This window comes from Pseudomonas sp. CF161, assembly GCF_000416215.1.
GTDB lineage: Bacteria > Pseudomonadota > Gammaproteobacteria > Pseudomonadales > Pseudomonadaceae > Aquipseudomonas.
Genome location: NZ_ATLP01000076.1, coordinates 1 through 57133, shown reverse-complemented (window position 1 = coordinate 57133; position 57133 = coordinate 1). Strand labels below are relative to the sequence as shown.

Here is a 57133-nt window from a genome sequence, read left to right as displayed (position 1 = left end):
ATGCCGATTTGAAGCACAACCGTCATACCCTTGCGTGCCGAAGGAGGACGAGCCCACCCTTCTGCCGCCCGAGCACGAATCAGATCGTCGAAACTGCCCGCGACTTCATCGCCCTGCTCATCGGCCAAGGCCTGCTGGCGCTGCGGCGTGTCGGAAAGCAAGTCAGCCAAGGCCTGGGCCTTTTTCTCTTCGGCTGATTTACGCGCGGCTTCCTGCGATTTTTTCTTCGCAGCATCGGCGGCAGCTTTCTTCTTCGCGTCTTCGGCGACTTTTTTCTTCGCCTCGTCAGCTTCAGCTTTCTTCTTGGCGTCTTCCGCGGCTTTTTTCTTCGCGTCTTCGACTATCTTTTTCTTCGCTTCTTCAGCGGCCTTTTTCTTGGCCTCTTCTTCAGCGGCTTTCTTGGCTTCTTCTTCGGATTTCTTCTTGGCTATATCAGCCAATTGTTTCTCTTCAGCTTTTTTGGCTTCCGCAGTCTTCTTCGCTTCGTCGGCTTTCTTGGCTTCATCAGCCTTTTTTGCCTCGTCCGCTTTCTTCGACTCGTCCGCTTTCTTGGCTTCTTCGGCTTTTTGAGCCGCTTCTTCTTTCTTTTGTTCCGCAGCCTTCACCGCTTCCTGCTCGACCTTCTTCTGCTCCATCTGCTCGACTTCGGTCTGACGCGCGGCGGATTTCTTCGCCTCACCCGCAATCTTCTGATTGGTCTGGGTGGTTGCCTGACTTTTCGATTTCAGCTGATACAGGGTCGCCTGGACAATCGGCTTGGCCGGTGGCAACTCAGGCGTAAAGGCAAAGCTGACGAACAGCATGCCAAATACCAGAATGTGCAGGCCTACTGCCCAGACACTCGGCCAGAAGTAGCTTTCCGAGGCGGACGGCTCTCGCTGTTGGTGCATCAGGGCGCCTCGGTAATCAAGCCAACGTTACCGACCCCGGCTTTCTGCAATCCGCCCATGGCCCCCATCACGGCACCATAGTCGACGGTCTTGTCGCCGCGAATGAACACCTGGGTGTGCTTGCCGCCTTCATTGCCGGCACGGATGATCTTGGTCACCGCGTCGGTCATTTGCGGCAAGGTCATCGCCTTGTCCTGCTGCTTGTCGGTATCGACTTCGCTGCCAAGGTTCCAGTAATAGGTCTTGTCAGCCTTGATCGAAATGGTCAGGACTTGGGTGTTGTTGTCTTGCGGCAAGGCTTCGCTGGAAACCTTGGGCAGATCAACCTTCACCCCCTGATTGAGCATCGGCGCGGTCACCATGAAGATGACGAGCAGCACCAACATCACGTCGATGTAGGGCACCACGTTCATCTCGGCAACCGGCTTGCGCTTTTTGCGAGCTCGAGCGATTAAAGCCATTGGAAATTACCTGCTTATTCTTCGCTGGTGTGCACTTTACGGTGCAGGATCGCCTGGAACTCATCGGCGAAGGTGTAGTAGCGGCTGGTCAGGGTTTCGCTGCGCGCGGCAAAGCGGTTGTAGGCGATAACTGCCGGAATCGCCGCGAACAGGCCGATTGCGGTAGCAACCAGGGCTTCGGCGATACCCGGGGCCACAGTGGCCAGGGTCGCTTGCTGGGCGGTAGCCAGGCCACGGAAGGAGTTCATGATCCCCCACACCGTACCGAACAAGCCGATGTACGGGCTCACGGAGCCAACGGTCGCCAGGAACGGCAGGCCGGTCTCGAGCTTTTCTTCTTCGCGGGAAATGGCCACGCGCATGGCACGGGCGACGCCTTCCATCACCGCTTCCGGGTCAACACCGGGCTGCTGGCGCAGGCGGGAGAACTCTTTGAAGCCGGCACGGAAGATCTGCTCCACACCCGAATCCGGGTCCGGGTTGCTGCCAGCCTGGCGATAGAGTTTGGACAGGTCGATACCCGACCAGAAGCGCTCTTCAAAGCTCTCCAGGGCACGTCGACCGGCACGCAGCATATTGCTGCGCTGAAAAATCATGACCCATGAGGTCACCGATGCGGCCACCAGAATCAGCATTACCAACTGCACCACGACGCTGGCATTGCTGACCAAGCTCCACATGGAGGAATGGTCGACGACGTTAGCTTCCACGCTTTATCTCCTGCTCTGAGTGTGTACCCGCGCCGCTCACGTCGGCAAAGGCCGCACGTAGAGCTTCGGGAATGGCCCGGGGTTTCAAACTATCGGCGCGCACACAGGCCACCAAAAACTGCCCTTCACAGAGCAGCGCATTATCCGTAGCCCGCCTGACCTGCTGTTTAAAGCGCAGGCTGACCCGGTTCAATTCGATTACTTGTGCACTTACCAGAAGTTCGTCATCCAGTCGCGCCGGCGCGTGGTAGCGCGCTTCGCTGGAATGCACGACGAACAACAGGTTCTCCCCTGCCAGCTGCGATTGGGCGAAGCCCAGATCACGTAGCCGCTCGGTTCGAGCCCGCTCCATAAACTTAAGGTAATTAACGTAATACACGATGCCGCCGGCATCGGTGTCCTCGTAATAAACGCGACAACGATGTGCGAACGACTCAAGCCCGTTTTGCGCGCGCATACTCTAGTGCTTACTCCTCAGGTTGCCAATCCGGCCAGGCAACTGTTTTTCATTCTCCTGCGCCTTTCTTGCGAAAGAACGGTCATGCCTGCCCCTAGGACAGCACAAACCTCGAATAAATCGACACAGGACGAGTTTTTAATCGTCTACGGCATCGAGGAATTCGTCTACCACAGGCATCTCCCCCAATCGTGACGGAATGTTAAGACCGAAGTGCAAATAGGCATGCCGAGTCACCACGCGCCCACGTGGCGTACGCATGATGTAGCCCTGCTGGATCAGGTATGGCTCGAGCACGTCCTCGATGGTGTGCCGTTCCTCGCTGATCGCTGCCGCCAGACTGTCTACCCCCACCGGCCCGCCATCGAACTTCTCGATCATGGTCAGCAGTAGACGTCGGTCCTGGTGGTCGAAGCCACGCTCATCGACGTCCAGCAGGTTCAGTGCAAGATCGGCAATCGGCTTGGTGATATGGCCCTTGGCCCGGACTTCGGCGTAATCGCGCACCCGACGCAGCAGGCGGTTAGCGATCCGCGGCGTGCCCCGGGCACGGCGGGCGATCTCGAACGCACCGTCCGGGTCCAGGGGCAACCCCAGAATCGTCGCGGAGCGGCCGACAATGGTTGCCAGGTCGGCGGTGCTGTAGAACTCCAGGCGCTGGACGATACCAAAGCGGTCACGCAACGGGTTGGTCAGCATCCCCGCACGGGTGGTGGCGCCCACCAGGGTGAACGGTGGCAGGTCGAGCTTGATCGAGCGCGCGGCCGGGCCCTCGCCAATCATGATATCGAGCTGGAAATCCTCCATCGCCGGATACAGTACTTCCTCGACGATGGGCGAAAGCCGGTGGATCTCGTCGATAAACAGCACGTCATGGGGTTCCAGATTGGTCAGCAGCGCCGCCAGGTCTCCCGGTCGCTCCAGCACCGGGCCCGAGGTGCTCTTGATCGACACGCCCATTTCCTGGGCGATGATATTGGCCAGGGTGGTCTTGCCCAGGCCCGGCGGGCCAAAGATCAGGGTGTGGTCCAGCGACTCATTACGCCCACGGGCCGCCTGGATAAACAGCTCCATCTGCTCGCGCACGGTCGGCTGGCCGATGTACTCGGCCAGGCTGACGGGACGAATCGCACGATCCTGGACTTCTTCGCGGTCACGGGGGCCCGTGGCGGCGATCAGACGATCAGCTTCAATCACTTAAATCATTCCCTTCAGGGCGCGGCGGATCATGTCTTCGCTACTCAAACCTTTTTCCTTGATGGCGGATACCGCCTTGCTCGCTTCCTGGGGTTTGTAACCCAGGGAAATCAGCGCACTGACCGCATCGGTCTCGGCACTGGCCACTGGCGCCGGCCCGTCCGGCTGGTTGGGCACCAGGGCAAACATGCTCGGTACGGTTTCCCAGGCCTTGAAGCGGTCCTTGAGCTCAACCAGCAGGCGCTCGGCGGTCTTCTTGCCCACCCCCGGCACCTTGGTCAGCGCCGAAGTGTCCTGGGCTTGCACGCAACGCACCAGCTCATCGACTTCCAGACTGGACATCAAGGCCAAGGCCAGTTTCGGCCCGACACCATTGAGACGGATCAACTCGCGAAAAAAGTCTCGCTCGCGCTTGGTGCTGAAGCCGTAGAGTAACTGCGCGTCTTCGCGCACGACCAAATGGGTGTGCAAGGTCAGGGGTTCGCCGACCGACGGCAGGCGATAAAGCGTGGTCATGGGCACTTCAACCTCATAACCCAGACCGTTTACATCAAGAATCAGATGCGGCGGCTGTTTTTCAGCCAAATTGCCGCGCAAGCGTCCAATCACGTTTCAGATCCTTAAAGACTGGCCAGATTCAATGACTGGCGAATAACCGAGCGAGCATGGCGGCCGGGCAGACAGGCGCACCAGGCTCCACTCCTGAATAGACTGCGCAGATGCTATCAGAGACGCAGGCGACCGCCACGACTGCGTGCCGTACCCAAGCCATGGGGCAACAGACTGGAGCGGGTATGAGCATGGCAGATGGCAATTGCCAGGGCGTCCGAGGCGTCGATCTGCGGCTTGCTGGTGAGTTTGAGCAAGTGCATGACCATCATCTGCACCTGCTCTTTATTGGCGCCGCCAGTGCCGGCCACCGCCTGCTTGACCTGGGTCGCGGTGTATTCGGCGATCTCCAGGCTTTCCTCGGCCCCCGCGACAATCGCCGCGCCACGGGCCTGGCCCAGCTTCAAAGCCGAGTCGGCGTTGCGCGCCATAAACACCTTTTCGATGCCCATGGTCACCGGGCCATAGGTCTGTATGACCTCGCGCACACCGCGATAAACGATCTGCAAACGCTCATGCAGCTCGCCGCCACCGGTTCGGATGCAACCGGAGGCGACGTACACGCAGCCACGCCCGGTATCACGGACCACGCCATAACCGGTGATGCGCGAACCGGGGTCGATGCCAAGAATAAGAGTCATAACGCCTGCTGCTGGAAAGAAGTTGCCCGCCGACCGAAGCCGGAACCGCTAAAAGGCAGAAGCCGGAAGTACAGCACCGTTCGATCATCACGGCATTGCACCTCCGGCTTCATGAGTATTGCAGATGGATCAGCCGAGCTGCTCTGCCACCGACTCAGGAATATCAGCGTTGGAATAGACGTTCTGCACGTCATCCAGGTCTTCAAGCATATCGATCAGCTTGAGGACCTTTTCCGCGCCTTCCAGATCCAGTTCGGCACTGGTGGTCGGCAACATGACGATTTCCGCATCGGCGGCCTTGAATCCGGCGGCCTCCAACGAATTGCGCACCGCGTAGAAACCGGCGAAGGAGGTGAACACGTCGACAGAACCGTCCTCGTTGCTCACCACGTCATCGGCGTCGGCTTCCATGGCGGCCTCGATCAGAGCGTCTTCATCGACACCCGGCGCAAAGGAAATCTGCCCCTTGCGTTCGAACAGGTAGGCCACCGAACCGTCGGTGCCCAGGTTGCCACCACACTTGCTGAACGCGTGACGCACGGCTGCTGCGGTGCGGTTGCGGTTGTCGGTCATGCATTCGACCATCACCGCAACGCCGCCCGGGCCGTAACCTTCGTAGGTCAGTTCGACCATGTCGTCGGTATCGGCCGCGCCGGCACCACGAGCCACCGCGCGATCGATGATGTCACGGCTCATGTTCGCGCCAAGGGCCTTGTCCAGGGCCAGCCGCAGACGCGGGTTGGAGCCCGGGTCCCCACCACCCTGACGGGCAGCGACAGTCAGCTCACGAATCCACTTGGTGAAAATCTTGCCTTTCTTGGCATCCTGACGCTCTTTGCGGTGCTTGATGTTCGCCCACTTGGAATGACCTGCCATAACTTGCTCCAAATTCTCTTTGAAACCTTGCCCGCGACGCCCTTGCAGCACGCGAACAACAAAATCCAGACCCAATAGAAAAAGGCGCACCCGAAGATGCGCCTTATCAGGTCAGCTTACTCAGCCTTGGGCTGTTCGCGCAGACGAATGTGCAGCTCGCGCAAGGCCTTGGCGTCTACCAGGCCCGGGGCCTGCGTCATGACGCAGGCGGCGCTCTGGGTTTTCGGGAAGGCGATCACTTCACGGATCGACTGGGCGCCGGTCATCAGCATGACCAGGCGGTCCAGACCGAAAGCCAGGCCACCATGTGGCGGCGCGCCGTATTTCAGGGCGTCGAGCAGGAAGCCGAATTTCTCTTCCTGTTCCGCTTCGCTGATACCCAGCAGGCGGAAGACCGATTGCTGCATCTCTTTGCGGTGGATACGGATCGAACCGCCACCCAGCTCGGTGCCGTTCAGAACCATGTCGTAGGCACGGGACAGAGCGGTCGCCGGGTTGGCTTCGAGCTCTTCCGGGGTGCACTTGGGTGCGGTGAACGGGTGGTGCAGGGCGGTGAAGCTGCCGTCGTCGTTCTCTTCGAACATCGGGAAGTCAACGACCCACATCGGCGCCCACTCGCTGGTCAGCAGGTTCAGATCGTTACCAACCTTGATCCGCAATGCACCCAGGGCCTCGCTGACGATCTTCGACTTGTCGGCACCGAAGAACACGATGTCGCCATCGACCGCGCCAACGCGATCCAGGATCACGTTGAGGTTGGCTTCAGGGATGTTCTTGACGATTGGCGACTGCAGGCCTTCGACGCCTTTGGCGCGCTCGTTGACCTTGATGTAAGCCAGGCCCTTGGCACCATAGATGCCAACAAACTTGGTGTAGTCGTCGATCTTGCTGCGCGGCATGCTCGCACCACCCGGTACGCGCAGGGCGGCAATACGGCTTTTCGGGTCATTGGCCGGGCCGCTGAACACCTTGAACTCGACGTCCTTGAGCTGATCGGCAACGTCTACCAGTTCCAGCGGGTTACGCAGGTCCGGCTTGTCGGAACCGTAACGACGCATGGCCTCGTCCCAGGTCATGTGCGGGAATTCGCCGAATTCCAGACCCAGCACTTCCTTGAACAGGTTGCGGATCATGCCTTCGGTGAGGCCCATGATGTCTTTTTCATCGAGGAAGCTGGTTTCGATGTCGATCTGGGTGAATTCAGGCTGACGGTCGGCACGCAGGTCTTCGTCGCGGAAGCACTTGGCGATCTGATAGTAGCGGTCGAAACCAGCCACCATCAGCAGTTGCTTGAACAGCTGTGGCGATTGCGGCAGGGCGAAGAAGCTGCCGGCGTGGGTGCGGCTCGGCACCAGATAGTCACGTGCGCCTTCAGGAGTGGCACGGGTCAGGATCGGGGTTTCGACATCCAGGAACCCGTTTTCATCCAGGTAGCGACGGATGCTGGTGGTCATGCGCGAGCGCAGACGCAGTTTTTCGAGCATTTCCGGGCGACGCAGGTCGATGAAGCGATAACGCAGGCGGGTTTCTTCGCCGACGTCGGAGAACTCGTTGAGCGGGAACGGCGGGGTTTCCGCTTCGTTCAAGACTTCCAGCTCGTAGCCCAGCACTTCGATCATGCCCGACGCCATGTTGGCGTTGCCGGCACCGGCTGGACGCAGGCGCACCTTACCGGTGATCTTGACTACGTATTCACTGCGCACACGGTCGGCAGCAGCAAAGGTGTCAGCGCGATCCGGATCGAATACCACTTGGGCCAGACCTTCACGATCACGGATATCGAGGAAAATCACCCCGCCATGGTCACGACGACGGTGGACCCACCCGCAAAGAGTAATTTCCTGACCTTCCAGGCTTTCGTTCAGTTGGCCGCAATAATGGCTGCGCATCATGGTAGTGGTTTCACTTCTCGTAATTCGAAATTCGGTGGGAGGCCTTGCGCACCTCTAAGGTGCCGGATAGTGCAAGAGCTCGCGCGTGTCGTTCAACTTAGTCAGCTTTGTCGCCGCCGGCCAGATTCTTCTTGGTGCCGGTCTTGAAGTCGGTCTCGTACCAGCCGGTGCCACTGAGGCGAAAGCCTGGCATGGACAGCATTTTCTTCAATTCAGGCGCCTGGCAGGCAGGGCAGTCGACCAGTGGATCGGCACTGATCTTTTGAATGGCTTCCAGCTGATGACCGCAGGAGGCACATTGGTAGTCGTACATGGGCATGGGACGTCTCGACAATCAGAATGGAGCTTGAACTGCAGTCAGAGCCCACGCCAAAGCCCGGGCTACGGAACAAAGGGCGTGATTATATCCATTAAATCGGCCCTGTGCAGCCGTATCCGGGCACAGAGCAAGGTTCACAGTGCCCAGAGTGGCAGCGGCCCAGTGACAGACCGCACCGCAGTCATTGCTGAGCATCGGCCAAAGGGCAGCCTATAAAGGCAGCGCGACGACGAGTGACGCCAAACGGCACCACTCGTCCCCGGCGGTTAGCGGTTATCGAGCAGGGAGCGCAGCATCCACGCGGTTTTTTCATGAACCTGCATGCGCTGGGTGAGCAAGTCCGCGGTAGGTTCGTCACTGACCTTGTCCAGCAACGGGAAAATGCCGCGCGCGGTACGGGTCACGGCTTCCTGACCGGCAACCAGTTGCTTGATCATCTCTTCGGCACTCGGCACGCCCTCTTCTTCCTTGATTGAAGACAGACGGGCATAGATCGAGTAGGCGCCAGGCGCCGGGAAGCCCAGTGCGCGAATGCGCTCGGCGATCAGGTCGACTGCCAGGGCCAGCTCGTTGTACTGCTCCTCGAACATCAGGTGCAGGGTACGAAACTGTGGACCGGTGACGTTCCAGTGAAAGTTATGAGTCTTCAGATAAAGCACGTATGTATCTGAAAGCAGGCGGGAGAGGCCATCCACGATGGATTTGCGGTCTTCTTCGCTGATACCGATGTCGATTGCCATGTTTATCTCCGTTGACAGGTTGAATTCACCAAACCAGGTGCCGAACCACTCTAGCAAGAGTCAATCACCCTCGCTGAGCGGATTTCCCTTGAGGCCTGCGGTCAATTGTCCCGCAAGCTGCGCCGTGCCATGACTCGGCTGCGAAAGCCCGCGATGGCACGACGGAAAAACGGTGCTTATTGAAAATGCGGGCGCCAGCTCTCTAAATCAAGGCTTTGCACGATACTGCAAAGACTTGCGCTCCCCGCCGCCGCCCTGCCCGCCCCCACAGACACCGCAGCTGATTTGAGAAGGCAAGGGCTTTACTGTTAAATAGGCACCGTGTCGTTGTTGCCTATTTTTTCGGCCACAACGCATAGGCTGATATCACGTACGTGCCCAACGCCTCCCATTGTTCAGAAGCGAACCGTGCGTCATCAGCTCTTCCTTGCGATCCGTCTTAACGTGAGTTAATTAAAATGTTGAAAATCGTCCACCTGCTAACGGGCGCTGCGGCTCTGCTGCTGTCCTTTATCCCCAGCCTGCGGTCTGAGGCCATTCCCTACCTGCAACAACCTGATGCTGTATACCTGGCCTTTTTCGGCCTGCTCAACCTCACTCTGGCTCCGGTTATCCCTTACTGGAACAGAGGTCCACGTCACCAACTGCAAAACCTGGTCAGCGCGCTGCTGGTTCTGGCCGTGGTCCTGCAGACACTCACCCTGCTCGCTCCAATGCCGGTCATCGGCGGCCAACCTGCCGTACTGTTCAGCCTGCTGACGGCGGTAATTGCCGTGGTTCTGCACCTGGCGGTCAGCTTCTACAAGTCGTCACCGGCCGCTGCCTCCTCCCAAACCTATGACATGACCAATCGCGATACGGGCACCGTCAAATGGTTCAACACGTCCAAGGGCTTCGGCTTTATTTCCCGCGATTCCGGGGATGATATTTTCGTGCACTTCCGCGCTATTCGCGGAGAAGGCCATCGCGTCCTGGTCGAAGGCCAGCGCGTGGAGTTTTCGGTGATGAACCGTGATAAAGGCCTGCAAGCCGAAGATGTGATCGCCGCTCTGCCGCGTCGCTGATTCAGCCGATAAAAAAACCGCGTTGCAGCCTCGCTGCAACGCGGTTTTTTATTGCCCGGCCAATACACGGCCCTGAATCAGTAATGCGGCGGTGGAGCCTCCTCCTCGAACGTTTCGAATTGACCGGCCATTTCCGCCTGGCGCTTGAGCAAGGCCGCCATCTGCAATTGCAGGCGCTCGACCACGCGCTGTTGCGCCACCAACACATCGCTCAGGGTCTGGATGGTGTCATCCTGAAACGCCAATCGGCTTTCCAACTCCATTACCCGCTCTTCAAGGCTCATGAGTCAGGCCTCCAGAAACGTGAAGTCATCGGCCAGCACCAGGCGCAAGCGCTCACGAATAGTCGCCACCTGCTCGGCCGTGTAAGGCCGCGCCGGGTGCTTGCCCCATACCGGGGCTGGCCAGGCAGCATCGTCACGCCGCCGCACAATGACGTGCATATGCAGTTGGCTGACTACATTACCCAGGGTTGCCACATTCAACTTGTCGGCATCGAACGAGTCTTTGAGCAACTCGGCGAGCGCGGTGGTTTCGCGCCACAGTTGTTGTTGATCAGCGCCATCTAACTGAAACAACTCGCTGATGTCGGCGCGACGTGGAACCAGAATGAACCAGGGATAATTCGAGTCGTTGGACAACAGCAACCGGCACAACGGGAAGTCGCCGATAGGTAATGTGTCTTGTTGAAGCCGTGGATCTAAAGCGAACACCGCGCGCACTCCCGCTCAGTTCATCAAATTTAAGCTTGGTGCCCGACAGGGCTGGCGGCCTGCCTGGCGAAAGGATGCAGCATACCCGCGAATGCCTTCGGGTTCATCGCCATCCGCCCTGAACTACAGGCTGCGCCACACACCTTGCAAAAGAAAACCCACCGCCCCAAGGCGGAACATTTTCAGCGCCAACGCACCATCGAAGCGCCGACCGATAGGCCTGACTTCACTCACGCCACGCGCCCGCTCGGCCATTGCAGCGTCTGCAACAGCGCAACTGTATGAATTCGACACAGCAGTCATGAAGTTTTGCACCAAAACCGCACAGTGCGTCTACTCTTAGTGCGTCACGCATCCGCCGTTTACTCACAAACGGGGTGAACCGGTAACGTTTTTGATGGTCTCGCGATTTTCTCGCAGGGAGCAACACAACCCAAGAAGCTGAGTCAAGCCCGAACCAAAGGACCTTAAAACGCAGGTTTTATGAGGTTTTTACAGGTCTGGGACGAAGGTTCAAAAAAAAACCGAGCTTTTGCTGATTTGAGCACGCTTGTTGCATTCACCCCCACATCGCCTAAAAGAGGCTCTGCAAAAGAGAGCCGCTTATAGGCCAATAATAATAGTGGCAGGGTCGCCCCATGCTGTTTTGATTGCCCACGACGAAGGTCTTTCTTACGTCAATACGGCTTTCAAAAACGACGCTTTAGTTGTCAGTCCGAATACAGTTGGACTACGAAATTGCGACATGGATCGAGCAATTTGCGACAGGCTCGTAAAGAAGCCGAAAGGATAGATACGCAAGTATCGCCAACATTGTCAGCGTGATATAAGTTTGCGCCGACACAAAAAGAAAGAGCCGCCCAGATAATAAATCAGGTGGGACGGCAGTACTCTTCTAAAAACCAAAGGAGCAAATCACGATGCGCGTGATGAAGTGGAGCATGATCGCCCTGGCTGTTTCAGCAGGCACCTCGCAGTTCGCAATCGCGTCTTCTCAGGACGAAGCCAAGGGCTTCATCGAAGACAGCACCCTGACTGCGAAAACTCGCATGATGTACATGAACCGCGATTTCAAAAGCGGCGTAGGTAACGATCGTCGCGCTAACGGTACCAATACCACCAGCGATGACGGCATCAGCGGCTATCGCCAGGACACTGGCATCAGCGAATTGCTCAACTATCAGTCCGGCTTCACTCAAGGCACCGTAGGTGTCGGCGTGGACGCAATGGCAATGGGCAGCGTCAAGCTTGATGGCGGCGCAGGCCGTGCAGGTAACGGTCTGTTCGGTACCAACGGTGCCGGCGAACCAGAAAACACCCAATCCAAAGCAGCAGCAGCCGTCAAACTGCGTTTGTCGAACACTGTGCTCAAGTACGGCAACCAGGTTGTATCCAGCCCGGTATTCACCACCGATGACGGCCGTCTGTTGCCTGAAATCGCGACCGGCACTTTGCTGACCAGCAACGAAATCAAAGGCCTGGAGCTGACCGCAGGTCGCTTCACCGCCATGAGCGGCCAAACCGGCATGGCTCGTGACAGCATCAACGGCCGCAACACCGTTGACGGGACCTACAAACCAGGTCTGACTGCAGCCAACATCGCAGGCGCTACCTACTCCGGCCTTGAGAACTTCATCTTCGCGGTCCATGCGTCCGACGTTGAAGACTACTGGAAGAAGCAGTACTTCAACGTGAACTACACGTTGCCACTGAGCGAAAAACAATCGCTGAACTTCGACCTCAACGCCTACCGCAGCAAAGACGACGGCAAGAAACTGGCCGGCGATCTGGACAACAAAGTCTGGAGCCTTGCAGCTGCCTACAGCATCGAAGCTCACAAATTCACCGTGGCCTACCAGCAGTCCAGCGGCAAGACCGGCTACAACTACGGTGTTGACGGCGGCGGTACTGTGTACGTAGCCAACTCCGTGCAGATCTCCGACTTCGTGGGTGAAGACGAGAAATCCTGGCAGGCTCGCTACGACATCAACATGGCGTCGTTCGGCGTTCCTGGCCTGAGCTTCATGACTCGCTACATCCGTGGTAGCAACGTTACTGTTGCCGACTCCAGCGATGGCACCGAGCACGAGTGGGACCTGGAAGCCAAGTACGTGCTTCAAGAAGGCCCAGCCAAGGACCTCTCGTTCCGTCTGCGTAACGCCATTTACCGTGGTAGCAACGCCGACTACCGTGCCGGTAACTACGACAACCTGAACGACCTGCGTCTGATCGTCGAGTACCCGCTGAGCATCTTGTAATTCAGCGGCTATTCGATAGCGCTAGAGCCCTGCTCTAAACAAAAAACCGCCCACCTGATTCAGGTGGGCGGTTTTTTTATGCCGGCGCATAACAAACAACCAAACTACTAAATAGGCAGCTAACAAAGTTATGACTGGTGCGGCGGCTAAAGTTGCGAGGCAAACGTAGCCCCAAAGTTATTAACCTCTGATTACAGTACGCCAGAAACAATCAAGGGGCGTAACGCCCCTTGAGTTTATTGCAGATACTTGACTGATCAGACAAGTAATAAAACTGTCTTATTGCGGTGCAGCTTCCTGAACGACTCGAATGACTCGCTGCGGAAACGGGATATCGATCCCGGCCGCCCGCAATCGATCACGGGACAACTCGTTAAAGCGGAACATCACATCCCAATAGTCCGCAGTCTTCACCCATACCCGCAACGACAAGGTAATAGCGCTATCACCCAAGGTGGACACCACAGCCACCGGTGCCGGGTCGGCCAGGACTCGTTCGTCCTTGGCCAGCTCCAGCAACACCTCGCGGGCCTTCTGCAAATCGGCGTCGTAATCCACCCCGACATCAAACACCACTTTGCGGGTCGGTTGACGGTTGTAGTTGGTGATGATGCCGTTGGACAGATTGCCGTTAGGCACGATGACCGTCTTGTTATCACCGGTACGCAGCACGGTATGGAAGATCTGGATGCTGTCGACCGTACCGCTGATGCCCTGGGCTTCGATCCAGTCGCCGATGCGGAAAGGACGGAACAGCAAAATCAGCACGCCGCCAGCAAAGTTGGCCAGGCTGCCCTGCAACGCCAGGCCGATGGCCAGGCCTGCGGCACCGATCGCCGCCACAAAGGACGTGGTCTCGACACCAATCATCGAGGCCACGCTGACAATCAGCAGGACCTTGAGAATGATATTCGCCAGGCTGCTGATAAACCCCTGCAACGCCAGGTCGGCATTGCGCAATGCCAGCAATTTGCCAACCTTGTGGGTCAGCTTGTTGATCAACCACCAGCCCACGGCCAGGGTAATGACTGCCAGCAACACGCGGCTGCCGTACTCCATGATCATCGGGATCCAGGCTTGGGAGGCCTTGACCAGGTTGTCCACTTCAGCGTTCAAATCCATCTATATCTCCAGATTTCCGGGGTTCCGGCTTGCATGACTGAGTGGCAGAACAACCAAGCCCACACGCTCAATCGTTGCTGCCCTTGCTCCGGCCTCGGACGCCAATAAGGCCTGGAGGTTCCCGAAGCAGCCGATCAGTCGCGGAAGTTGTTGAATTGCAGTGGCATGCCGAACTCTTTGGCGCGCAGGGCGGCGATGGCTTCCTGCAGATCGTCGCGCTTCTTGCCGGTGACCCGCACCTGCTCGCCCTGGATTGCAGCCTGAACCTTCAATTTTGCATCCTTGATATGAGCGACGATCTTCTTCGCCAGCTCTTTATCGATACCCTCCTTGAGGACCGCGTCCTGCTTCATCAATTTGCCCGATGCATAGGCATCCTTGACTTCAAGGCACTGCACGTCGATTTTGCGTTTGACCAGCGCCAGCTTGAGGATCTCGATCATCGCTTCCAGCTGGAAGTCGGCTTCGGCGGTCAGGTTGACGGTCAGGTCCTTTTCCTTGAACTCGAAGCTGCCCTTGCCCTTCAAGTCATAACGACGGTCCAGTTCCTTGACGGCGTTTTCCACCGCGTTGGTGAGTTCGTGTTTGTCCAGTTCGGATACCACGTCAAACGACGGCATGTAGTCTCTCCAATAAAAAAAGGGGCGCAGCTCGATAAAAATGGAGCGCGCCTGGCTTGCGGTTAAAATCCGCGCTCATTATAACGGGTCTTTTCCCTCCTTCACCGCGAGCCACTCATGTGTTCGCCAAACAGAGCAGAAAGCTGATGAGCACCACCTGGCATGTACTCGGCGCCGGCAGCCTCGGCACGCTGTGGGCTGCGCGACTGGCCCGGGCCGGCTTGCCGGTCAGGCTGATCCTGCGGGACCAGGCGCGCCTGCAGGCCTACCAGGCGGCCGGCGGGCTGACCCTGGTGGAGCATGGCCAGGCCTGCGTCCAGGCGATCGCGGCTGAAACCCTGGATACGCCCACACCTATCAAGCGGTTGCTGGTGGCGTGCAAGGCATACGACGCCGCGCAGGCCGTCGCTCACCTGGCGCCACGCCTGAGCGCCGACGCTGAACTGATCCTGCTGCAGAACGGCCTGGGCAGCCAGGACGCGGTGGCTGCCCAGGTCCCGCAGGCTCGGTGCATTTTTGCCTCGAGCACCGAAGGCGCCTTTCGCGACGGTGACTGGCGAGTGGTGTTTGCCGGCCATGGCTACACCTGGCTGGGGGACGTAAGTCACCCGGTCGCGCCGCCCTGGCTGGATGACCTGACCCATAGCGGCATTCCTCACGAATGGAGCGCCGATATCCTGACCCGGCTGTGGCGCAAGCTGGCCCTCAATTGCGCGATCAACCCGCTGACGGTGCTCCACGATTGTCGCAACGGCGGCCTGCAACAACACCAATGCGAAGTCGCCACCCTCTGCGCCGAACTTGGCGAACTGCTGGAATGTTGTGGACAGCCCGCCGCCGCACAGGACCTGCAACAGGAAGTCGAACGGGTGATCCAGGCCACAGCCGCCAATTACTCATCGATGCATCAAGACGTGACCAGCCAGCGCCGCACCGAAATCAGCTACCTGCTGGGGTACGCCTGCAAGGTGGCAACCAGGCATCAGTTGACCCTGCCCCACCTTTTCCAATTGCAGCAACGCCTGATCGAACTCCTGCAACAGCGCGGATTGCCCAGCGACTGAGCAGCGGCTACGCTGCCCACTTGCTCATCCTTAGCGACGTTCCCTGATGCCATTGCGCCAGCGCCTTGAAAACCTGCCGGTCGGCCAAAAGCTGCTGGCAGCCCTGCTTGTCCTGCTGACCACGGTCCTGCTGGTCGCCAACCTGACATTTATCAGCGCCGCCTACTGGATCTCCCAGGAAAGCATGGCACCCCAGGCCCTGCAGACCATCGGCCGGCTGATCTCCAACCCGACACTCGCCACCGAGGCGCTGGATTCGCCACAAAGCGCCGAACGCCTGCTCAATGAACTCAACAGCTATTCGCCGTTACGGGCCGCGGCGGTCTACGACGGCAAAGGCGCGCGCCTGGCGCAGTTGCAACACGGCGAGCGGCTCAAGCTGCCAGAACGCTATCGCCATATAGAAGCCTGGCAACTCACCGAATTTCGCAGCAACCAGGTGATTACCCTGCCCCGCCCCGGCCAGGCTCCCGGGCACTTGCTGCTGGTGGCCACTAGCGAACTGCCGATGGCCTTCTACACCGGCACCCTTACCGCCAGCCTGGGGATCCTGATCTTCAGTGTGCTGTTGTGGCTGGTCATTGCCCGACAGATCAAGCGCCTGATCACCCAACCCATTCATCAGCTTGAAGAGCTGTCGCGGCAGGTCACCCGCGAGGAGAACTACGCCCTGCGGGCCGGGCGCGGCAACCACGATGAAATCGGCAGCCTGGCTGAAGCCTTCAACACCATGCTGTCGCGCATCGAAGCTCGCGAGCAGCAGCTCAAGCGTGCTCGCGATGACTCCCAGGCGGCCTATGACCAGGCCCAGGGGCTGGCGGAAGAAACTCGCCACACCAATCGCAAGCTGGAGCTGGAAGTCCAGGTACGAAGCAAGATCGAGAAGAAGCTCACCGGCTTCCAGAACTACCTGAACAGCATCATCGACTCCATGCCCTCGGCCCTGATCGCCCTCGACGAACAGCTTTACGTCACCCAGTGGAACCAGGAAGCCAGCGCCCTTTCCGGCACGCGCCTGGACGAGGCGCTGAACCAGCCGATCTTCCTCGCCTTCGAGCCGCTCAAGCCGTTCCTGCCGCAACTCAAGGAAACCGTGGAGCAGCACACCGTGACCAAGGTCGAACGGGTCACCTGGTTCAAGGACGACGAGGCCAAGCACTACGCCCTGACCTTTTACCCCTTGATGGGCGGTGCCGGGCGTGGGGTGGTGATCCGCATCGATGACATCACCCAGCGCCTGTCCCTGGAAGAAATGATGGTGCAGTCGGAAAAAATGCTCTCGGTCGGTGGCCTGGCCGCCGGCATGGCCCATGAAATCAATAACCCGTTGGGCGCGATCCTGCACAACGTGCAGAACATCCGTCGCCGCCTGTCCCCCGAGCTGCCGAAAAACCTGGAACACGCCGAGCAGGTCGGCGTCGAACTGGAGACCGTCAACCGCTACCTGCAAAGCCGTGAAGTGCCGCAACTGCTCGACGGCATCCAGCAAGCCGGGGCACGGGCAGCGAAAATCGTTACCCACATGCTCAGCTTCAGCCGTCGCAGCAACCGGCAGATGGCTCCCTGCGACCTGCCGGCGCTGATCGATCAGGCGGTGGAAATTGCCGGCAACGACTTCGACCTGACCATAGGCTTCGACTTCAAGGGCCAGGCCATCGTCCGTCAGTTCGACCCGCAACTGGGCCCGGTGCCCGGCACCGCCAACGAATTGGAACAGGTCCTGCTCAATCTGCTGAAAAACGCCGCCCAGGCCATTCACCTGCGCGAAGACGACAGTGAGCCGGGGCGGATTATCCTGCGCACGCGCCTGAACCCGCCCTGGGCGGAAATACAGGTCGAGGACAACGGCATCGGCATGAGCGAAAACGTGCGCAAACGCACGTTCGAGCCCTTCTTCACCACCAAGGAAATCGGCCAGGGTACCGGCCTTGGGCTGTCAGTTTCGTATTTCATCATCACCAACAACCACAAGGGGCAGATGGAAGTGCACTCGACCCAGGGCCAGGGCACTTGCTTCACGCTGCGCCTGCCGCTGGCCGGCGCCCAACTGCCCAACCCCGGACAACTGGAACTGGAGAGATAACCATGGGCTTTCGCCTGTCGAAGATTTACACCCGCACCGGCGACAAAGGCGAGACCGGGCTTGGCGATGGCCGCCGGGTGCCCAAGGATCATCCCCGGGTCGAAGCCATCGGCGAAGTCGACACCCTCAACAGCCAGTTGGGCCTGCTGCTGGCCGGATTGGCCGAACACAGTGCCGAGCACCCTGGCTTGAAGCAGGTCATCGAGGTGCTGACGCCGTGTCAGCACCGGCTGTTCGATTTGGGTGGCGAGCTGGCGATGCCGGTGTATCAGGCGCTGAATACAGCGGAAGTCGAGCGCCTGGAAGCGGCCATCGACCTCTGGAACGAGGAGCTTGGGCCCCTGGAGAACTTCATTCTGCCTGGCGGCTCGGCGTTGATTGCCCAGGCCCATGTCTGCCGCAGCCTGGCGCGCACTGCCGAGCGCCGCTGCCAACAGCTCAATGCGCTGGAGCCCCTGGAAGGCGTTGGCCTGGCGTACATCAATCGCCTGTCGGACTTACTGTTTGTCGCTGCGCGCCTGATTGCCAAGCGCCAGGGCATCGCTGAAATCCTGTGGCAGGCCGCGGAAAAGCCCTCCGCCTGATCGGCCAACCGCCCCCGGAATGATTCGGTCGAGGGCGGCTTCCGGGCAACGGGCGCGTTTCAATCCGGCCAGAACGCGCGAATCCCCGCCACGCCCTGGGCTCCGGCGGCCCATGCCTGCTGGCACTCGGCCGGTCCGACCCCGCCCAGCAGGTACACCGGCTTGTTGAAACCGCTGATCAGTTGACTGGCCTGCTCCCATCCCAGAGGCTGGGCCTCGGGATGAGTCTGGGTGGGCTGGACGGGCGACAAGGTGACGAAATCCACATCCATCTGCTGCGCCAGGGACAACTCCTCGGCATTGTGGCAGGAGGCCGCTAGCCAGCGGTCCTTGGGAAATGGTCGCCCGGCGCTGGCATGCTTGCGCAGTTGTGCCGAGGTGATGTGCCAGCCTGCCGAAGGGAAATCTCCCAGCCACTCGAACGGCCCCTTGAGCATCAACTGCGCCTTGCCTGCACACAGGCCGACCGCATCCACCGCCAGGTCGCGGTATTGCGGGTCGTAGCCGTTGGGCGCGCGCAGCTGGACCAACTTGATGCCACCGGCGATGGCCTTTTGCATGCCCCGCAGCAGCGCCGGGGTTTCCAGGCCTTCAGGGGTGATCAGGTACTCGGCAGGCAAGCGAGCGGCCGCCACGATCGGCTGGTTGGCTGCCGGAAACTCGTAGTTCGCCAGTTCTCGCGAACTGACCCAGGCCAGAGGTTGCCCTTCCGCACCATGGGCTTCACCGCTGAACGCCGATACTTCCCACACATCCAGCAGCACCTGCTTGTCCGGATAATCGTGCTGCACCTTGATCAGGGGTCGCGCTGCCTGCAGCACAATCCCCAGCTCTTCCAGCAGCTCACGGGCCAGCGCCACTTCCACCGCCTCACCGGCCTCGACCTTGCCACCCGGGAATTCCCACAGACCGCCCTGATGCTGGGTGTCGGCACGCCGGGCAATCAGGATCTTGCCGCTGACATCGCGGATAACGGCCGCGGCCACATGTACTCGTTTCACCGCACTATTTCCTCTAAACCGGCTTGCTGCCAGACCTTGAAGGCCGGCCATTGATAGATTGCCTCGACATAGGCCGCATCAACCGCCGGCAATGGAACCTGATAGGTCCGCAAGCGCACGGCGACCGGTGCAAAAAATGCATCCGCGAGCGTCGCAGGGCCAAACAGAAAAGGCCCGGGCTCGGTTGCCGCGGCACGGCACTCGGCCCATAACGCCAGCATCCGCTCGATATCCGCCTGTGCCTCCGGCGGCATTGGCGACAGTGGCGCGTCACGTGCCAGGTCGAAAGGCAGGTTGCCCCGCAGGCCGAAGAAGCCGCTGTGCATCTGCGCACACGCCGAACGCGCCTGGGCACGAGCGGCCGTATCACGCGGCCATAGACGGGCCTCGGGAAAGCGTTCAGCCAGGTATTCGGCAATCGCCAACGAGTCGGCAATCGTGCCGTGTTCGGTCTTCAGCAAAGGGACCTTGCCGGTCGCCGAATGCTTGAGCAGGCGTTCGCGGGTGTCGGGCTGGTTGAGTTTGATCAGTTCTTCGCTGTAGGGGACGGCGGCCAGCTCCAGCGCCAAGGCCCCGCGCAAGGACCAGGAAGAATAGCGTTTGTCGCCGATGATCAGGTGGAAGCTCATGGTCTGACACCTTGTGTGATGCGAGGGACAGCGGGCTTGCCCGCGTCGGCAAACCGCCCCTGGCCCATGGGATCCAGAAACAGCCTGCCGCCACGGGCACCGGCCTCAGGTGCGGTATTCGGCGTTGATCTTCACGTACTCGTGGGACAGGTCGGTGGTCCAGATGGTTTCGCTGCACTGGCCACGACCCAGTTCGATACGGATGGTGATTTCTTCCTGCTGCATGACCGCGGCGCCCTGGGCTTCGGTGTAGCTGGCGGCACGCGCACCGCGGCTGGCGATGCACACCTCACCCAGGAACACATCGATCTTGCTCACATCCAGATCCGGCACACCGGCGCGACCGACAGCGGCCAGGATCCGCCCCCAGTTGGGATCGGAAGCGAACAGCGCGGTCTTGATCAGTGGCGAGTGGGCGACGGTGTAGCCGACGTCCAGGCATTCCTGATGGTTGCCACCGCCATTGACTTCTACGGTGACGAACTTGGTCGCGCCTTCGCCGTCGCGCACGATGGCCTGCGCCACGTCCATGCACACCTCGAACACCGCCTGCTTCAGCGCGGCGAACAGCGGGCCGCTGGCCTGGTCGATTTGCGGCAGGTTGGCCTGGCCGGTGGCGATCAGCATGCAGCAGTCGTTGGTCGAGGTATCGCCATCGATGGTGATGCGGTTGAACGACTTGTTGGCGCCGTCCAGCAGCAGGTTCTGCAGCACTTCGCGGGAAACCTTGGCGTCGGTGGCGATGTAGCCAAGCATGGTCGCCATGTTCGGCCGAATCATGCCGGCGCCCTTGCTGATGCCGGTCACGGTGATGGTCACGCCATCGTGCTGGAACTGGCGGCTGGCGCCCTTGGGCAGGGTGTCGGTGGTCATGATCCCGGTCGCGGCGGCGGCCCAGTTATCGACCGACAGATCGTCGAGGGCGGCCTGCAGCGCACCTTCGATCTTCTCCACGGGCAGCGGCTCGCCGATTACCCCGGTGGAGTAAGGCAGCACGGCGCTGGCATCGACACCAGTCAACTCGGCCAGCTTGGCGCAGGTGCGGGTGGCTGCAGCCAGGCCCGGCTCACCCGTACCTGCGTTGGCATTGCCGGTGTTGGTCAGCAGATAACGCACTGGGCCCTGTACCCGCTGCTTGGCCAGGATTACCGGCGCCGCGCAAAAGGCATTCAGGGTGAACACGCCTGCAACCGTGGAGCCTTCGGCACAGCGCATGACCACGACATCCTTGCGCCCCGGGCGCTTGATGCCAGCCGAAGCGATGCCAAGCTCAAAACCGGCAACCGGGTGCAACGTTGGCAAAGGACCAAGACCAACAGCCATGAATGCGCTCCTCTTAATGTGATGTCAGCACCGTCGTCGCGAAAGACAGTGTTTCAAATGGAAAAACGCCGCGACGGCTGATGCCGGTCGCGGCGCGGGTATTTCAGTGTCCGGCGGAAATCTTAGTTGATCTGGCCGTGACAGTGTTTGTACTTCTTGCCCGAACCGCAGTAGCACAGTTCGTTGCGGCCCAGCTTCTGATCATTGCGAACCGGGGCCGAGGCCAGGGCTACATCGACGTCGACGCCCTCTTCCAGGGCTTCGGGCTGATCCAGGCCAGGTGCTTCAGGGTGCTCGAACTGCATGCGCGCAGCCAGTGCCTCGGCTTCCTGGCGCAGGCGGACTTCTTCTTCGACCGGATCTTCGCGGCGAACCTGAACGTGCGACAACACACGGATCGAGTCGCGCTTGATGGAATCCAGCAGCTCGGAGAACAGGGTAAAGGACTCGCGCTTGTATTCCTGCTTCGGGTTCTTCTGGGCGTAGCCGCGCAGGTGGATACCGTGACGCAGGTGATCCATGGTCGACAGGTGGTCTTTCCACAGGTCATCCAGGACGCGCAGAACGATCTGCTTCTCGAAGCTGCGCAGGGCTTCTGCGCCAGCCTGGTCTTCTTTCTCGTTGTACGCCGCGACCAACTCGTTCAGGAGCTTCTCGCGCAGGGTTTCTTCGTACAGGTGATCGTCTTCGTCGAGCCATTGCTGGATCGGCAGTTTCACCCCGAAACCGCTTTCAATTTCGGCTTCCAGGCCCGCCACGTCCCACTGCTCAGGCAGCGACTGTGGTGGAATGTGGGCGCTGACGGTGGCGCTGAGCACGTCCTGGCGGAAGTCGGAAATGGTCTCGCCGATGTTGTCCGCGGCCAGCAGCGTGTTGCGCATGTGATAGATCACTTTACGCTGCTCGTTGTTGACGTCGTCGAACTCCAGCAGTTGCTTGCGGATATCGAAGTTGCGGCCTTCTACCTTGCGCTGCGCCTTCTCGATCGCGTTGGTCACCATGCGGTGCTCGATCGCTTCGCCAGGCTGCATGCCGAGGGCTTTCATGAAGTTCTTCACCCGGTCGGAGGCGAAGATGCGCATCAGGCTGTCTTCCAGGGACAGGTAGAAACGGCTGGAACCGGCGTCACCCTGACGACCGGCACGACCACGCAACTGGTTGTCGATCCGGCGCGATTCGTGACGCTCGGAGGCGATCACCTGCAGACCACCCGACTCGAGTACTTGCTGGTGGCGCTTCTGCCAATCGGCCTTGATCTGGGCGATCTGCTCAGGGGTCGGGTTTTCCAGGGAGGCGACTTCCACTTCCCAGTTACCGCCCAACAGGATGTCGGTACCACGACCGGCCATGTTGGTGGCAATGGTCAGGGCGCCTGGGCGACCGGCCTGGGCGATGATTTCTGCTTCTTTTTCGTGGAACTTGGCGTTCAGGACCTTGTGCTCGATGCCTTCCTGGTTGAGCAGATTGGACATGTGCTCGGAAGTCTCGATGGTCGCCGTACCGACCAGTACCGGACGCCCGGAGATCATGCACTCCTTGATGTCCGCCACGATCGCCGCGTACTTCTCTTCGGCGGTGAGGAACACCAGGTCGTTGTAGTCTTTACGCGCCAGCGGCTTGTTCGGCGGGATGACCATCACCGACAGACCGTAGATCTGGTGGAATTCGAACGCTTCGGTGTCGGCTGTACCGGTCATGCCGGACAGTTTGTTGTACAGACGGAAGTAGTTCTGGAACGTGGTCGAGGCCAGGGTCTGGCTTTCGGCCTGGATGTTCAGGTTTTCCTTGGCTTCGATGGCCTGGTGCAGGCCTTCGGACAGACGACGACCCGGCATGGTACGACCGGTGTGTTCGTCGACCAGGACCACTTGACCGTCTTGCACGATGTATTCGATGTTGCGATGGAACAGCTTGTGCGCACGCAGGCCGGCATAGACGTGGGTCAGCAGGCCCAGATTGTGTGCCGAGTACAGGCTTTCGCCTTCAGCCAGCAGGCCGACACGGGTCAGCATCTCTTCGATGAACTGGTGACCAGCTTCGTTGAGTTCGACCTGGCGGGTCTTCTCGTCGATGGTGTAGTGACCGGCCTTGGTGACTTCGCCTTCCACTTCTTCGACATGCAGTTCCAACTGCGGGATCAACTTGTTGATCTCGATATAAAGCTTGGAGCTGTCTTCGGCCTGACCGGAAATGATCAGGGGGGTACGGGCTTCGTCGATCAGGATCGAGTCGACTTCGTCGATTACGGCAAAATTGAGCTCGCGCTGGAACTTGTCTTCCATGCTGAAAGCCATGTTGTCGCGCAGGTAGTCGAAACCGAATTCGTTGTTGGTGCCGTAGGTGATGTCGGCGGCATAGGCTGCGCGCTTCTCTTCCGGCGGCTGGAAAGGCGTGACCACGCCAACGCTCAGGCCGAGGAATTCATAGAGCGGACGCATCCAGTTGGCGTCACGACGGGCCAGGTAGTCGTTCACCGTCACCACGTGTACGCCCTTGCCGGACAACGCGTTGAGGTAGACGCCCAGGGTTGCCACCAGGGTCTTGCCTTCACCGGTGCGCATCTCGGCGATCTTGCCTTCGTGCAAGGTCATGCCGCCGATCAACTGTACGTCGAAGTGGCGCATACCCATGACTCGCTTACCGGCTTCACGGGCGACCGCGAAGGCTTCAGGAAGCAGTTTGTCGAGGGTTTCACCTTTGGCTACGCGGGCCTTGAACTCTTCGGTCTTGGCACGCAATTGATCGTCCGAAAGGGCTACCATTTGCTCTTCGAAGGCATTGACGATCTGTACCGTCTTGAGCATGCGTTTGACTTCACGCTCGTTCTTGCTTCCAAAAAGTTTCTTTAACAAAGGCGCAAACATATCGGCAGGATCTTCCACACATAGGGATGGAGGGCGGCCCCGTGAGTCGCCCGAGCAGCCCTTATGGCCGCATGCGAACGAGTATTCTACCCGGAAACGATGGCGAGGAAAGTGGCGTTATTCCACGATGCTAGTACAGCGCTATGACGGGGCTCACTTACAATAAGGCCTTTTCGCCGACTTTCAACCCAGACAAGTACGAAGTTACCCATTGATTTAATAGGCAATCTCCGGCGCACGGAGATGAGCGCGGAGACCTGGACGCTTTCTGCTACCATGGCCGCTCTGTAACTTCAGGTTTCTGATCATGGCATTTCGCCCACACACGGCCAGAGCCCCCGCCGTTCTCCTTCGCGAAGCCAAGCCTCTCAAAGCCATATTCGGCCACGCCCAGCGCCTGGCCCATCTGCAACGCCTGGTGGAAAGCCAATTGCAGCCGGCAGCACGCGAGCATTGTCATGTCGCCTCGTGGCGCGAGGGCAGCTTGCTATTAATTGTCACCGACGGTCACTGGGCAACCCGCCTGCGCTATCAACAGAAGCGACTGCAACGCCAGCTGCTAGAATTCAACGAATTCGCCAGCCTGACGCGAATCCTGTTCAAGGTGCAGCCGCCCACCGTTCCGCAAGGCGCCGCCGGCCACACCATGGACCTGTCGAGCAATGCCGCTGAAACCATCCAGGCAACGGCCAATGGCATCAGCGACCCCAACTTGCGGGCCGCCCTGGAACGCCTGGCCAGTCACGCCAAACCGCGAACCTGAGCCGCCCGCGGCGGATCAGCGACGCTTGCTGCCGCCCAGTAGCGAGCCCATCAAGCCACGCACCAATTGCCGTCCCAACTGGTTGGCGGCCTGGCGCATGGCTGATTTCAGCGCCTGGCCGGCCGCAGTGCCGAGAAACTCCCCAGCCCGATCGGTAAGGCTCGGCTCTTGCGCAACCGGCTTGTCCGGCGCCGTGTCGGCCCTTGGCGCGAGGTCCTTGCGCCCCATCAGCACTTCATACGCCGACTCGCGATCAATGGGTTTGTCATAGCGCCCAAGCAATGGCGAACCAGCAATCAAGGCTGCCCGCTCGGCTTCAGTCAGCGGCCCGATGCGTGATTGCGGCGGCGCGACCAGCACGCGCTCGACCATGGCCGGCGTGCCTTTATCCTGCAAGGTGCCCACCAGGGCTTCACCGATGCCCAGTTCGGTCAGCACTGACAACGCATCGAACGCCGGGTTGGGCCGAAAGCCCTCGGCCACCGCGCGCAGGGATTTCTGTTCCTTGGCGGTGAATGCGCGCAAGCCATGCTGAATCCGCAACCCCAACTGTGCCAGCACGCTGTCAGGCAAATCCCCTGGCGATTGCGTGACGAAATACACCCCCACACCTTTGGAGCGAATCAGCCGCACCACCTGCTCCAGTCGATCCTGCAGCGCCTTGGGCGTCCCCGCGAACAGCAGGTGCGCCTCATCGAAAAACAGCGCCAGCAGCGGCTTTTCACCATCACCGCGCTCCGGCAACTGTTCGAACAGTTCCGCCAGCAGCCACAACAGAAAGGTCGCGTAGACCTTGGGCGCCTCATGCACCAGGCGACTGGCGTCGAGCAGGTGAATACGCCCGCGGCCGTCGCTGGCCGGTTGCAGAATATCTTCGAGCTGCAAGGCCGGTTCGCCAAACAGCGCTTCGGCCCCTTGCTGCTCCAGGGTTGCCAGGCGCCGCAACAGGGCCTGGCTGGAGCCGGTGGTCATCAAGGCGGCATCGTCACCCAGCAACTGCGGATTTTCCCGCAGGTGATTGAGCAGCGCCTTGAGGTCTTTCAGGTCCAGCAGCAACAGCCCTTCACGGTCCGCGACCTTGAAGGCTGCATAGAGTGCCGATTGCTGGCTGTCGGTCAGCTCCAGCAGGCTTCCCAGCAGCAGCGGGCCCATTTCACTCAAGGTGGTGCGCAATGGATGACCGGATTGCCCGTGGATATCCCACAGCGTCACCGGATAAGCCTGAGGCTTATGGTTCAGCCAAGGCATCCCGGCGATTCGCTCGGCCACCTTCCCCTGAGGGTTGCCGGCAGCCCCCAAGCCACACAGATCGCCTTTGATATCAGCGGCGAACACGGCAACCCCGGCATCGCTGAAGGCTTCTGCAAGGCGTTGCAGGGTTACGGTCTTGCCCGTGCCGGTGGCACCGGCCACCAAACCGTGACGGTTGGCCAGACGCATGGCCTGGGCGATCGGCTGCCCGGAAAGATCAGCGCCGATAACGAGTTGCGATGAGTCAGGCATTTTGTCACCCCTGGTTAATCTTTAGCCGTACACGGTCGATATGAATAAACGAGATACCAGACACATCTGAAATTAATGTCGGATAGTTCCCTAGGGAGGGATGGAAGTATCAGCTTACTTTCAACTCCGTCTATTTTGCGCGCTTTTATATGAGCACGCCCGGATCACAAGACCTTAGCGGACCCTCGAGCCATGAACAAAAACCTGCGCTTCAGCCATAAAATCCTGCTTGCCGCCTCCCTGATCGTCATAGCTGCCTTCGCGCTATTCACGCTCTACAACGACTACCTGCAACGCAATGCCATCCGCAGGGACCTGGATAACTACCTCCAGGAGATGGGCGACGTCACCGCCAAAAACATCCAGACCTGGCTTGCCGGCCGTGCCCTGCTGATCGAAAACCTCTCGCAATCGGTGGCAATCAACTCGGACAAGGCCAACGTCAGCCTGCTGCTCGAACAGAAGGCCGTGACCTCAACCTTCATGGGCGCTTACCTGGGCAACAACGATGGCAGCTTTATTATCCGTCCCGACAGCAAGATGCCCGACGGTTATGACCCACGTGCCCGCCCCTGGTACAAGAGCGCCGAAAGCACCAGCGGCTCGGCCCTGACCGAGCCCTACATCGACCTGGCGTCCGGGCAGTTGGTGATTTCCATCGTCGACAGTGTGCTCAAGGGTGGCCAGCGCATCGGCGTGGTCGGCGGCGATCTGAGCCTGCAGGTGATTGCAGACAGTATCAATGCCCTGGATTTTGACGGGATGGGCTACGCGTTCCTGGTCAGCGCCGACGGCAAGGTCCTGGTGCACCCCGACAAAAACCTGGTGATGAAGAACCTCAAGGACATCTACCCCCAGGACACTCCGCGCATCAGCACTGAACTCAGCGAAATCACGGCTGATGGCAAAACCCGAATTGTCACCTTCACCCAGATCAAGGGCCTTTCCTCGGTCAACTGGTACATCGGTCTGTCCGTCGATAAGGACAAGGCCTACGCCATGCTCAGCGAATTCCGTGCCTCAGCCCTGATCGCCACCGTGATCGCCGTGGCCATCACCATTTTCCTGCTGGGCATGCTGATCCGGGTCCTGATGCAACCGCTGCACGTCATGACCCGCGCCATGCAAGACATCGCCGACGGCGAAGGCGACCTGACCCGGCGCCTGACCATCCAGAACCAGGACGAATTCGGCATCCTCGGCAACGCCTTCAACCGCTTTGTCGAACGCATCCATGGTTCGATCCGCGAAGTGTCCTCGGCCACCGAGCACGTCAACGAAGTGGCCCTGCGCGTGGTCAGCGCCTCCAACTCGTCGATGCTCAACTCCGATGAGCAGGCCAGCCGCACCAATAGCGTCGCCGCGGCCATCAATGAACTGGGCGCTGCCGCCCAGGAAATCGCACGCAATGCCGCTCAAGCCTCGCAACAGGCCAGCGACGCACGCAACCTGGCCGAAGACGGCCAGCAAGTGGTGGATCGCAGCATCCAGGCGATGAATCAGCTGTCGAAGATGATCAGCGCCTCCAGCACCAACATCGAGACCCTCAACAGCAAGACCGTGAACATCGGGCAGATCCTCGAAGTCATCACCAGCATCTCCCAGCAAACCAACCTGCTGGCCCTCAACGCCGCCATTGAAGCGGCACGCGCCGGTGAAGCGGGTCGAGGCTTTGCGGTGGTGGCCGATGAGGTTCGCAACCTGGCGCACCGCACTCAGGAGTCGGCGCAACAGGTGCAGACCATGATCGAGGAGCTGCAAGTGGGAGCCCGCGAGTCGGTCGGCACCATGAGTGAAAGCCAGCGCCACAGCCAGGACAGCGTGGAGATCGCCAACCTGGCCGGCGAACGCCTGAACAGTGTGACCCAGCGGATTGGCGAGATCGACGGCATGAACCAGTCGGTCGCCACTGCCACCGAAGAGCAGACCTCGGTGGTGGAGTCGATCAACATGGACATTACCGAGATCAACACCCTCAATCAGGAAGGCGTGGAAAACCTGCAGTCGACCCTGCGCGCCTGTTCTGACCTGGAGCAGCAGGCCGCGCGCCTGAAGCACCTGGTAGGCACCTTCCGCATCTGACCTATTGCCAGCGAGGGCCTAGGCTCTCGCTGGCAAACGCCCACAAAAAAGCCGGCGCGCCTGTTTTCTGGAAACGGGCGGGCCGGCAATTAGGGTCTTGTCGCTGTATCCCAAAGCACTGCTCGCCCATCAGGCAGGCTTGGTCGGTGCCTCGGTTTCGGGGTTTTGATCTTGCTGCAGTTGCTCCCACAGCTCGGCGGCTCCGGGAAACTCGGTGCCGTCCTGCGGCCCCATATCGTCGGGGTCGTAGCGGCTCAGACAACCCTCGCCCAAGGTGGCGGGAGCCTTGGATGTGGCTTTATCCAGTGGATCGTTCATCGGCCCGACCTCGCTACGACGATGCGGGGGGCCTGACGTGCAACGCCCGGCCCCCCCTTTCAATCAGAACACCACGGTCTTGTTGCCATGCACCAGAACCCGGTCTTCCAGGTGATAACGCAGGCCACGGGCTAGGACCATCTTCTCGACGTCACGGCCGAAACGCACCATGTCTTCAATGCTGTCGCTGTGGCTGACGCGCACCACGTCCTGCTCGATGATCGGACCGGCATCCAGTTCTTCAGTCACGTAGTGACAGGTCGCACCGATCAACTTGACCCCACGCAGCGACGCCTGGTGGTAGGGTTTGGCACCGACGAAGGACGGCAGGAAGCTGTGGTGGATGTTGATCACCTTGTGCGCGTACTCGCTGCACAGGGAGGGCGGCAGGATTTGCATGTAGCGCGCCAGGACCACCACTTCAGCATCGTGGTGCTTGACCAGGCGTGAAACCTCGGCGAACGCCGGTTGCTTGTCCTGCGGGTTGACCGGTACGTGGTAATAAGGAATGCCGTGCCACTCGACCATGCTGCGCAGGTCGTCATGGTTGGAGATCACGCAGGAGATCTCGCAATCGAGCTCATCGCTGTGCCAGCGGTGAAGCAGGTCCGCCAGGCAATGGGACTCACGGCTGGCCATCAACACCACACGCTTCTTCTGTGCGGTGTCGGTGATGCGCCAGTCCATCGAGAACTCTTCGGCGATTGGCTTGAACGCCTCGCGCAATGCCTCGATGCCGAAGGGCAACGAGTCGGCACGAATCTCGTGACGCATGAAGAACCAGCCACTGAGGTTGTCCGAGTGGTGGCTCGCTTCGGTGATCCAGCCGTTATGGGAGGCCAGAAAGTTACTGACTTTGGCGACAATGCCAACGCGGTCCGGGCAAGAAATCACCAACCGAAAAGTGCGCATGAGGGGGAAACTCCAGAACTTCGCAAAGGCCGCCATTCTAGCCATTACGCGGCAAAACTGCAGTATCCGTTACGCCTCAATCGTCTCCAGGCACCGCCAAGCTCACTAACACCCTGAAAAAAACTGACTGCCGGGTTCTGTCGCAGGCCTAGTTGCAAATAGTCCGTGACTGAGTTTGTGAATATCTGTGAGACGCCCATCACCGTATTTAACTGCACGGCTTTTTTTCGAGCCGACACTTTAAACAAATTAAACAAAAGCCCTCTTTAATGTTTACTTGCTGAAACTGCCTGACTATTATTGCGGCACTGTAACCCCGCCACTCGCGCCCAAATAAGGTAGTCTCCATGTCCCTGATCAACGAATACCGTGCCACAGAAGAAGCCATCAAAGAGCTCCAAGCCCGTTTGAAGAATCTGTCCCAAGACGACAAACTGCAAACCGAACTGGAATTTGAAGGCAAACTGCGCACCCTGATGGGCGAGTACTCCAAGTCGCTGCGTGACATCATCGCGCTGCTGGATCCTGAGTCCAAAGTTAAAGCGCCACGCGCTGCTGTAAAAACTACCGGCACCAAACGTGCTCGCAAAGTTAAACAGTACAAAAACCCGCACAACGGCGAAGTCATCGAAACCAAAGGTGGCAACCACAAGACTCTGAAAGAGTGGAAAGCCAAGTGGGGCAGCGACGTGGTTGAAGGCTGGGCAACCCTGCTGGGTTAAGCCATAGCGCCGGCGCCAGAAATTGGTGACCCGTAAAAAAACGCCAGTCAGCTGGCGTTTTTTTATTCCTGGAATTTAACCCGCACGTGCAGTAAGCCCTTTCAAATACCCAGTCGGGCGCTTAATGAACGCGCATAACCCTGCCATTCATTGAGTACCGCTTTCTGCGCCGGCGTGGCGTTTAATAAGGACTGTGCACAGGCCGCATTAAAAGCCTCAAGGGTATTGGGCGCCCCGTATTTCGGGTCGAGTAGACGTTGCTGACAAAACGTTTTCCAGCGTTCTTGCTCTTGCTTATTCAATGTCTCGATGAAGTTGCGCGCCCGGTAACGGAATAATAATTCCGGCAGGCGTTCATCATCGAATGGCCAATGCGCTTGAGCCAAATCGACAGGGTCGGCCAGGCGTACTTGCTCGCACAGGCGACGATCACGATCACCAATAAACCCGTCGTATAACTGCTGCTCCGGATCCTCTGTGGCCGCAAAGTCTTCAGTTGCATAGATCGCCTGAAGTTTCTCGCGCCAAACTTCCTGGCCCTCGCTCAGCTGCTGCGCGCGCGCCTGATAAAGCTCCATGTCCAGTTGCAGGCGCTGTTGGTCCTGCAGGCGCAATACATTCAGTGGCGCCACCACCGGACAGCGGTTGATATGAATAAGCTTGAGTGGCACCGGCAGCTCGCCCTCGGCCAACTCGTCACGGCGGGTGTACAAGCGCTGGCGCAATGACTCCGCGTCCTGGTCCAGCAACCCCTGCGGGTCGAGGTGCAGGTCACAGACAATCAGCGCATTGCGATTGCGCGGGTGCCAAGCCAGGGGCAGTACCACGCCCAGGTAACTGCGCGCCGCCGAGAACCGCCCGGAGATATGCACCATCGGCTGCAGCAGGCGGATCTGGTCCATCACCCGTTGCTTGCTGCGCAGTTGAAACAGCCAGTCAAACAGCTTGGGCTGCTTCTCGCGGATCAGCCGCCCCAGGGCGATGGTGGCGCGCACATCGGAGAGTGCGTCGTGGGCCTGGCCATGGTCGATGCCGTTGGCAGCGGTCAGGCGCTCGAGCTTGAGGCTCACCCGCCCCTCTTCCTCGGGCCAGACGATGCCTTGCGGACGCAAGGCATAGGCCGCACGCGCCACATCGATCAGGTCCCAGCGGCTATTGCCGCCCTGCCACTCGCGGGCGTAGGGGTCGAAGAAGTTGCGGTACAGGCTGTAGCGGGTCATCTCGTCGTCGAAACGCAAGGTGTTGTAGCCCGAACCACAGGTGCCGGGCTGGGCCAGCTGGGCATGGACCCGCGTCATGAAATCGGCTTCGCTCAACCCCTCTGCCGCCAAGCGGCCGGGGGTAATGCCGGTGATCATGCAGGCCGCAGGATGGGGCAGGATATCGTCGCTGGGCTGGCAGTAGAGGTTGACCGCCTCGCCGATCTCGTTGAGTTCATGGTCGGTGCGAATACCCGCCACTTGCAGCGGCCGGTCGCAGCGCGGGTTGATGCCAGTGGTTTCGTAGTCGTACCAGAAGATGGAGGTCACGGGCTGTTCCTGAACTGAAGACCGGCAAAGTCTAGGCGCTAGGCAGCCGCCGCGGCCAGCGATCTTGCACCTGATCAGTTACCCGATGCGTCATCGCGACAGTTAGTGATGTCGTTCGCCCCCCCGACACTGCTAGCATCTGCCCTGGATTTTTTCTCAACCAGGCCAGCCACCCGTTGCCCATGCCCGAGACCACAGCACTGCCAAGGAAAGCACCGCTGCACCCGCCACTGGATACGCGGTACCAGGTCGAGACGCCGGAAGGCATCGACTTGCCGCTGCGCCCGGCCGGGTTGATGTCGCGTGCCATGGCCTTTGCCATCGACCTGGGGTTTCGCGGGGCGATCCTCGGCGTGCTGTTCATTGCCCTGGCGTTTCTCGGCAAGCTGGGCATGGGCCTGGGTTCGCTCCTGCTGTTCCTGATCAGTTGGTGGTACATGGTGCTGTTCGAGGTGCTCAACCAGGGTCGCTCGCCCGGCAAGATGCTGATGGGGCTCAGGGTCGTGCAGGATGACGGCACGCCCATCGGCTGGGGCCCGTCCCTGACCCGCAACCTGTTGCGGTTTGCCGACATGTTGCCATTCGGCTATTTCCTCGGCGCCATCAGCTGCCTGCAGCACCCAACCTTCAAACGCCTCGGCGACCTGGCCGCCGGCACCCTGGTGATCTATCGCGAGCGCACCCTGGACCGCCCGGCCTTGCCCGAGGCCGAGCCCAAGCGCGCACCTTTCGCCCTCAAGCTCGATGAGCAGCGGGCAATCCTCGGGTTCGCCGAACGCCAGAGCCAGCTGTCGGCAGAACGGATCGACGAACTGGCGGCGATTCTCGCCCAGCCGCTGCAGGTTCCCATTACCCAGGCCAAGGCCGAGCTCAACGGCATCGCCCGTGGCTTTTTGGGGCCGACATGAAGCAAAGCCTGTTCGAAAGTCGCCATCAACCCGAGTGGCAGCGTTTCAGCCAACTGCTGGAGCAACTGGAGCGCCGCCGGGCCAAGGCTGAAGATTGCCTGAGCTTCCCCCAGGACTACCGCCGCCTGTGCCAACACCTGGCGCTGGCCCAGGAGCGCGGCTACAGCAGCTACCTGATCGACCCGCTGCAACAATTGGCGCTGCGTGGCCATCAACAGCTGTACCGGCAACGCACGCCGTTGAGCGCCAAGGTGCTGGGTTTCGTACTCGCCGGGTTTCCACGCCTGGTGCGCGAACAATGGCGCTTCGTGCTGGCGGCCGGCCTGCTGTTTTTTGGCAGCCTGCTGGGCTTTGGCCTGCTGGTCTATCTGTTTCCGGACCTGGTCTACAGCCTGATAAGCCCGGAGCAGGTGGGCGCCATGCAGAGCATGTACGACCCCGATTCCAGCCGCCTGGGCCGAGACGCCGCGCGCGCCTCCAGCGAAGACTGGGTGATGTTCGGCTACTACATCATGAACAACATCGGCATTGCCTTTCAGACCTTCGCCAGCGGGCTGCTGTTTGGCCTCGGCAGCGTGTTCTTCCTGTTCTTCAACGGCTTGATGATTGGCGCGATTGCCGGCCACCTGACGCAAATCGGTTCCGGGCAGACCTTCTGGTCGTTTGTCATCGGCCATGGAGCCTTCGAGCTCACCGCCATTGCCCTGGCCGGTGCGGCAGGCCTGCAACTGGGCTGGGCGCTGATCGCCCCCGGGCGCCTGCCCCGGGGCGAAGCGCTGCTGCAAGCCTCACGCAAGAGCGTGCAACTGGTCTGTGGCGTGATGCTGTTTTTATTGATCGCCGCCTTTATCGAAGCCTATTGGTCCTCCCTGACCTGGCCCGCGCCCTGGATCAAATACCTGGTGGGCGCAGCCCTGTGGGCGCTGGTGGCGCTTTATCTGATCTTTGCCGGACGTACCGCCCATGCGCCTGAGTGACTCAAGTGTGGCGATCCGCCCGCGCACGCCCTGGGAAGCCATGGACCTGGGCGTGCTGCTGAGCCAGCAGCATCGTCGGCTGCTGATGACCAGCTGGGCCATCGTCACCCTGCCGGTCTTCGCCTTGCTCAGCCTGCTGCTGTGGCAGTCGCCCTCATGGGCCCTGCTGCTGTTCTGGTGGTTGAAGCCGGCCTTCGACCGGTTGCCGCTGTTTATTCTGTCCAAGGCCCTGTTCGGCGAAACCCCGACCCTGGGCCAGGCGCTGCGCCAATGGCCGCGCCTGCTCAAGCCACAACTGCTGGCGAGCCTGACCTGGCGCCGCCTGAGCATGAGCCGCAGCTTCGTGATGCCGGTGGTGCAGCTCGAAGGCCTGAGCGGTGATGCGCGCCAGCAACGACTCAACGTACTGCTGCAAAAAAATGCCGGCGCCGCGCGCTGGCTGACCCTGATCGGGGTGCACCTTGAAGGCGCGCTGTGGATCGGCCTGCTGGTGCTGTTTTACCTGATGCTGCCGCAGCAGATCGAGCTCGACTGGGACTGGCAGAAGACCCTGGTCGCCGCCGCCCAGCAGGACTGGCTATGGCTGGAACACCTGACCAATGCCTTCTACGCGCTGGTGCTGATTGCCTGGGAACCGATCTACGTCGCCTGCGGTTTCAGCCTTTATCTCAATCGCCGTACCGAGCTGGAGGCCTGGGACCTGGAGCTGGTGTTCCGCCGCCTGCGCCAACGCCTGAGCAGCGTGGCGGCGCTGCTGTTGCTGGTGGGCCTGACACTGGTCCCGCTGCATCAAAACGTCTGGGCCGCCGCAGAGGTCGACCCCTCGACCCAGCTGCGCCTGCGCAACCAGGCGCTGAACAGCCAGGCGTCGAAGGACGGTATCCAGGCGATCCTGGAAAAGCCGCCGTTCAAGAATCCGGAATCGGTGACCCGCTACCGCTTCGGCGACGAACCCAAGCCAGGTGCCCAGTCGGGCAAACCGCCGAGCTGGTTGAAGAAGCTGCTGGGCAACCTGGACGGCGGCGCCTTCGCCAGCATTGCCAAGGGTCTGGAAATCTTCCTCTGGGCCGTGGTCCTGGGCACCATTGCCCTGGTGATCTGGCGCTACCGCGAGTGGCTGCAAGCGTTTGTCAGCCGGCGCCCGCAGCCACGGAAAAAAATCCCAAGGCCCCAGCCGACCCAATTGTTCGGGCTGGATGTCGCCAGCGAAACCCTGCCCGAAGACATCGCCGCCAGTGCCGCACGGCTGTGGCAGAGCCAGCCCCGGGAAGCCCTGGGCCTGCTGTACCGGGCCCTGCTCAACCGCTTGCTGCATGACTACCAGTTGCCACTCAAGGCCGCCGACACCGAAGGCCAGGTCCTGGAACGGATCCGGGGCTTGCAGCAACCGGCCCTGCTGGCGTTCAGCAGCAGCCTGACCCAACACTGGCAAAACCTCGCCTATGGCCACCGACTGCCGGCGGCGCACCTGCAACAGGAACTGTGCGACGCCTGGCGGGCGCTGTTCGAACCGCAGGTGCGACCATGAAGCGTGTCTGGCCGTGGGCCCTGGGCCTGGTGCTGTGCGTACTGCTGGCCGGGGTCGCTTACGTCATTTATCGCAACGCGGTGCCCTACCAGGAAGTCATCGACCACGGCCCCTCCCCCGAGGCCCTGGCCAACCCTTACCTGGCCGCCGAGCAGTTTCTGCAGCAGCGCGGGATCAAGGTCCAGCACGCCGACGGCCTGGAGATTCTGCCGACCCTGGAGTCCCACGGCCAAACCCTGCTGATGCTGGGGGAGCGTTCGAACATGACCCCGCGCCAGGTTCGCCAGGTGCTGAACTGGACCCGTGCCGGCGGGCGCCTGGTGCTGGTCGCCGAGGCGCTGTGGGACGAGAAAACCGAAAAAAGCGGCGACCTGCTGCTGGACCGGCTGCGAATCCATCAATTTATGAGCGCCGAGCCGGAACACCCGCCGCAACCGCAGGAGCCCGAAACAAAAGAAGACTTCCCGAAGTTGACCAAGCTGTACCTGGAAGATGAAAAAGCACCGGCCTACTTCAGCTTCGACAATGACTTTGATCTCGATGACCCCCACGACCTAGCGCAATCCTGGGCCAACAGCGGCGTTGCCACCCACCTGCTGCAACTGTCCTATGGCAGCGGCACGGTGACGGTGCTGACGGACGCCGAAATCTGGAAAAACACCCAGATCGGCCGCTACGACAACGCCTGGCTGCTGTGGTATTTGAGCACCGACAGCACCGTCACCCTGTTATTCGACACCCACCACGACGGTCTCTGGCAGCTCCTGCTGCGGTACTTCCCCCAAGCCCTGGTGGCCCTGGCGACGTTGATCGGCCTCTGGCTGTGGCATGTCGGCGTACGCCACGGCCCGCTACAGGCGCCGCCGCCCAAGGCGCGGCGCCAGTTGCGCGAACACCTGCGTGCCAGCGCCGACTTCCTGCTGCGCCATGGCGGCCAGGGCGCGCTGCTCAAGGCCCTGCGCCTGGACATCCAGCGCCGCGCCCGGCGCCGGCACCCGGGTTTTGAACACCTCGACACCGAACAACAATGGCAGGTGCTTGCGCGCCTGACCCAGCAACCCATCGACGCCATCAGCCAGGCGCTGCCGTCAGGCAGCGGGCAGCGCCACTCCAGCGCCGATTTCAGCCGCCTGGTCGCCCACCTGCAAACTCTCAGGAATGCCCTATGAGCGAACTTCCCGAAGACCCGTTTCCGTCCACTGACGCCCTCCCCGCCGAACACCATCTGGCCCAGCAGCGCCAGCGCGCCAGCCAGTTGGCCCAGGCCGTACGCCAGGAACTGCAAAAAGTCGTGATCGGCCAGGACGCGGTGATCGACGACGTGCTCACGGCGCTGATTGCCGGCGGCCATGTGCTGCTCGAAGGCGTGCCGGGCCTGGGCAAAACCTTGCTGGTGCGCGCCCTGGCTCGCTGCTTTGGCGGTGAGTTCGCGCGCATTCAGTTCACCCCGGACCTGATGCCCAGCGACGTCACCGGGCACGCGGTGTACGACATGCAGACCGAGCAGTTCAAGCTGCGCAAGGGGCCGCTGTTCACCAACCTGTTGCTCGCGGACGAGATCAACCGCGCACCGGCCAAGACCCAGGCCGCCCTGCTCGAGGCCATGCAGGAACGCCAGGTCACGCTGGAAGGCCAGGCCCTGCCGATCGGTCAGCCGTTCATGGTGCTGGCCACCCAGAACCCGATCGAACAGGAAGGCACCTACCCGCTGCCGGAAGCCGAACTGGACCGTTTCATGCTCAAACTGCGCATGGACTACCCGGACGCCGAGCAGGAACTGGACATGGTGCGCCAGGTCGCCCGTTCGACCCGCGCCGACATGCTGGACGTGCAACCCCTGCGCACCGTATTGCAAGCCCAGGACGTGCTGACCCTGCAACGGATTGCCAGCGACCTGCCGCTGGACGAACAGGTGCTCGACTACGCCGTGCGCCTGGCCCGCGCCACCCGTACCTGGCCCGGCCTGACCCTGGGCGCCGGCCCGCGGGCATCGATTGCCCTGGTCCGCGGCGCGCGGGCGCGAGCGCTGTTGCGTGGTGGCGACTTCGTGATTCCCGACGACGTCAAAGGCTGTGCCCTGGCGGTGTTGCGCCATCGGGTGCGGATTGCCCCGGAGCTGGATATCGAAGGCCTGTCGGTGGAGCAGGTACTCAAGCAACTGCTCGACCAGATCCCGGCGCCACGCCTATGAGCCATCTAAACCGATGAAACCTTCGCGCCTGCTGCTGATCTGGCTGGGCGTGCTGCTGGGCCTGGACATCGTCCTGGGCGCCTGCGGTGCCCTGGGCCTGGACCTGCCACCGAGCTTGCAGTCGATTGCCTGGGGCCTGCTGCTGGCCTTGTTGCTGCTGGCGGTGCTCGATGCCGCGCTGCTCTGGCGCCTGCCCTCGCCCCGACTGCGGCGGCAGATCCCCGGCAGCCTGCCACTGGGGCGCTGGAGCGAAGTCAGCCTGGAGCTGCAGCACGACTACCGGCGGCCACGCGCCGTCGAAGTCTTTGACCATGTGCCGGACGGCCTGAGCTTCGAACACCTGCCTCAGGGCCTGACACTCGAACCCGGGCGCCACAGTCAGTTCGGCTATCGAGTGCGACCGCTCAAGCGTGGGCATTTCAACTTCGCCTACTGCGAGCTCAACCTGCCCAGCACCCTGGGGCTGTGGAGCGCGCGCCGGATTCTGCCCCTGCCCGACAGCACCCGCGTGTACCCGGACTTCGCCCGCCTCTACGGCGCGCAATTGCTGGCGGTGGACAACTGGCTGAGCCAGCTCGGGGTGCGTCAGTTGCAACGCCGGGGCCTGGGCCTGGAGTTCAACCAGCTGCGGGAGTTTCGCGAAGGCGACAGCCTGCGCCAGATCGACTGGAAAGCCACCGCTCGCCAGCGCACGCCGATTGCCCGCGAGTACCAGGACGAACGCGACCAGCAGATTATCTTCATGCTCGACTGCGGCCGCCGCATGCGCAGCCAGGATGGCGAGCTGGCCCATTTCGACCACGCCCTCAATGCCTGCCTGCTGCTGAGTTACGTGGCCTTGCGCCAGGGCGATGCGGTAGGCCTGAGCACCTTTGCCAGCCAGGCACCGCGCTACCTGGCCCCGGTCAAGGGCTCGGCGCAGCTCAGCGTCTTGCTCAATTCGGTGTACGACCTGGACAGCAGCCAGCGCCCCGCCGACTACCAGGCCGCCGCCAGCCACTTGCTGGCCCGGCAGAAACGTCGGGCTCTGGTGGTGCTGGTCACCAACCTGCGCGATGAGGATGACGAAGAGCTGCTGACGGCGGTCAAGCGCATCAGCCGCCAGCACCGGGTACTGGTGGCGAGCCTGCGTGAAGAAGTCCTCGACGAACTGCGCCAGACGCCGGTGCAGACCCTGCCCGAAGCCCTGACCTACTGCGGCACCGTGGACTATCTGAACGCCCGGGGCGAGCTGCATGAGCGGTTACTGGCCCACGGCGTGTCCTTGCTCGACGCCCGTCCGGGCGAGCTGGGCGCGGAACTGGTGACCCGTTACCTGAGCTGGAAGAAAGCCGGCACCCTGTGAGCCAGGGCAGGCAGGCTAGGCCGAGGCCTGCAAGGGATAGAAACTGAAGTAGTGCCGCAGGTCACTCACCAGTTGCCGGTACTCGGCAGACGCCCGCTGCAGGGCAAAACCCGCGTCGTAATAGTGGGGCGTCACGTCTTCGTGGCACCACAGGCAATTGGCAGTGAAGTCGATGAACTGCGGCCGACCGGCGTTGCCCGGAAGCTTCACCCGCAATTCGAAATCGACCCCCACCATCATCGGCAACTGGCTGATCAGCATCAAACCGTCTTGCGAGACGTTGCCCAGGCTGCCGACTGGCTTGTCGGTGAGTCGATTGTAGACTTTCAAAAAGTACGGCAGCTGGTGCCGCTCTATCCGACGTTCGGTAGGCATGCTGAAGATCGCTATGCAGAGGCCATTAAGCATGGCCGCACTAGGGCTTCGGAGCAGACCTGCAGGCAGGCTGCTCTCCCGAGTCCGTGCTGTCGCCGGTCGCGGGCAGCCAGCAGAGCCGGCGATTCAGAGGCGAAGCTCCAGGCGGACTCCGCAATCTTAGCTCAAGGCCCAAGCCCGGCCACGGAATGTATGACGAATATAATTACAAGGTTGCCGGGCGGACCTGGGCGCCGGTACGCGGCGGGTAGTAGCCCAGCTGCTGCAGGGTTTCCAGTCGGGCACGGGCACGGAACGCATACTCGCTGCTCGGGAACTCGGTGAGGATGAACTGATAGGTCTGCGCAGCATCGACGAACAGTTTCTGCCGCTCCAGGCATTGCCCGCGCAACATGGAGACTTCCGGCTGCACATAACGGCGCGAACGGCTGGTGCGATCGACCTGGCTGAGTTCGAGCATCACGCTCTCGCAGTTGCCGCGATCGTAGGCGCGGTAGGCATTGTTCAAATGGTGGTCCATCGACCAGCGGGTACAGCCGACAACACTGACGGCCAGGGCAGCAATGAGTACGAAGCGCATGGGGGATCTCCTGTCTTGTGCAGTGTATCGACTCATCAGCGAAAATCTTCAAGGTTGTTCGTTTAAACAAACAAACGAATAAGTAGTGCAAACGAACAATGACTACAACTTCGGACCATAGTAGCCTCTCGCTGCGCTTGAACTTTAGGAGTCTTGCATGTCCGTTCGTCGTACCAAAATCGTTGCCACCCTCGGCCCGGCCAGTAACTCGCCGGAAGTTCTCGAACAGCTGATTCTCGCGGGCCTCGACGTCGCCCGTCTGAACTTCTCCCACGGCACCCCCGACGAGCACAAGGCTCGCGCCAAGCTGGTACGCGATCTCGCGGCCAAGCATGGGCGTTTTGTCGCGCTGCTGGGTGACCTGCAAGGCCCTAAGATCCGTATCGCCAAATTCGCCAACAAGCGCATCGAGCTGAAGATCGGTGATCACTTCACCTTCTCCACCGTGCATCCGCTGACCCAAGGCAACCAGCAGGTCGTGGGTATCGACTACCCGGACCTGGTCAAGGATTGCGGCGTCGGCGACGAGTTGCTGCTCGACGACGGTCGTGTGGTGATGCGCGTTGAAACCGCCTCCGCCACCGAACTGAACTGCGTGGTCACCATCGGCGGCCCGCTGTCGGATCACAAAGGCATCAACCGTCGCGGTGGCGGCCTGACCGCACCGGCCCTGACTGAAAAAGACAAGGCTGACATCAAGCTCGCCGCCGAAATGGAAGTCGACTACCTCGCTGTGTCCTTCCCGCGCGACGCCGCTGACATGGAATACGCCCGTAAACTGCGCGACGAAGCCGGCGGCACCGCCTGGCTGGTGGCGAAGATCGAACGCGCCGAAGCCGTCGCCGACGACGAGACCCTCGACGGTCTGATCAAGGCGTCCGACGCCGTCATGGTTGCCCGTGGCGACCTGGGTGTGGAAATCGGCGACGCCGAACTGATCGGCATCCAGAAGAAAATCATCCTCCACGCTCGCCGCCACAATAAGGCAGTGATCGTGGCGACCCAGATGATGGAGTCGATGATCCAGAACCCGATGCCAACCCGCGCCGAAGTGTCCGACGTGGCCAACGCCGTGCTCGACTACACCGACGCCGTGATGCTTTCGGCTGAAAGTGCCGCGGGCCCGTACCCGCTGGAAGCGGTTCAAGCGATGGCGCGGATCTGCGTCGGCGCTGAAAAGCATCCAACCAGCAAGACTTCCAGCCACCGTATCGGCAAGGTCTTCGAAAGCTGCGACCAGAGCATCGCCCTGGCCGCCATGTACACCGCCAACCACTTCCCGGGCGTGAAGGCGATCATCGCCTTGACCGAAAGTGGCTATACGCCGTTGATCATGTCGCGCATTCGCTCCTCGATCCCGATCTACGCGTTCTCCCCGCACCGCGAGACCCAGGCCCGTGCCGCCATGTTCCGTGGCGTCTACACCGTGCCGTTCGACCCGGCATCCCTGCCACCGGAGCAGGTCAGCCAGGCTGCCATCGACGAACTGCTGAAACTCGGCGTGGTAGAAAAAGGCGACTGGGTCATCCTGACCAAGGGCGACAGCTACCACACCACCGGCGGCACCAATGGCATGAAGATCCTGCACGTTGGCGACCCGATGGTCTAAGCAGCACTCGCTGAACGCAAAAGCCCCGTCGTGAAAACGTCGGGGCTTTTTTATTGCGTAGTCGGTGGGGCTTGAGGGTGTTGGGCTGTCAGGTATCGAGGCGGTGTTTCGCTGGGCCAGCGCAGCCTTCGGCAGCGGCTACAGGTGTTAGACGCTGCCGTCAGGCTCGCGGCAGGAAGACGTCGGCCAGCAGTTGATTGCGCGGCAAGCCTGACAGGTACAGGCGCCGGGCGAAGGTGTCGACGCTGTCGGGGTGACCGCAGAGCAGCGCCAGGGTTTGCCGGGACGTCAGCCGCAGTTGACCCAAGGCCAGGGGCAGTTCGGCCGGGGTCAGCAGCTCGACGCTGAGGTTGGGATGATTCGCCGCCAGGGCCGCCAGGGGCTTGGCCAGGTAATGCTCGCCGGCATCGTGAGCGAGGTGGATGACCCGGATCGCACCCTGATGATCCTGGCGCAACGCCTCACGCAGTACCCCAAACAACGGCGCCAAACCGGTGCCGGCCGCCAGCAGCCACAGCGGTCGGCTCTGCCAGTCCGGGTCATAGTGCAGCGCGCCCCCGCGCAACTCCCCCAGACGCAGCGGGTCGCCCGGCTTCAGCTCACGCGCCACATCACTGAATGCCCCCGCCTGGCGACAGTCGAGGTGGAACTCCAGGAAGCGGTCTTCTTCAGGCAGGCTCGCCAGTGAATAAGGCCGCGCCACGCCACTGGCCGTCCACAGCACCAGATGCTGGCCGGCCTGATAGCGCAGGTTGCGCTCGGGCTGCAACCGCAGGCGCAGTACCGTCGACGATAACCAGTCAGCCCCCTGCACCACGGCAGACAGGCCATCGCGCAGGGGATCGAAGGTTTCGACCTGCAGATCCTCGTTCACCTGGCACTGACAGGCCAGGCGCCAGCCGAGGCGGCGCTGCTCGTCGCTCAGGGCATCGGGCCGGCTATCGCTGGGCAGGCCCTGGACGCAACGCACCAGGCACGCATGGCAACTGCCGGCGCGGCAACTGTAGGGCACCGCCATGCCGGCCTGATTCAGCGCATCCAGCAGATTACTCCCCGCCGCCACCGACCACTGCCGCTCACCGACCCGCAGCTCAGGCATCGGCCTGCTCCCACGCCGCCGCGCAGCGATTGCGGCCATCGCGCTTGGCCCGGTACAGCGCCTGATCCGCGCGTTGCAGCGCATCATCGAGGTCATCGTCCAGCACCAGCAGGGTCATGCCCGCCGACAGACTGAGGTCGCGCACCTGCAAGCCAACCAGCTGGGCATCCATAAATGCAATGCGCAGGCGTTCACAACAGGAGGTCAAGCGCTCGGCGTCGCAGTCAGGCAGCAACAGGACAAACTCTTCGCCACCGTAGCGCGCCAGCACATCGCCTTCGCGCAGGCAGGCGCTGGCCACTGCGGCAAACGCTTGTAACACCTGGTCGCCGGCGGCATGGCCATGCATATCGTTGATCCGTTTGAAATGGTCGAGGTCGATCAGCGCCAGGCCGTGCACCTGGTCGGCGCCCATGGCGTGCAGCTCACGGGAAGCAAGCCTGAGGAAGTGCCGTCGATTGAACAGGCCCGTCAGTTCATCGGTGGCCACCAGGTCCTCGAGCTGACGCATCATGCCACGCAAGGTGTCCTGGTGGGCCTGCAAGGCGAAGCGCCGTTGCCGCATGCGGTGGCGCGAAGCCTGGACATAACTGGCATACAGGCACAGCCACAGCAGCACCACGAACAGCACGCACACCTGCAATACCGCCAGCCGCGGGTCGGCCAGCCGGAAGTGATACGCCTCCCACAGGTTGAGCGCGGCAAAGCTGATGAATATCCACATCGCACAGCGGGTAAAGGCCCGCCGCGAAAGATGAAAGAGCCCGAACAACATGGGCACCACGTAAAACACCAGGAAGGTGCCACGGGCGATATCCAGGTGCGCCAACAGCCAGGTCTGCCAGGTGATACCCAGCAGCACCTGCACTTCGGTAAGGCTTGGATCGGAAAACCGCAAGTTGCGCCCGCTGATGAACAGGCCGCACAGGATGGCCTGGCTGATCACCACCAGGACCGTATCGATCAGGGCGGCGCTGACCGGAGCAGAATAATGTCCGGTCAGGATGGCGACCCAGAGCAACAGCAAAATCAATGCGTAACTGCCCGCAGCAATGGCAAAACGCTTGATTAAAAGACGCTGAATAGCTTTATGGGTCAATCGTTGACTCACCGTGCGAAAGGGGGCTTAAAGAGTTTCCTACCCTACAGGCCACTTGCCACTTTAGTGCCGTGGCGAAAAAATAACTATTCAAATTTGTGGCGTTTTAATGCTACGTCCGACGCGTTCACGCAAGAACAGTGCCTGTTCGCTGCTCGACTTTCGTTTGGCGGCTGGCGGGTGTGCCCGGGACTGAGGCGCGGTATACTGCCGCGCCTTTTTAGCGTCGCGCCAATGTGTGTCCGGCGTGCCTCAAGAAGGTGTTTGCAACCGACCGATGCACCCAAGCTGCAAGCACCTTATTAAATGTTCCCGTCTTTTAGAGGAGCGCGACTCATGACCGTGATCAAGCAAGACGACCTGATACAGAGCGTTGCCGACGCCCTGCAGTTCATTTCCTACTACCACCCCGTGGACTTCATCCAGGCGATGCACGAGGCCTACCTGCGCGAAGAGTCGCCGGCAGCCCGCGATTCCATGGCGCAAATCCTGATCAACTCGCGCATGTGTGCCACTGGCCACCGCCCGATCTGCCAGGACACCGGCATCGTTACCGTATTTGTCCGCGTGGGCATGGACGTGCGCTGGGATGGCGCGACCATGGGCCTGGACGACATGATCAACGAAGGCGTGCGTCGCGCTTACAACCTGCCGGAAAACGTCCTGCGGGCTTCGATCCTGGCCGACCCGGCGGGCGCGCGTAAAAACACCAAGGACAACACCCCGGCGGTCATCCACTACTCCATCGTCCCGGGCAACACCGTGGAAGTGGACGTGGCGGCCAAAGGCGGCGGCTCCGAGAACAAGTCGAAAATGGCCATGCTCAACCCGTCCGACTCGATCGTCGACTGGGTGCTCAAGACCGTTCCGACCATGGGCGCCGGCTGGTGCCCACCGGGCATGCTGGGCATCGGCATCGGCGGCACCGCCGAGAAAGCCGCGGTGATGGCCAAGGAAGTGTTGATGGAATCCATCGACATCCACGAGCTCAAGGCCCGTGGCCCGTCCAACCGCATCGAAGAGATGCGCCTGGAGCTGTTCGAGAAGGTCAACCAACTGGGCATCGGCGCCCAGGGCCTGGGTGGGCTGACCACCGTGCTCGACGTGAAGATCATGGATTACCCGACCCACGCCGCCTCGCTGCCGGTGTGCATGATCCCCAACTGCGCCGCCACCCGTCATGCACACTTCGTGCTCGACGGTTCGGGCCCGGCGTCGCTGGAAGCGCCACCGCTGGACGCCTACCCGGAAATCGTCTGGGAAGCCGGCCCGTCGGCCCGTCGCGTCAACCTCGACACCCTGACCCCGGAAGACGTGCAGAGCTGGAAGCCGGGCGAAACCGTGCTGCTCAACGGCAAGATGCTCACCGGTCGCGACGCGGCGCACAAGCGCATGGTCGAGATGCTGAACAAGGGCGAAACCTTGCCGGTGGACCTCAAGGGCCGCTTCATCTACTACGTTGGCCCGGTCGACCCGGTCGGTGACGAAGTGGTAGGCCCTGCCGGCCCGACCACCGCCACGCGGATGGACAAGTTCACCCGGCAGATCCTCGAGCAGACCGGCCTTCTGGGCATGATCGGCAAGTCCGAGCGCGGTCCGACCGCGATCGAGGCGATCAAGGACAACAAGGCCGTGTACCTGATGGCCGTTGGCGGCGCTGCCTACCTGGTGGCCCAGGCGATCAAGAAGTCCAAGGTCCTGGCGTTCGCCGAACTGGGCATGGAGGCGATCTACGAGTTCGAGGTCAAGGACATGCCGGTCACCGTGGCCGTCGACAGCCAGGGCGAGTCGGTGCACATCACCGGCCCGGCGATCTGGCAGAAAAAAATCAGTGAAAGCCTGGCGGTAGAAGTGCAGTAAGGCTTCCACGCGTCAACCCAGGCGGCGGTGCTGTTCATTGAACGGCCCGCCGCCTTTTTCATGGGCAGATTTCGCGGGTGAAACTGTCCACGATCAACGCCGCATGGGGCACTCATGCTATCGTTCCCGCCCCCATTGCAGCCTGCCCTGACTCATGGCCCAGATCTCGCGCCCGCTACGCCTGACGTTTTATTCCCTGGTGATTCTCGCTGGTGCCGTCATCAGCGCCGGCCTGGCCATGCATCACGCCGAACGCCAGGCCCTGGTCGATGACGCTGCCCGGGCCAACGAACAACTCGGGCTGTACGCCAATTCCCTGCACACCCTGATTGAACGCTATCGCGCGCTGCCGGCGGTGCTGGCCCTGGACCCCGAATTGCGCAGCGCCCTCAGTGGCCCCCTGGGCGCCGAGCAACAGGATGCGCTGAACCGCAAGCTGGAAAAAATCAACGGCGCCGCCCGCTCCTCGACCCTCGAACTGCTCAACCACGACGGCCTGGCCGTGGCCGCCAGCAACTGGCGCCTGCCCAGCAGTTACGTCGGGCACAACTACGGCTTTCGCCCTTACTTCAGCCAGACCCGCAGCCAGGGCACCGGACGCTTTTACGCGGTGGGCGTGACCAGTGGCATTCCTGGCTATTTCCTGTCCAGTGCGGTCAAGGGCGACGCCGACGAATTCCTCGGCGCCATGGTGGTGAAGCTGGAGTTTCCCGAGCTGGAACGTGAGTGGAGCCAGGGCAGCGACACCCTGCTGGTCAGCGACGCCCGGGGCATCATTTTTATCGCCAACCAGCCTGGCTGGCGCTACCGCCAATTGCGCCCGTTGTCCGACAGCGAGCTGGCGGACATCAAGACCACCCGCCAGTACGACAAGCAACCGCTGACACCGCTGGAGCATCAGACCCTCAGGCACTTTGACGACAACAGCAAGCTGGCCCGGGTCAACGGCCCGCAAGGCAATGCCGACTACCTGTGGGAGTCCCTGCCCCTGAGCGCCGAAGGCTGGACCCTGCACCTGCTGCGCCGGCCCCAGGTCGACGAAGACCGACGCAACGCCGGGCTGGCCGCCGCCGGCGCCTGGTTGACCCTGGTCTTTCTGCTGCTGTTCCTGACCCAGCGCTGGCGCCTGGCCAAGTTGCGCCAGCGCAGCCGCGAAGAACTCGAACAACTGGTCGAGGAGCGCACCCGCGACCTGCGCACCGCCCAGGATGGCCTGGTGCAATCGACGAAGCTGGCGGCCCTCGGGCAAATGTCGGCGGCCCTCGCCCATGAGATCAACCAGCCGCTGACCACCCAGCGCATGCAACTGGCCACCCTGCGCCTGCTGCTGGATCACGGCCGGGTCGATGATGCCTACAAGGCCCTGCGGCCACTGGATGACATGCTGACGCGCATGGCCGCCCTCACCGGACACCTCAAGACCTTCGCCCGCAAGAGCCCCAGCGGCCTGCGCGAGCGCCTGGACCTGGCCGCGGTGGTGGATCAGTCCCTGCAACTGCTCGAGACACGCCTGCGGGATGAAAACGTCGAACAGGTGCTGCACCTGACGCGCCCGGCGTGGGTCCGTGGCGACGCGATCCGCCTGGAACAGGTGCTGATCAACGTGCTGCGCAACGCCCTCGACGCCATGCACGACAAGCCCCAGCGCCGCCTGGAAATCCGCCTTGAGGCCGATGACCAGCTGTGGAGCCTGAGCATTGCCGACAGCGGCGGCGGGATTGCCGAAGAGCACCTGGCCAATGTCTTCGACCCGTTCTTCACCACCAAGCCGGTGGGCGACGGGCTGGGCCTGGGGCTGGCGGTGTCCTACGCCATCATCCACGAACTGGGCGGGCGCCTGACCGCCGCCAATCAAGGCGACGGCGCGGTGTTCACGCTGTACCTGCCCATCGACCTGGAGGCGCACATCCAATGCTGAATTCGGTACTGGTGGTCGATGACGAAAGCAGCATCCGCAGCGCCATCGAACAATGGCTGAGCCTCTCGGGCTTCGACGTGCAGTTGTTCAGCCGCGCCGATGAATGCCTCGCGCAGCTGCCGGAGCATTGCCCCGGGGTCATTCTCAGCGACGTGCGCATGCCCGGCATGAGCGGGCTGGAACTGTTGGCCGAGGTCCAGCGCCGGGACCCCGACTTGCCGGTGATTCTGTTGACCGGCCACGGCGACGTGCCGATGGCCGTGGAAGCCATGCGCGACGGCGCGTATGACTTCCTCGAAAAACCCTTCAGCCCCGACGCCCTGCTCAGCAGCCTGCGGCGAGCCCTCGACAAGCGCCGGCTGGTCCTGGAAAACCGCGCCCTGCACCAGTTGGCGGACAACCGCGCGAAGCTGGATGCCACGCTGCTGGGGGTATCCCGCGGACTGCAGACCCTGCGGCGCCAGGTCCTGGACCTGGCCGCGCTGCCGGTCAATGTGCTGATCCGTGGTGAAACCGGCAGCGGCAAAGAGTTGGTTGCGCGCTGCCTGCACGACTTCGGTCCGCGGGCCGGCAAGCCATTCGTGGCGCTGAACTGCGCGGCGATTCCCGAGCAATTGTTCGAGGCTGAGCTGTTCGGCCACGAGAGTGGCGCCTTTACCGGCGCCCAGGGCAAACGCATCGGCAAGCTCGAATACGCCGACGGCGGCACGCTGTTTCTCGATGAAATCGAAAGCATGCCCCTGGCCCAGCAAGTCAAACTGCTGCGCGTGCTGCAAGAGCAGAAGCTCGAACGCCTGGGCTCCAACCAGAGCATCCATGTCGACCTGCGGATCATCGCCGCCACCAAGCCCGACCTGCTGGACGAAGCCCGCGCCGGGCGCTTTCGCGAGGACCTGGCGTATCGGCTGACCGTGGCCGAGCTGCGCCTGCCGCCCCTGCGGGAGCGGCGCGAGGACATTCCGTTGCTGTTCGAATCCTTCGCGCAGAACGCCGCCGAGCGTCTGGGTCGCACCTTTCCGCCCCTGAGCGGGCCGCAGTTGAGCCACCTGCTGAGCCACGACTGGCCGGGCAACGTGCGAGAACTGGCCAACGTTGCCGAACGCCAGGTGCTGGGGCTGGGGGAGCCGGAGCCAGTGGGGATCGACCCGGGGCAATCCCTGGCGGCGCAGCAGGAGGCGTTCGAGGCCCACTGCCTGCGCTCGGCCCTGACCCGGCACAAGGGTGACGTGAAGGCCGTGCTCGAAGAGCTGCAACTGCCGCGCCGGACCTTCAATGAAAAGATGCAACGCCACGGTTTGAACCGGGAAATGTTCCTGTAAACGCCAACCGTGATCCACGACCTTTGCCGCGCCCGCTCGGCAACTTTCCGCTTACACACCGGCCTTCGATAAGCGGATTTCCGCCTATCCAACCGCCCTACCCCCTCTAAACCGGCCTTCTTCGACCTGGCACAGCTCCTGCTATAGCCCACCCAGGCTGCGTTTACGCGCACTCCCAAAAAAACAATTAGATGAAGGATCCTTCAATGGATAACTCCAACGCCTTGCCTCTTGGGTCGGCTGCCGCGCCCGCCAAAGCCCGAACCACTTCCAGCCGCATCAAATCGATCTTCAGTGGCTCGGTCGGCAACATGGTCGAGTGGTACGACTGGTACGTCTACGCGGCGTTCTCGCTGTACTTCGCCAAGGCCTTTTTCCCCAAAGGCGACACCACCGCCCAATTGCTCAACACCGCCGCGATCTTCGCCGTGGGCTTCCTGATGCGTCCGATCGGTGGCTGGCTGATGGGCCTCTACGCCGACAAGGTCGGTCGCAAAAGCGCATTGATGGCTTCGGTCTACCTGATGTGCTTCGGCTCGCTGCTGATCGCCCTGAGCCCGGGTTACGAAACCATCGGCATCGGCGCGCCGATCCTGCTGGTGTTCGCACGCTTGCTCCAGGGCCTGTCGGTGGGTGGCGAATACGGCACCTCCGCCACTTACCTCAGTGAGATGGCAACCAAGGAACGTCGTGGTTTCTACTCCAGCTTCCAGTACGTGACCTTGATCTCCGGCCAGCTCATCGCCTTGGCCGTGCTGATTGTGCTGCAACAAGTCCTGACCACCGAGCAGCTGTACGCCTGGGGCTGGCGCATCCCGTTCGCCATCGGCGCGCTGTGTGCCGTGGTCGCGCTGTACCTGCGTCGTGGCATGGAAGAAACCGAGTCCTTCACCAAAAAAGAGAAGGCCAAGGAAAGCGCCATGCGCACCTTGCTCCGTCATCCCAAGGAACTGCTGACCGTGGTCGGCCTGACCATGGGCGGGACCCTGGCGTTCTACACCTACACCACCTACATGCAGAAATACCTGGTGAACACCGTCGGCATGAGCATCTCCGACTCCACCACCATTTCCGCAGCGACTTTGTTCCTGTTTATGTGCCTGCAACCGATCATCGGCGGGCTGTCGGATAAAGTCGGACGCCGGCCGATCCTGATTGCCTTCGGTGTCCTCGGCACCCTGTTCACCGTGCCGATCCTCACCACCCTGCACACCATCCAGACCTGGTGGGGCGCGTTCTTCCTGATCATGGCCGCGCTGATCATCGTCAGCGGCTACACCTCGATCAACGCGGTGGTCAAAGCCGAACTCTTCCCTACCGAAATCCGCGCTCTGGGCGTAGGCCTGCCCTATGCGCTGACGGTGTCGATCTTCGGCGGCACCGCGGAATACATCGCGCTGTGGTTCAAAAGCATCGGCATGGAAACCGGCTACTACTGGTACGTCACCGCCTGTATCGCCTGTTCGCTGCTGGTCTACGCGACCATGAAAGACACCCGCAAGCATTCGCGGATCGAGACTGACTAAGCGTTCAGTCAGTCACAAAAAAGGGCGCGGTCAGCCAATGACCACGCCCTTTTTCATGCCTGCAAACCTCTGCCCCTGGCCGTGCTCACCGGCTCAGGACGGTTCAGCCAGCGCCTGGCGCCCGAACTTACGCTGGGCATAGGTCGCGCCGACAATCATCACCAGCAGGATCCCCGCCAACACCGCCGACGAGCCGATGGTGCCAAAATCCAGGCCGCCCTTTTCATGGGGCTTGGTGAGGAAATCCCCCAGGGTCGCGCCGAATGGCCGGGTCAGCACGAATGCCGCCCAGAACAGCAGCACCGACGAGATCCGGGTGAAGTATTTGAGCAGCACCACCACGGCGATGGTGGCGCCGATAAACAATGCGCCGCCGGCAAAACCCAGGCCCGAATCATCCGCCAGGTAGTCGCCCAGGGCGGTGCCCAAGGTGTTGGAAAACAGAATCGCCATCCAATAGAACATCTCCCCCCTGAAGCTGTGGATCTTGTTCACGTTCAGCGAATCGCCGCTCAGGCGCCAGGCCGCGAAGATCGCCAGCAGTATTGCAATCAGGATCATCGAGCCGGTGGCGTAGCCCAACTCCAGGGTGCGGTCCATGAAGTCCGACATGGTGGTCCCGGCCGTGCTGGTGGAGAGGATCACGATCCAATACAGCACCGGGTTGTAGGTCCTGGAAAACAGTTGGGTGATCAGGGTCAGCACGAACACGCTGATCAGGATCATCGAGCTGATGGCATAGCCGACATTCAAGGTCATCGACAGCAGGTCCCCGGCGGTTTCTCCGAGGGTGGTCGCGCAGATTTTCATGACCCAGAACGCCAGGGTGATCTGAGGAAGTTTATTCATTCGCGGTATCGCTCCAGGGCTCTATTCAAGACGGCCTGTCGTCGAATGCAGGCCTGGGCGAAGGCTGCGGGGCGGGCAGTGAAAAATAGGTTCGTGGCGCATGAAAAATCCGTTGATCGCGATTCCACAGCCCGAGTTAACAGATTAATGATCCGTTAATGCTCGGGTCGCAGCCTGGAATTGAATCCATAACGCCCTCCCATACGTATACAGAGCACGGGCCAGACCGCAGTTATTTGCAGTCACTTGCGACGGCCTTAGCATCGATTAAATCGATTAATTTAAGCGTTTTTTTGCGCTTTTTAATCAAATTAACCGGAGTAGTATCTGTTTCACGCCCAACGCACACACCCTTGACGAACCTGGAGTCACTCTCATGAAAAGCAAACTGATCATCGCCCTGACACTTTCGGTACTGGCCGCCAATGCCTTTGCTGCCGATGGTTATGACCGTACCGGCTCGGCCACGCTGGCCGCTGACGGTTACGACCGCACAGGCTCGGCCACCGTTGTCGAAGACGGCTATGACCGCACCGGCTCCGCCACCTTTGCCGCTGACGGCTATGACCGCACCGGTTCTGCCACAGTCGCTGAAGACGGCTACGACCGCACCGGCTCCGCCACCTTCGCCGCTGACGGCTATGACCGCACCGGTTCTGCCACAGTCGCTGAAGACGGCTACGACCGCACCGGCTCCGCCACCTTCGCCGCTGACGGCTATGACCGCACCGGTTCTGCCACAGTCGCTGAAGACGGTTATGACCGTACCGGTTCCGCCACCATCAGCTAATACCCACGCGCGGCATCACAGCCCGGCTTCGGCCGGGCTTAGTCGTTTTAAGCAGGGGAGAAAAACACCGTACCTCGCTTGAGAGCCGGCCATCGCCTGACCATCGATGCTGGAATTAGCCCCTCGCGCCCGGCACTATGGCGCCCTCGGATCACTGCGCCTCAGGAGCCCCGCCATGCCCGACGATATTCACTACTACGAACCCGCCCAGGGCCACGGCCTGCCCCATGACCCGTTCAACGCCATCGTCGGCCCGCGCCCTATCGGCTGGATTTCCTCACAGGACAGCCAAGGCCGGCTGAACCTGGCGCCCTATAGCTTCTTCAATGCCTTCAACTACATTCCGCCGATCATCGGGTTCTCCAGCGTCGGGCGCAAAGACAGCCTGAACAACATCGAGCAGACCGGCGAATTTGCCTGGAACCTGGCGACCCGGCCCCTGGCCGAGCAGATGAACCAGAGTTGCGCATCCGTGCCGGCCGATATCGACGAGTTCGAATTGTCGGGCCTGACCCCGGTCGCCTCGAAGGTGATCGCCGTACCGCGGGTAGCCGAAAGCCCGGTGTCCTTTGAATGCAAGGTCACGCAGATCATTCAGTTGCAGCGGGCAGATCAGGAACTGGTGCCGAGCTGGCTGATTCTCGGCGAAGTGGTCGCCGTGCATATCGCCAAGTGGCTGCTCAAGGATGGGGTGTACGACACCGCCGCGGCAGAACCGATTCTGCGCGGCGGCGGGCCAGCGGATTATTTCCAGCTGGGGCCTGAGGCCTTGTTCAAGATGTACCGCCCGGGGGCAGTCAGGTAGTTTTCCAGGACAGTTCGCCGTCCTCATCGACGTCGATCAACTGCTCAAGCTTGTGCGCAGCAGCCTGGTCGGCGTCATCGGCGGTCTTGAATTTCTGGTCATCCAGTACTTTATGAAAACGCGGAGCACCTGAACCACCCAGGGCCTTGATGGCGATAGCGGCGCTGTAACCGCCTTCACCCGGTACCACGGCGGACACCGCTTCGAACTGCGCAAACTCTTTACGTGCCATGTTGCTGATCCTGGCCAATGGAAAGTCGGCCATTCTAAACCTTCAACTGGCCAGTTTGTGCACCGGGGCCTGGTTCAGCTGCGCGTATTCGCCATGGGCCTCGGCGGCCGAGATGTGGCTGAAGGTGTGGAAGTCCAGGCTGTTGACCACCAGGTCCTGCACCAACTCGGTAAAAATCGCCATGGCCGGCGAACTGAAGTAGGCGGTCATCGCCTGCTGACTGCTCCAGAAACCGGAAACCATCCACAACTCGGCATCGCACTGCGAGTGCTGCAACGCGAAATGCAGGCAACCGGGTGTCTGGCGCGACGGCTCGATCAGGCTGCTCAAGCGCGCACCCAATTCCGTGGTACGCCCGCTGCGGGCACGGACGAAAGCCATATGACTGACAGGACTATGCGTGGACATCTGCGACCCTCCCAGGGTGTTGTCGAGGCAGCCGTGGGACGGGCTGCGACAGGATCAAAGAGTAAACGGCCGTGGCAGCCGCCGTTAGTCGAATCCTGTCGGCCTTTTGCACAATCCTGCGAGCAGCGCGAGATGGGATCGACGCACACTCGATAGCCCCGGAGAAACCATACGACTGTTTCAAGCAAGTGACACCCGCGCCGAAACAGGTGTTGTATCTAATACGCGCGTGCGCTGCAGAATCAGGCAAGTTTTACGCAGGAATCGCCTACCCATGGTTCTTGCACAAACTTAAGCTGTGCCCATCAGAAACGCCGGAGGCTTCCCATGTCGTCACTCGAATATCCGCAAGCTCCGCTGGATCCGGACATGGAAAAACAGCGCGCCGAGCTGGCCGGAATCATTCGCCGCAACACCTGCGAAGACGGCAGCTACGCCACCGCCATCCACTCACTGTTTGTTTCGCGACACAGCAGCTCCCACCAGTTCGCCCCGGTGCTGGCCCAGCCGGCGCTGTGCATCATGGCTCAGGGGCGCAAGGAGGTGCGGCTGGCCGACGAGACCTTCAACTACGACCCGCTCAATTACCTGGTGGTATCGGTGTCGGTGCCCTTGAGCGGCAAAGTCGCCATCGTTTCGCCCGAAGAGCCGATCCTGGCCTTGCGCCTGGACATCGACCCCACTGAAATCAGTGCCCTGATCGCCGACGCCGGCCCCCTGGGCGTTCCGACCCGGCCTACCGGGCGTGGCCTGTATGTGGAACAACTCGACCCGCCGATGCTCGATGCCGTGCTGCGCCTGACCCGGTTGCTGGACACGCCCAAAGACATCGCCATGCTCGCGCCGCTGATCCGCCGGGAAATCCTCTATCGGCTGCTGCGCAGCAAGCAGGGGCATCGGTTGTATGAGATTGCCATCGCCAATAGCCAGAGCCACCGCGTCAACCAGGCCATCAAATGGCTGAACGGCAACTATGAACAACCTCTGCGCATCGATGACCTGGCGCGGGAGGTCAACCTCAGCGTCTCGACCCTGCACCATCGCTTCAAGGCCATGACCGCCATGAGTCCGCTGCAGTACCAGAAGCAACTGCGCCTGCAGGAAGCGCGACGGCTGATGCTCGCCGAAGGCCTGGAGGCCTCCGCCGCTGGCTACCGTGTGGGCTACGAAAGCCCGTCGCAGTTCAGCCGCGAGTACAGCCGCCTGTTCGGCGCCCCACCGCTGCGGGACATGGCGCGCCTGCGGATCACTGTCTGAATCCAGCGCCGACCGCGACGCTGGATACGCCGGCTCAGCGGGCCCGGATCACGTGCTTGATCTCCTGGAAAGCCTGCAGCCCCCAAGGCCCCAGCTCGCGGCCGATGCTGCTCTGTTTGTAGCCGCCCCACGCCGCCTGCGGAAAAATCACCTGGGGCGCGTTGATCCACACCAGCCCGGCCTGCAGCTCGTTCGCCACCCGTTCGGCTCGCTCGGTGCAACCACTGACCACGCTCGCCACCAGGCCGAACGCGCTGTCATTGGCCAGGTCCACAGCCTCTTGCTCGCTGGCGAAACTGCGTACGCAGAGCACCGGGCCGAAGATCTCCTCGCACCACAACGCGCTGTCCAGGGGCACCTGGGTGAAGATCGTCGGCGCAATGAAATAGCCACGGGGCAGCGCCGGCGGGCGTCCGCCACCCGACACCAGCTTGGCGCCGACACTCAGCCCCGCCTGGATATGGCCCAAGACCCGCTGGTACTGCGCCTGGTTGACCAACGCGCCCATGTCCACCTCGGCGGCGAACGGCTCGGCGACCCGGATCGCCTCGGCCCGGGTCTTGAGGCGCAGCAGAAACTCATCCGCCAGCTCTTCGGCCACCAGCACCCGACTGGTGGCCGAGCACATCTGCCCGGCGTTGAAAAAGCCGCCGCCACAGGCCAGCTCTACCGCCAGGTCGAGATCGGCATCGGCCAGCACCAGCAGGGATGATTTGCCGCCCAGTTCCAGGCTGACGCCCTTGATGCTTTCTGCTGCGCGCTGCATGACCTGGACCCCGACCGCATTGCTGCCGGTAAAGGAAATCTTCGCCACCCGCGGATCGGCCGCCAGCGGTGCGCCGACGGCCAGGCCGGTGCCGCACACCAGGTTGAACACGCCGTCGGGCAAGCCACTGTCGGCGATGATTGCCGCCAGCTCCAGCTCCGGCAGCGGCGTGACCTCGGACGGTTTGAGGACCACGCTGCACCCGGCCGCCAAGGCGGGCGCCAGCTTCCAGGCTGTGGTGACCATGGGGAAGTTCCAGGGCACGATCAAACCGACCACGCCGCAGGGCTCGCGACGCAGGCGAGCGCTGAAATCATCACTGGGCAGGGGCACATCCGCGTCCTGGGCGGCATCCAGGCCTTCGGCCAGGCCGGCGTAGTACTCGAAGGTGGCAATGACATCATCCACATCGATAGCCGCTTCGAATTGCGGCTTGCCGTTGTTGCTCGATTGCAGCTGCATCAGGCGTTCGCGGCGTGCGGCGACGCCCGTGGCAATCTTGCGCAAGACCCCGGCACGCTCGGCGCCGCTGCGCGCGGACCACAGGCGAAATCCCGCCTGGGCGGCGCGTACCGCCTGCTCAACATCCTGCCCATCGCCCCCCGCGACCACCGCCAAAGGCTGCTCCGTGGACGGGTTGATCACCTGCAAGCGCTCGCTGCCCGCGCGCCATTGGCCATTGATGTACAGCCCATTCGACAGATTCATGGTGCTCATGCCTGCACCGCCTGCATCCAGCCGGCCTGGTCGATTTCAATCAGGCTCGGCCCCTGACGTGCGGCGGCGGCACGCAAGGCGTTGCGCAATTGCTCGACACTGGCGATGGCTTCGGCGGCGCAGCCCAGGGCCTGGGCCACACCGATAAAGTCCGGGGTGTAAATGTCCACGCCCACCGGCGTGATGGCGCGGTTGACCATGTACTTCTTGATCTCCTCGTAACCCTGGTTATTCCACAGCAGGACAATGATCGGAGTCTGGGCCTCCACGGCGCTAGCCAGTTCCGCCAGGGTGAATTGCAGGCCGCCATCGCCGATCAGGCAGGCCACCGGGCCACGGGCGCTGCGCTCGGAAGCCCCGCCCAGCCAGGCGCCCACCGCTGCCGGCAAGGCATAGCCAAGGGTGCCGTAACCGGTGGACGAGTTGAACCAGCGCCGCGGCTGCTCGGGGTTGAAGGTCAGGTTGCCGCTATACACCGGTTGCGTGGAGTCACCGACGAACACGATCTCCGGCAGCTCCTCAAGCACGGTTTGCAGCAGCAGGGTCTGGGCGCGGGTCGGGGCGTCCCAGGCACTCTCCAGCTCGCGGCGCAGGAGCGCCGCACGGGCCTGGCCCCAGTCTGCGGCGCGCTCGGCCAACGGCTGTTGGCTCAAGTACGCCAGCAAGGCTTCGGCGGCCATCTGCGCATCGGCCACCAGCGCCACCTGCGGCGGGTAGTTGCGCACGGTCTGGTCCGGGTCGATGTCGATCCGCAGCAGGGCCCCGGGAATTTCGAAACCACCGGCGAAGGTCACGTCGTAATCGGTCTCGGCCAGTTCGGTGCCGATGGCCAGGACCACATCCGCCTCTGCCACCAGGGCCCGGGTGGCGACCAGGGACTGGGTCGAGCCGATCAGCAGCGGATGCGAGGACGCCAGCATGCCCTTGGCGTTGATGGTCAGGGCCACGGGCGCGTCCAGCAGCTCCGCCAGTCGGGTCAACGCAGCCGCCGCGTCGATCGCGCCACCGCCGGCGAGGATCAGCGGGCGC

The 57133-nt window shown here is 61.5% G+C and carries 54 protein-coding genes and 1 pseudogene (1 of these 55 cut by a window edge); 23 read left to right on the top strand and 32 right to left on the bottom strand.

Annotation, left to right across the window (positions count from 1 at the left end; all coding sequences use genetic code 11):
* The 11 genes from tolA to CF161_RS14065 all read right to left on the bottom strand — a co-directional run.
* Positions 1-890 carry the 5' portion of a cell envelope integrity protein TolA gene (tolA, locus tag CF161_RS14115; RefSeq protein WP_020297266.1) on the bottom strand. It extends 190 nt beyond the left edge of the window, so only the first 890 of its 1080 coding nucleotides appear in the window; its start codon is at positions 888-890; the stop codon falls past the left edge of the window.
* On the bottom strand, positions 890-1342 hold the full coding sequence (gene tolR, locus CF161_RS14110) for a protein TolR (protein WP_161955761.1): 453 nt from the start codon (positions 1340-1342) through the stop codon (positions 890-892). Before tolR ends, tolA begins: the two co-directional genes overlap by 1 nt.
* A gap of 23 nt (positions 1343-1365) precedes the next feature.
* Positions 1366-2061, bottom strand: coding sequence for a protein TolQ (tolQ, locus tag CF161_RS14105; protein ID WP_020297264.1), 696 nt, complete (start codon positions 2059-2061; stop codon positions 1366-1368).
* Positions 2051-2518, bottom strand: coding sequence for a tol-pal system-associated acyl-CoA thioesterase (gene ybgC / locus CF161_RS14100; protein WP_020297263.1), 468 nt, complete (start codon positions 2516-2518; stop codon positions 2051-2053). The genes tolQ and ybgC overlap by 11 nt, the downstream gene beginning before the upstream one ends.
* A 138-nt stretch (positions 2519-2656) precedes the next feature.
* Positions 2657-3715 carry a Holliday junction branch migration DNA helicase RuvB gene (gene ruvB, locus CF161_RS14095; RefSeq protein ID WP_020297262.1) on the bottom strand — a complete coding sequence of 353 codons (1059 nt, stop codon included), beginning with the start codon at positions 3713-3715 and terminating at the stop codon, positions 2657-2659.
* On the bottom strand, positions 3716-4324 hold the full coding sequence (gene ruvA, locus CF161_RS14090; RefSeq protein ID WP_020297261.1) for a Holliday junction branch migration protein RuvA: 609 nt from the start codon (positions 4322-4324) through the stop codon (positions 3716-3718).
* 116 nt (positions 4325-4440) lie between these two features.
* On the bottom strand, positions 4441-4965 hold the full coding sequence (gene ruvC / locus CF161_RS14085) for a crossover junction endodeoxyribonuclease RuvC (protein ID WP_020297260.1): 525 nt from the start codon (positions 4963-4965) through the stop codon (positions 4441-4443).
* A 129-nt stretch (positions 4966-5094) separates the two neighbouring features.
* The gene (locus CF161_RS14080) at positions 5095-5841 is read right to left on the bottom strand and encodes a YebC/PmpR family DNA-binding transcriptional regulator (RefSeq protein ID WP_020297259.1); all 747 of its coding nucleotides are present in this window, start codon (positions 5839-5841) and stop codon (positions 5095-5097) included.
* A 116-nt stretch (positions 5842-5957) separates the two neighbouring features.
* On the bottom strand, positions 5958-7733 hold the full coding sequence (aspS, locus tag CF161_RS14075; RefSeq protein ID WP_020297258.1) for an aspartate--tRNA ligase: 1776 nt from the start codon (positions 7731-7733) through the stop codon (positions 5958-5960).
* Between the two features lie 97 nt (positions 7734-7830).
* Positions 7831-8052 (bottom strand): FmdB family zinc ribbon protein, encoded by a 222-nt coding sequence (locus CF161_RS14070; RefSeq protein ID WP_020297257.1) that lies wholly within the window; start codon positions 8050-8052, stop codon positions 7831-7833.
* A gap of 266 nt (positions 8053-8318) precedes the next feature.
* A complete protein-coding gene (locus tag CF161_RS14065; RefSeq protein ID WP_020297256.1) occupies positions 8319-8792 on the bottom strand; it encodes a Dps family protein in 474 nt (157 codons plus the stop codon).
* Between the two features lie 458 nt (positions 8793-9250).
* Here CF161_RS14065 and CF161_RS33540 point away from each other — a divergent pair, with 458 nt between their 5' ends.
* Positions 9251-9856 (top strand): cold-shock protein, encoded by a 606-nt coding sequence (locus CF161_RS33540; RefSeq protein WP_020297255.1) that lies wholly within the window; start codon positions 9251-9253, stop codon positions 9854-9856.
* A gap of 77 nt (positions 9857-9933) precedes the next feature.
* Here the strand turns inward: CF161_RS33540 and CF161_RS14055 are convergent, their stop codons facing one another.
* Positions 9934-10140, bottom strand: coding sequence for a SlyX family protein (locus tag CF161_RS14055; protein ID WP_020297254.1), 207 nt, complete (start codon positions 10138-10140; stop codon positions 9934-9936).
* A 3-nt stretch (positions 10141-10143) separates the two neighbouring features.
* Positions 10144-10569 carry an HIT domain-containing protein gene (locus CF161_RS14050; RefSeq protein WP_043229434.1) on the bottom strand — a complete coding sequence of 142 codons (426 nt, stop codon included), beginning with the start codon at positions 10567-10569 and terminating at the stop codon, positions 10144-10146.
* 920 nt (positions 10570-11489) lie between these two features.
* Between CF161_RS14050 and CF161_RS14045 the strand changes: the two genes are divergently transcribed.
* The gene (locus CF161_RS14045) at positions 11490-12827 is read left to right on the top strand and encodes an OprD family porin (RefSeq protein ID WP_020297252.1); all 1338 of its coding nucleotides are present in this window, start codon (positions 11490-11492) and stop codon (positions 12825-12827) included.
* Positions 12828-13106: 279 nt separating this feature from the next.
* On the opposite strand, the gene CF161_RS14040 is transcribed toward CF161_RS14045, so the two are convergent.
* Together CF161_RS14040 and CF161_RS14035 are read right to left on the bottom strand one after the other, a co-directional pair.
* Entirely contained in the window at positions 13107-13949 is an 843-nt protein-coding gene (locus tag CF161_RS14040; RefSeq protein WP_020297251.1) for a mechanosensitive ion channel family protein, read from the bottom strand.
* 134 nt (positions 13950-14083) lie between these two features.
* Positions 14084-14569, bottom strand: a complete 486-nt coding sequence (locus CF161_RS14035) for a YajQ family cyclic di-GMP-binding protein (RefSeq protein WP_020297250.1) — start codon at positions 14567-14569, stop codon at positions 14084-14086.
* A 146-nt stretch (positions 14570-14715) separates the two neighbouring features.
* Between CF161_RS14035 and CF161_RS14030 the strand changes: the two genes are divergently transcribed.
* From CF161_RS14030 to CF161_RS14020, 3 genes are read left to right on the top strand one after another with little or no spacing between them, the layout of a single operon-like run.
* Complete coding sequence (locus CF161_RS14030; RefSeq protein ID WP_020297249.1) at positions 14716-15633, top strand: putative 2-dehydropantoate 2-reductase; 918 nt, start codon at positions 14716-14718, stop codon at positions 15631-15633.
* 46 nt (positions 15634-15679) lie between these two features.
* Positions 15680-17716, top strand: a complete 2037-nt coding sequence (locus tag CF161_RS14025; protein ID WP_020297248.1) for an ATP-binding protein — start codon at positions 15680-15682, stop codon at positions 17714-17716.
* Between the two features lie 2 nt (positions 17717-17718).
* Positions 17719-18300 (top strand): cob(I)yrinic acid a,c-diamide adenosyltransferase, encoded by a 582-nt coding sequence (locus CF161_RS14020; protein WP_020297247.1) that lies wholly within the window; start codon positions 17719-17721, stop codon positions 18298-18300.
* A gap of 59 nt (positions 18301-18359) precedes the next feature.
* Here CF161_RS14020 and CF161_RS14015 read toward each other — a convergent pair whose 3' ends face one another.
* The 4 genes from CF161_RS14015 to secA form a co-directional block, all read right to left on the bottom strand.
* On the bottom strand, positions 18360-19301 hold the full coding sequence (locus CF161_RS14015; protein ID WP_020297246.1) for a Nudix family hydrolase: 942 nt from the start codon (positions 19299-19301) through the stop codon (positions 18360-18362).
* A complete protein-coding gene (locus tag CF161_RS14010; RefSeq protein ID WP_020297245.1) occupies positions 19298-19930 on the bottom strand; it encodes a glutathione S-transferase family protein in 633 nt (210 codons plus the stop codon). Before CF161_RS14010 ends, CF161_RS14015 begins: the two co-directional genes overlap by 4 nt.
* A 105-nt stretch (positions 19931-20035) precedes the next feature.
* Positions 20036-21253, bottom strand: coding sequence for a bifunctional glutamate N-acetyltransferase/amino-acid acetyltransferase ArgJ (gene argJ / locus CF161_RS14005; protein WP_020297244.1), 1218 nt, complete (start codon positions 21251-21253; stop codon positions 20036-20038).
* Between the two features lie 122 nt (positions 21254-21375).
* Complete coding sequence (secA, locus tag CF161_RS14000; protein WP_020297243.1) at positions 21376-24117, bottom strand: preprotein translocase subunit SecA; 2742 nt, start codon at positions 24115-24117, stop codon at positions 21376-21378.
* A 307-nt stretch (positions 24118-24424) separates the two neighbouring features.
* On the opposite strand from secA, the gene CF161_RS13995 reads away from it, so the two are divergent.
* Positions 24425-24880 (top strand): DUF721 domain-containing protein, encoded by a 456-nt coding sequence (locus tag CF161_RS13995; protein WP_020297242.1) that lies wholly within the window; start codon positions 24425-24427, stop codon positions 24878-24880.
* A gap of 15 nt (positions 24881-24895) precedes the next feature.
* Here the strand turns inward: CF161_RS13995 and CF161_RS13990 are convergent, their stop codons facing one another.
* Positions 24896-26383, bottom strand: a complete 1488-nt coding sequence (locus tag CF161_RS13990) for a helicase HerA-like domain-containing protein (RefSeq protein ID WP_020297241.1) — start codon at positions 26381-26383, stop codon at positions 24896-24898.
* A 192-nt stretch (positions 26384-26575) separates the two neighbouring features.
* Here CF161_RS13990 and CF161_RS33630 point away from each other — a divergent pair.
* A pseudogene (locus CF161_RS33630) lies at positions 26576-27607 on the top strand (cache domain-containing protein); the annotation flags it as partial.
* 93 nt (positions 27608-27700) lie between these two features.
* The gene (locus tag CF161_RS33625; RefSeq protein WP_371106527.1) at positions 27701-28465 is read left to right on the top strand and encodes a methyl-accepting chemotaxis protein; all 765 of its coding nucleotides are present in this window, start codon (positions 27701-27703) and stop codon (positions 28463-28465) included.
* 129 nt (positions 28466-28594) lie between these two features.
* Here the strand turns inward: CF161_RS33625 and CF161_RS13980 are convergent, their stop codons facing one another.
* The gene (locus CF161_RS13980; RefSeq protein WP_020297239.1) at positions 28595-28783 is read right to left on the bottom strand and encodes a hypothetical protein; all 189 of its coding nucleotides are present in this window, start codon (positions 28781-28783) and stop codon (positions 28595-28597) included.
* 63 nt (positions 28784-28846) lie between these two features.
* The gene (gene purU, locus CF161_RS13975; protein WP_020297238.1) at positions 28847-29695 is read right to left on the bottom strand and encodes a formyltetrahydrofolate deformylase; all 849 of its coding nucleotides are present in this window, start codon (positions 29693-29695) and stop codon (positions 28847-28849) included.
* A 347-nt stretch (positions 29696-30042) separates the two neighbouring features.
* Here purU and mvaT point away from each other — a divergent pair, with 347 nt between their 5' ends.
* Positions 30043-30417, top strand: a complete 375-nt coding sequence (gene mvaT / locus CF161_RS13970; protein ID WP_020297237.1) for a histone-like nucleoid-structuring protein MvaT — start codon at positions 30043-30045, stop codon at positions 30415-30417.
* A gap of 101 nt (positions 30418-30518) precedes the next feature.
* On the opposite strand, the gene sbcB is transcribed toward mvaT, so the two are convergent.
* Positions 30519-31946 (bottom strand): exodeoxyribonuclease I, encoded by a 1428-nt coding sequence (sbcB, locus tag CF161_RS13965; RefSeq protein ID WP_020297236.1) that lies wholly within the window; start codon positions 31944-31946, stop codon positions 30519-30521.
* 182 nt (positions 31947-32128) lie between these two features.
* On the opposite strand from sbcB, the gene CF161_RS13960 reads away from it, so the two are divergent.
* Genes CF161_RS13960 through CF161_RS13935 form a run of 6 tightly spaced genes read left to right on the top strand, consistent with a single transcriptional unit; the run spans position 32129 to position 38895 of the window.
* The gene (locus tag CF161_RS13960; protein WP_043229420.1) at positions 32129-32854 is read left to right on the top strand and encodes an RDD family protein; all 726 of its coding nucleotides are present in this window, start codon (positions 32129-32131) and stop codon (positions 32852-32854) included.
* A complete protein-coding gene (locus CF161_RS13955) occupies positions 32851-33831 on the top strand; it encodes a stage II sporulation protein M (RefSeq protein WP_020297234.1) in 981 nt (326 codons plus the stop codon). Before CF161_RS13960 ends, CF161_RS13955 begins: the two co-directional genes overlap by 4 nt.
* The gene (locus CF161_RS13950) at positions 33818-35359 is read left to right on the top strand and encodes a DUF4129 domain-containing protein (protein WP_020297233.1); all 1542 of its coding nucleotides are present in this window, start codon (positions 33818-33820) and stop codon (positions 35357-35359) included. The genes CF161_RS13955 and CF161_RS13950 overlap by 14 nt, the downstream gene beginning before the upstream one ends.
* On the top strand, positions 35356-36528 hold the full coding sequence (locus CF161_RS13945; RefSeq protein ID WP_020297232.1) for a DUF4350 domain-containing protein: 1173 nt from the start codon (positions 35356-35358) through the stop codon (positions 36526-36528). The genes CF161_RS13950 and CF161_RS13945 overlap by 4 nt, the downstream gene beginning before the upstream one ends.
* The gene (locus tag CF161_RS13940) at positions 36525-37550 is read left to right on the top strand and encodes a MoxR family ATPase (protein ID WP_020297231.1); all 1026 of its coding nucleotides are present in this window, start codon (positions 36525-36527) and stop codon (positions 37548-37550) included. Before CF161_RS13945 ends, CF161_RS13940 begins: the two co-directional genes overlap by 4 nt.
* Positions 37551-37563: 13 nt before the next feature.
* The gene (locus CF161_RS13935; protein WP_020297230.1) at positions 37564-38895 is read left to right on the top strand and encodes a DUF58 domain-containing protein; all 1332 of its coding nucleotides are present in this window, start codon (positions 37564-37566) and stop codon (positions 38893-38895) included.
* A gap of 15 nt (positions 38896-38910) precedes the next feature.
* Here the strand turns inward: CF161_RS13935 and CF161_RS13930 are convergent, their stop codons facing one another.
* Both CF161_RS13930 and CF161_RS13925 read right to left on the bottom strand, forming a co-directional pair.
* A complete protein-coding gene (locus CF161_RS13930; RefSeq protein ID WP_020297229.1) occupies positions 38911-39270 on the bottom strand; it encodes a PilZ domain-containing protein in 360 nt (119 codons plus the stop codon).
* Positions 39271-39475: 205 nt separating this feature from the next.
* Positions 39476-39850, bottom strand: coding sequence for a tol-pal system YbgF family protein (locus tag CF161_RS13925; protein ID WP_020297228.1), 375 nt, complete (start codon positions 39848-39850; stop codon positions 39476-39478).
* A 157-nt stretch (positions 39851-40007) separates the two neighbouring features.
* Here CF161_RS13925 and pyk point away from each other — a divergent pair, with 157 nt between their 5' ends.
* Positions 40008-41459 carry a pyruvate kinase gene (gene pyk, locus CF161_RS13920; protein ID WP_020297227.1) on the top strand — a complete coding sequence of 484 codons (1452 nt, stop codon included), beginning with the start codon at positions 40008-40010 and terminating at the stop codon, positions 41457-41459.
* A 160-nt stretch (positions 41460-41619) separates the two neighbouring features.
* On the opposite strand, the gene CF161_RS13915 is transcribed toward pyk, so the two are convergent.
* Positions 41620-42558 (bottom strand): iron-sulfur-binding ferredoxin reductase, encoded by a 939-nt coding sequence (locus CF161_RS13915; RefSeq protein ID WP_020297226.1) that lies wholly within the window; start codon positions 42556-42558, stop codon positions 41620-41622.
* Positions 42551-43657: a diguanylate cyclase gene (locus CF161_RS13910; RefSeq protein ID WP_020297225.1), complete on the bottom strand. Its 1107-nt coding sequence runs from the start codon at positions 43655-43657 to the stop codon at positions 42551-42553. The genes CF161_RS13915 and CF161_RS13910 overlap by 8 nt, the downstream gene beginning before the upstream one ends.
* Positions 43658-43993: 336 nt before the next feature.
* Between CF161_RS13910 and CF161_RS13905 the strand changes: the two genes are divergently transcribed.
* The 4 genes from CF161_RS13905 to CF161_RS13890 all read left to right on the top strand — a co-directional run bounded on the left by CF161_RS13905 (position 43994) and on the right by CF161_RS13890 (position 50280).
* Positions 43994-45517, top strand: coding sequence for a fumarate hydratase (locus CF161_RS13905; protein WP_020297224.1), 1524 nt, complete (start codon positions 43994-43996; stop codon positions 45515-45517).
* Between the two features lie 154 nt (positions 45518-45671).
* Positions 45672-47435 (top strand): ATP-binding protein, encoded by a 1764-nt coding sequence (locus CF161_RS13900; protein ID WP_020297223.1) that lies wholly within the window; start codon positions 45672-45674, stop codon positions 47433-47435.
* The gene (locus CF161_RS13895) at positions 47429-48754 is read left to right on the top strand and encodes a sigma-54 dependent transcriptional regulator (protein ID WP_020297222.1); all 1326 of its coding nucleotides are present in this window, start codon (positions 47429-47431) and stop codon (positions 48752-48754) included. The genes CF161_RS13900 and CF161_RS13895 overlap by 7 nt, the downstream gene beginning before the upstream one ends.
* A gap of 206 nt (positions 48755-48960) precedes the next feature.
* Positions 48961-50280, top strand: coding sequence for an MFS transporter (locus CF161_RS13890; RefSeq protein ID WP_020297221.1), 1320 nt, complete (start codon positions 48961-48963; stop codon positions 50278-50280).
* Between the two features lie 93 nt (positions 50281-50373).
* Here CF161_RS13890 and CF161_RS13885 read toward each other — a convergent pair whose 3' ends face one another.
* Positions 50374-51129, bottom strand: coding sequence for a hypothetical protein (locus CF161_RS13885; RefSeq protein WP_020297220.1), 756 nt, complete (start codon positions 51127-51129; stop codon positions 50374-50376).
* 376 nt (positions 51130-51505) lie between these two features.
* Between CF161_RS13885 and CF161_RS13880 the strand changes: the two genes are divergently transcribed.
* Both CF161_RS13880 and CF161_RS13875 read left to right on the top strand, forming a co-directional pair.
* The gene (locus CF161_RS13880; RefSeq protein ID WP_020297219.1) at positions 51506-51919 is read left to right on the top strand and encodes a hypothetical protein; all 414 of its coding nucleotides are present in this window, start codon (positions 51506-51508) and stop codon (positions 51917-51919) included.
* A gap of 175 nt (positions 51920-52094) precedes the next feature.
* On the top strand, positions 52095-52724 hold the full coding sequence (locus tag CF161_RS13875) for a flavin reductase family protein (protein ID WP_020297218.1): 630 nt from the start codon (positions 52095-52097) through the stop codon (positions 52722-52724).
* Here CF161_RS13875 and CF161_RS13870 read toward each other — a convergent pair.
* Together CF161_RS13870 and CF161_RS13865 are read right to left on the bottom strand one after the other, a co-directional pair.
* A complete protein-coding gene (locus tag CF161_RS13870; RefSeq protein ID WP_043229418.1) occupies positions 52717-52989 on the bottom strand; it encodes a hypothetical protein in 273 nt (90 codons plus the stop codon). The genes CF161_RS13875 and CF161_RS13870 overlap by 8 nt on opposite strands.
* Before the next feature lie 9 nt (positions 52990-52998).
* Entirely contained in the window at positions 52999-53364 is a 366-nt protein-coding gene (locus CF161_RS13865) for a putative quinol monooxygenase (protein ID WP_043229407.1), read from the bottom strand.
* Positions 53365-53691: 327 nt separating this feature from the next.
* Between CF161_RS13865 and CF161_RS13860 the strand changes: the two genes are divergently transcribed.
* A complete protein-coding gene (locus CF161_RS13860) occupies positions 53692-54621 on the top strand; it encodes an AraC family transcriptional regulator (protein WP_020297215.1) in 930 nt (309 codons plus the stop codon).
* Positions 54622-54655: 34 nt separating this feature from the next.
* Here the strand turns inward: CF161_RS13860 and CF161_RS13855 are convergent, their stop codons facing one another.
* Both CF161_RS13855 and CF161_RS13850 read right to left on the bottom strand, forming a co-directional pair.
* Complete coding sequence (locus CF161_RS13855; protein WP_020297214.1) at positions 54656-56104, bottom strand: aldehyde dehydrogenase family protein; 1449 nt, start codon at positions 56102-56104, stop codon at positions 54656-54658.
* Positions 56101-57133, bottom strand: a 1033-nt coding sequence (locus CF161_RS13850; RefSeq protein ID WP_020297213.1) for a thiamine pyrophosphate-dependent enzyme, incomplete at its 5' end; no start/stop codon positions are given. The genes CF161_RS13850 and CF161_RS13855, both read right to left, overlap by 4 nt.

Bases quoted from the DNA above. Each gene is read 5' to 3' on its own strand.
- ybgC (WP_020297263.1), bottom strand. From the start codon at position 2,518: ATGCGCGCGCAAAACGGGCTTGAGTCGTTCGCACATCGTTGTCGCGTT.
- ruvC (WP_020297260.1), bottom strand. From the start codon at position 4,965: ATGACTCTTATTCTTGGCATCGACCCCGGTTCGCGCATCACCGGTTAT.
- CF161_RS14080 (WP_020297259.1), bottom strand. From the start codon at position 5,841: ATGGCAGGTCATTCCAAGTGGGCGAACATCAAGCACCGCAAAGAGCGT.
- aspS (WP_020297258.1), bottom strand. From the start codon at position 7,733: ATGATGCGCAGCCATTATTGCGGCCAACTGAACGAAAGCCTGGAAGGT.
- CF161_RS14070 (WP_020297257.1), bottom strand. From the start codon at position 8,052: ATGCCCATGTACGACTACCAATGTGCCTCCTGCGGTCATCAGCTGGAA.
- CF161_RS14065 (WP_020297256.1), bottom strand. From the start codon at position 8,792: ATGGCAATCGACATCGGTATCAGCGAAGAAGACCGCAAATCCATCGTG.
- CF161_RS33540 (WP_020297255.1), top strand. From the start codon at position 9,251: ATGTTGAAAATCGTCCACCTGCTAACGGGCGCTGCGGCTCTGCTGCTG.
- CF161_RS14055 (WP_020297254.1), bottom strand. From the start codon at position 10,140: ATGAGCCTTGAAGAGCGGGTAATGGAGTTGGAAAGCCGATTGGCGTTT.
- CF161_RS14045 (WP_020297252.1), top strand. From the start codon at position 11,490: ATGCGCGTGATGAAGTGGAGCATGATCGCCCTGGCTGTTTCAGCAGGC.
- CF161_RS14040 (WP_020297251.1), bottom strand. From the start codon at position 13,949: ATGGATTTGAACGCTGAAGTGGACAACCTGGTCAAGGCCTCCCAAGCC.
- CF161_RS14035 (WP_020297250.1), bottom strand. From the start codon at position 14,569: ATGCCGTCGTTTGACGTGGTATCCGAACTGGACAAACACGAACTCACC.
- CF161_RS14030 (WP_020297249.1), top strand. From the start codon at position 14,716: ATGAGCACCACCTGGCATGTACTCGGCGCCGGCAGCCTCGGCACGCTG.
- CF161_RS14025 (WP_020297248.1), top strand. From the start codon at position 15,680: ATGCCATTGCGCCAGCGCCTTGAAAACCTGCCGGTCGGCCAAAAGCTG.
- CF161_RS14020 (WP_020297247.1), top strand. From the start codon at position 17,719: ATGGGCTTTCGCCTGTCGAAGATTTACACCCGCACCGGCGACAAAGGC.
- CF161_RS14010 (WP_020297245.1), bottom strand. From the start codon at position 19,930: ATGAGCTTCCACCTGATCATCGGCGACAAACGCTATTCTTCCTGGTCC.
- argJ (WP_020297244.1), bottom strand. From the start codon at position 21,253: ATGGCTGTTGGTCTTGGTCCTTTGCCAACGTTGCACCCGGTTGCCGGT.
- secA (WP_020297243.1), bottom strand. From the start codon at position 24,117: ATGTTTGCGCCTTTGTTAAAGAAACTTTTTGGAAGCAAGAACGAGCGT.
- CF161_RS13995 (WP_020297242.1), top strand. From the start codon at position 24,425: ATGGCATTTCGCCCACACACGGCCAGAGCCCCCGCCGTTCTCCTTCGC.
- CF161_RS13990 (WP_020297241.1), bottom strand. From the start codon at position 26,383: ATGCCTGACTCATCGCAACTCGTTATCGGCGCTGATCTTTCCGGGCAG.
- CF161_RS33625 (WP_371106527.1), top strand. From the start codon at position 27,701: ATGCTCAACTCCGATGAGCAGGCCAGCCGCACCAATAGCGTCGCCGCG.
- CF161_RS13980 (WP_020297239.1), bottom strand. From the start codon at position 28,783: ATGAACGATCCACTGGATAAAGCCACATCCAAGGCTCCCGCCACCTTG.
- purU (WP_020297238.1), bottom strand. From the start codon at position 29,695: ATGCGCACTTTTCGGTTGGTGATTTCTTGCCCGGACCGCGTTGGCATT.
- mvaT (WP_020297237.1), top strand. From the start codon at position 30,043: ATGTCCCTGATCAACGAATACCGTGCCACAGAAGAAGCCATCAAAGAG.
- CF161_RS13960 (WP_043229420.1), top strand. From the start codon at position 32,129: ATGCCCGAGACCACAGCACTGCCAAGGAAAGCACCGCTGCACCCGCCA.
- CF161_RS13955 (WP_020297234.1), top strand. From the start codon at position 32,851: ATGAAGCAAAGCCTGTTCGAAAGTCGCCATCAACCCGAGTGGCAGCGT.
- CF161_RS13950 (WP_020297233.1), top strand. From the start codon at position 33,818: ATGCGCCTGAGTGACTCAAGTGTGGCGATCCGCCCGCGCACGCCCTGG.
- CF161_RS13945 (WP_020297232.1), top strand. From the start codon at position 35,356: ATGAAGCGTGTCTGGCCGTGGGCCCTGGGCCTGGTGCTGTGCGTACTG.
- CF161_RS13940 (WP_020297231.1), top strand. From the start codon at position 36,525: ATGAGCGAACTTCCCGAAGACCCGTTTCCGTCCACTGACGCCCTCCCC.
- CF161_RS13935 (WP_020297230.1), top strand. From the start codon at position 37,564: ATGAAACCTTCGCGCCTGCTGCTGATCTGGCTGGGCGTGCTGCTGGGC.
- CF161_RS13930 (WP_020297229.1), bottom strand. From the start codon at position 39,270: ATGCCTACCGAACGTCGGATAGAGCGGCACCAGCTGCCGTACTTTTTG.
- CF161_RS13925 (WP_020297228.1), bottom strand. From the start codon at position 39,850: ATGCGCTTCGTACTCATTGCTGCCCTGGCCGTCAGTGTTGTCGGCTGT.
- pyk (WP_020297227.1), top strand. From the start codon at position 40,008: ATGTCCGTTCGTCGTACCAAAATCGTTGCCACCCTCGGCCCGGCCAGT.
- CF161_RS13915 (WP_020297226.1), bottom strand. From the start codon at position 42,558: ATGCCTGAGCTGCGGGTCGGTGAGCGGCAGTGGTCGGTGGCGGCGGGG.
- CF161_RS13905 (WP_020297224.1), top strand. From the start codon at position 43,994: ATGACCGTGATCAAGCAAGACGACCTGATACAGAGCGTTGCCGACGCC.
- CF161_RS13900 (WP_020297223.1), top strand. From the start codon at position 45,672: ATGGCCCAGATCTCGCGCCCGCTACGCCTGACGTTTTATTCCCTGGTG.
- CF161_RS13895 (WP_020297222.1), top strand. From the start codon at position 47,429: ATGCTGAATTCGGTACTGGTGGTCGATGACGAAAGCAGCATCCGCAGC.
- CF161_RS13890 (WP_020297221.1), top strand. From the start codon at position 48,961: ATGGATAACTCCAACGCCTTGCCTCTTGGGTCGGCTGCCGCGCCCGCC.
- CF161_RS13885 (WP_020297220.1), bottom strand. From the start codon at position 51,129: ATGAATAAACTTCCTCAGATCACCCTGGCGTTCTGGGTCATGAAAATC.
- CF161_RS13880 (WP_020297219.1), top strand. From the start codon at position 51,506: ATGAAAAGCAAACTGATCATCGCCCTGACACTTTCGGTACTGGCCGCC.
- CF161_RS13875 (WP_020297218.1), top strand. From the start codon at position 52,095: ATGCCCGACGATATTCACTACTACGAACCCGCCCAGGGCCACGGCCTG.
- CF161_RS13870 (WP_043229418.1), bottom strand. From the start codon at position 52,989: ATGGCCGACTTTCCATTGGCCAGGATCAGCAACATGGCACGTAAAGAG.
- CF161_RS13865 (WP_043229407.1), bottom strand. From the start codon at position 53,364: ATGTCCACGCATAGTCCTGTCAGTCATATGGCTTTCGTCCGTGCCCGC.
- CF161_RS13860 (WP_020297215.1), top strand. From the start codon at position 53,692: ATGTCGTCACTCGAATATCCGCAAGCTCCGCTGGATCCGGACATGGAA.
- CF161_RS13855 (WP_020297214.1), bottom strand. From the start codon at position 56,104: ATGAGCACCATGAATCTGTCGAATGGGCTGTACATCAATGGCCAATGG.